The following is a 54,092-nucleotide window of genomic DNA, read 5'->3' on the forward strand; positions in this document are numbered from 1 at the left end:
GGTGATCGTCGAGGTGTTGTTGAGGTGGTAGGTGTACGCCGCGATCTTGTGCGGGATGAGCACCCGGTAGACGCCGACGAGCTTCTCGATCGTCTGGTCGTGTTCACCCGGCTCGGCCACGGCGTCCATGAACGCCACGACCTCGTCGTTGGCGGGGAGGGTCAGCCGCTCGGGGTTCATCTCCCGTAGCTCGGGCAGGCGCTTGTGCCACAGCTCGGCGTGCCAGGCGTGGTGGTAGCAGTGGGTGCCGAGGCGCATCTTGATGTCGAGCTCGGGCACGGTGGCGACCCAGCCGCCCAGCGCCTCGAACAACTTCATCTCGATCCACTTGTACTGGCCGACGCGGGCGGCGGTCTCCTCCACGCTGAAGGACCCCGGCAGCTCGCGGCGGTCCCACGGAGCAAACGCTGCTCGCGGTTTCTTCGAATCGGCCACCCGGTTCCCCCTGGGTTCTCTTCGTCAGATGTCTGGAATGATGTCTGGGATAACGATCGCTATCAGGATAGGCCGCGACCTGACCGCCCGGTCAACAGGTGTCTGGAATGTCCCGGTCGCGGCGGCCGGACGGTTGTCGCGGCTGGTCGCCGTCCTAGCGTGGCGATGTGAAGCCCGCGGTCGTCCTGCTCTCCGGTGGTCTCGATTCGGCCACCTGTCTGGCGATCGCCGGCCGTGAGGGGTTCGACGCGTTCGCCATGAGCTTTCGGTACGGCCAGCGGCACACGTTCGAACTCGACGCCGCCGCCCGGGTCGTCGACGCGGTCGGGGCGGCCGAGCATCGGATCGTCGACATCGATCTCGCCGCCTTCGGCGGGTCGTCACTGCTCGGCGACGGAGAGATCCCCAAGGGGCGCAGCGACGAGTCGATCGGCAGCGGTATCCCGTCGACGTATGTCCCGGCTCGCAACACCGTCTTCCTCAGTTACGCGCTCGCGTGGGCCGAGGTGCTCGGTGCGAACGACATCTTCATCGGGGTCAACGCCCTCGACTACTCCGGCTACCCCGACTGCCGTCCCGAGTTCATCGAGGCGTTCCAGGCGGTCGCGAACGCGGGGACCCGCACCGGCACCGAGGGCGACGGCTACCGGATCCGCACACCGCTCATCGACCTGACCAAGGCGCAGATCATCGAGGCCGGCACGGCGCTCGGCGTGGACTACGGGCTGACCGTCACCTGCTACGACGCCACGGCCGAGGGCGCCTGCGGTGAGTGCGACGCTTGCATCCTGCGCCGCCAGGGCTTCGAGCAGGCCGGCGTCGCCGATCCCACGGCGTACCGGTCGTGAGCACCTACGCCGTCAAGGAGACGTTCCGCACCCTCCAGGGCGAAGGTCGGCACGCTGGCCGCGCGGCGGTGTTCCTGCGGTTCTCGCGCTGCAATCTGTGGTCGGGCCACGAGAAGGACCGGGCCACGGCCATCTGCCAGTTCTGCGACACCGAGTTCGTCGGCACCGACGGCGAGGGCGGCGGCGTGTTCCGTGGCGCCGAGGCCTTGGCCGACCACGTCGCGGACGTCTGGGGGAGCGGTGCGGAACACCGGTTCGTCGTCTGCACCGGTGGCGAGCCGGCGCTGCAGTTGGACGCCGAACTCGTCGACGCATTGCACGCCAGCGGCTTCGAGATCGCCATCGAGACCAACGGCACGCTGCCACTCCCGGACGGCATCGACTGGGTGTGCATGAGCCCGAAGGCGGGGACGGAGATCGTCGTGACCGCCGGCGACGAATGCAAGGTCGTGTTCCCGCAGGAGGGCCTCGATCCGGCCGACTTCGAGTCGATGGCCTTCGCCAACTTCCTCCTGTCGCCGATGGACGGCCCCGACCGGGCCGCCGCCACCGCTGCGGCGATCGAGTACTGCCTCGAGCATCCCCGCTGGCGGCTCAGCGTCCAGACCCACAAGGTCCTCGGGATCCCCTAGGCAGGTCGACCCTTGAGCCAGCGCGTACCGTCTCGGGGGTGAGCGACGCCCCCGCCAAGCGCCAGTACCGCCAGTCCCGGTTCGCCCGCCCCGCCGGAGCGTGCGAGATCATCCTCGTCCGTCACGGTGAGTCGCAGCCGGCCGACCCGGACAATCCCTTCCCCATGGTCGACGGTCACGGTGATCCGCCCCTGCACGTCCCCGACGGTGTCGACCAGGCCGAGCGTGCCTGTCGTCGTCTGATCGAGTCGGACGAGGAGTGGGCTGCGGTCTACGTGACGACACTCCAGCGCACCCGCCAGACCGCCCAGGTGCTGATCGACCACCTCGGTGTCGAACCGATCGTCGAACCTGACCTGCGTGAGGTGCACCTCGGCGACTGGGAGGGCGGCGAGTTCCGCAAGCGGGCCGCCGAGCTCGACCCGGTGATCCTCGACATGTGGAAGCAGCAGCGGTGGGACGTGGTGCCCGGCGCCGAGAAGGGCGAGGTGTTCGCCGAGCGTGTCCGACGTGGCATCGAGCGGATCGCCGCCGCCCACCCGGACCAGACCGTGGCGGTGTTCACCCACGGCGGGGTCATCGGGCAGATCATCAGCGAGGCCACCGGAGCAGGTGGGTTCGCGTTCACCGGGTCCGACAACTGCGGTATCAGCCACATCGTCGTGACCGCCGATCGTTGGGTCGTCCGGGCATGGAACGACACCGGTCATCTCGCCAACCGGTTCACCAACGAGCCCGAAGAGCCGTTGATCTGAGGATGGCGATCTGATGGAGATCAGCAAGACCTTCGGCTTCGAGTCGGCGCATTCGCTCCCCAACGTGCCCGAGGGTCACAAGTGCGCCCGCGTACACGGGCACAGCTTCCGGTGCGTGGTCCGGGTCGAGGGGCCGGTTGGTGACGACACCGGTTGGGTCATGGACTTCGCCGACCTCAAGGCCGCCGTCCAACCGACCATCGAGGCGCTCGACCATCGCTACCTCAACGACATCGAGGGACTCGAGAACCCGACCAGCGAGGTCGTCGCCCGGTGGATCTGGGGCCGCATCGCCGACTCGCTCCCCGGTCTCGCCGCCATCGAGGTGCACGAGACCTGCAACAGCGCCTGCACCTATCGGGGAGACTGAGCGGCATGAGCGACGACCTCACGCTTCTCGGCCGCGACCACAACGGTCCGGTCGACCACGTCGAGACGTTCCCGGCACCCGACGGCTGCACCCGGGTGGTGTTCACCACCGACGAGGTCGCATCGCTCTGCCCGGTGACCGCGCAGCCCGACGTGTCGTCGGTCCGCATCGACTACGTGCCCGACGAGCGTTGCATCGAGTCGAAGTCGCTGAAGCTCTACCTGTGGGGCTTCCGCGACCGCCACGTGTTCGCCGAGGCGTTGGCGGTCGAGATCGCCGACGAGGTGTGGAACACCGCAGCGCCGCGTTCGGTCGACGTGGTCGTCACGCAACACGTCCGCGGCGGCATCGTCACCGAGACCCACTCCTCCCACCCCCGCCAGGGCTGACTCCACCCAACACCCGAAAATTGCGTCACTTCCTCAGGTGTGTCCTGAGCAACTGACGAAATTTTGGGGTTGGTGGGGGTCAGGCGAGCATGGCGTCGTCGACGCTGATGCAGGTGCCGTTGATGCGGTCGGCCTCGTCGGAGCCGAGGAAGACGAACGTGCCGGCGAGGTCGCGTGCCGACAGCGCGCCGTCGAAGGACATGATGCGTTCGACGAGCGAGAAGTCGCCGCCCTCGGGCATGTCGAAGTCGTCGATCATCGGGGTCTTCACGCCGGCGGGGGCGACGCAGTTGCAGCGGACGCCCTGGCGGCCGTATTCGACCGCGATGGCCTTGGTGAAGCCGAGGACGCCGGACTTGGACGCGCCGTAGGCGGATGCCCAGGCCGACGCCCGGAAGGCCGCGCTCGACGTCGTGTTGATGATGGAGCCACCGCCCTGTTCGAGGAAGACGCGCAGTGCGGCGCGGGTCATCTTGAAGGTGCCGCCGAGGTTGACGTCGACGACCAGGTCCCACTCCTCGTCGGTGACCTCATGGGTGCTCTTGAAGCGCAGGATCCCGGCGATGTTGCAGAGCACGTCGAGGCGACCGAACTGTGCGACGGTCGCGGCGACGGCAGCATCGGCCGAGGGGCCGTCGGCGACGTTGCAGGCGACGCCGATGGCCTTGTCGCCGAGTTCGCCGGCGACAGCGTCGACCGCAACCTGGTCGAGGTCGGCGATCACGACCGAGGCGCCGGACTCGACGTACATCTCCGCTGTCGCCTTGCCGATGCCGGATGCTGCGCCGGTGATGAGTGCGACCTTGCCGTCGAGTGAGAACATCACACGAAACTAGAACGCGTTCTACTCCCAGCGCCACTGCAGCCGGCCGCAGCGGCGTTACGGTTCGGCCGATGTTCCGCACTCGCCGCTCCCTCGTCGCACCACTCCTCGCCGGACTCCTCCTCGTGTCGGCGTGTTCCTCCGACGACGACGCTGGATCGTCGGCGTCGACGACGACCGAATCAGATGGCGTGTCCGACGACACGACCACGACCGAGGCGGCGGTCGATGCCCTCGACACGTCGGCGCTCGGCCCGTACGCCGTGGGACGTCGCACCGTGACCATCGCCGATCCGGATCGGGAGGGGCGGACCCTCACGACCGACATCTGGTACCCGACCGATGACGACGAGGGCGATCCGACGACGTACTCGTTCGCCCCCGGCATCGAGTACGACTCCGACGTCGCCATCGACGCGCCGCCGGTGTCCGGCGACGGGCCGTTCCCGTTGGTGGTCTACAGCCACGGCAGCGGCGGCCTGCGTTACGTGGCGTCGTACTTCACCGAGACGCTCGCATCGCACGGCGTCGTCGTGGTCGCTCCCGACCATGCCGGCAACACCACGCTCGATCGGTTCGTCGGGACGTCGGACGATCCCGAGGTCATCTCCCGGAACCGCCCCCTCGACGTGTCGGTCGTGATCTCCGCCATGCTCGACGGATCGGCCGACGCCGAGGTCACCGACGGGATCGATGCCGAACACATCGGCGTGACCGGCCACTCGTTCGGCGGCTACACGTCGTTGGCGATCGGCGGTGGCGTCTCTGCGCTGGACATCAGCGCCGACGATCGTGTCGACGCCGTGATCGCCTTCGCTCCGGCGGTGGGTGGACTCAGCGACGAGGACCTCGCAGCGGTCGACGTCGCCACCATGGTGATGAGCGGGACGTTGGACGAGGCGACGCCGATCGACCCCAACACCGAGCGCGTCGCGACCAACGTGACCGGGAGCCCGTTCTACCGAGTCGACCTCGAGGGGGCGACGCACCAGTCCTTCACCGACGTCTGCGACTACACGGTGCTGTTGCGAGAGCTCCCCGACATCGGCGAGGACCTCATCACGTTCGTCGACGAGTTCGCCGAGAACACCTGCGACCCCGACGTGCTCGACGTCGAGGAAGCACACCGGCTCATCGACCAGTACGCCATCGCCTTCCTGCTGGCCGAGCTGACCGGTTCGGCCGAGGCGCAGGCCGTGCTCGACGCCGACGACGTCCCCGACGCCGTCGCCTTCAGCACCCGCTGAGCCAGCCGGCGCCCGTTCAGAGGGTCTCCGCGGCGGCTCGCGCTGCGGCCACGAATCGGACGATCGCGTCGGCATCCTTCGCCGGGGACTCGGCCTCGACGCCGGTTGCGACGTCGACGCCCCAGGGGTGGACGCGTCGGATCGCCTCGGCCACGTTGCCGGGATGGAACCCACCGGCGAGCAGGACCTCGTGGCGGGTGGCGAGGTCGCCGACGGCGTCCCAGTCGAACGGAAGGCCGCTGCCGGGGACGGCGCCGTCGAGCATGACGACGTCGACCGCGTGGTCGTCGACGGAGTCGACCGCCGCGCTGTCGGCCGCAACAGCCCTGATTACGAAGGGCACGCGGGCGGCGACGGCCGCAGTCAACTCGGGCGGGTCGTCACCGTGCAGTTGGGCGGCGTCGAGGCCGAGGTCGGTCGCGATGTCGACGATCTCCCGGGCGAGATGGCCACTGAAGACGCCGACCGTCATCACCTGCTCGGGCACGACGGCCAGGATCATCCGTGCTCGGTCGAGGTCGACACGGCGACGTGACGTCGACACGAAGTTGAGGCCGATGGCGTCGGCGCCCGCATCGGCGGCGGCGATCGCGTCGACGGGACGCGTGATCCCGCAGATCTTCACGAACACCGAGTGGACGCTACCGATCGGACTCCTGTGTCAGCGTGGGAGCTGTGGAGGACAGGGCCGAGGCCGGGCGACTCGTGGTGATCACCGGACTTCCCGGCAGCGGGAAGACGACGCTCGCTCGTGAACTGGCGGCGTCGATGCCTGCGGCCCGGATGTGCCCGGACGACTGGATGATGTCGTCGGGGATCGACCTCTGGGATGACGTCGCACGGGCCCGCATCGAGCAGTTCCAATTGGAGCTCGCGCTCGGCCTGCTGTCTTCCGGTGAGAACGTGATCATCGAATGGGGCGTCTGGACGCGTGACGAGCGGGACGCTCTACGAGATGCGGCCCGTGCGGCCGGAGCGCCCGTCGACCTGCGCTATGTGACCGCTCCCGTCGATGAGCTGTGGAGGCGGATCGTCGAAACGCGACCTCGAGGGGAAGTGGGGGTCGCGTCCGATCACCCGCGCCGAACTCGAGGAGTGGTGCCAGGTCTACGAAGCCCCGACGGCCGAGGAGTTGTCGACGTACGGCCCACCGACCTGACGTGGAGTGTCGGTCAGCGGACGGCGACGACCACGGCGTTGCGGGCTTCGCCGCCCGTGTGGGGGTTGGGGAACGGCACGTCGTGGACGGCGCAGTTCCCGAACACGGTCTCGACCGCGGCGACGAACGCATCGTCTGGGGCGTCGTCGGACCACAGGGCGAACACGCCGGCCGGGTGCAGGCGGTCGTGCAGCTTCTGGAGACCGTCGACCTCGTAGAACGGGGCATGGCTGGGATGGAGGACGTGACGGGGCGTGTGGTCGACGTCGAGCAACACGGCGTGGACGAGGTCGGGAGCATCGGGACCGAACGGGGCGCCGTCAGCGACCATGGCGAAGAAGTCACCCTCGACGAGATGGCAGCGGTCGTCGTCGTGCAGCGCGGGGGAGAGGGCGAGGACGCCCTCGCGGTGCCAACGGATGACATCGGGCAGCGCGTCGACGACGTGGACCGAACGCACCCGGGCATCGCCCAGCGCGGCGCCGGCGGTGTAGCCGAGACCGAGGCCGCCCACGACGACGTCGAGCGCGTCGCCCTCGCAGGCGGCGAGTCCGAGGTCGGCGAGCGCGACCTCGGCCACGGTGAACAGGCTCGACATCAGGTGCTCGTCGCCGAGGATCACCTCGTAGACCTCGATGTCGATGGTGGGGATCACGCGCCGGCGGAGGCTGATGTCGCCCATCGGTGTGGGACGCCGGTCGATCTCCTGGAACATGGTCGAAGTCTGGCAGCGGCCGACCTCAGACCATGAGGTCCCGTCGCTCGAATCCCCGGAGCCCGACGACGAGCGCCACCACCGCGACGGCTGCCAGCCGCGCCAGCCCACCGCTGTCGAATCCCTGCGACAGTGGCTCGCCGCCGATGTACCAGGAGAAGGGGGAGACGGTGGTCATCCAGTCGGCACCGATCCCACCGCCGATGGCGTCGAGCATGAACGACCCGACGCCGACCAACGCACCCGCACCGGCGGCGATGGCTCGTCGCCCGGTGACCGCGCCGGCGGCGTAGGCGACGGTCGCCACCATGGCGCCGAGCAGGAACAGTCCGACCACGGCAGCGCCGATGTTCCCGATGGCGACGTCCATGTCGAGCGGCGTGCGCATCACCACGGTCACGACGCCGACCACCGCGCTCATCGACGCCACCAGCAGCCACAGAGCGGCCAGCCGCCCGAGGTAGATCTGCGAGCGTCCCACAGGAGCGGACAGTTCGAGTTCGAGGTCGCTGGACTCCTCGGCGCCGGCCAGGAGCGCGCCGCCCTTGATCGTGGCGAACACCATCAACAGTGCGGGAGCGAGCAGCCCATAGACGGTCGAGGACAGGTAGCCCGATGCCGTCGAGATCTGGTCGTAGCCCATGGCCTCGACCATGGCGTCGGGCAGGTTGTCGATCATCGACGTGGTGTCGATCCCCTTCATCGATGGCCAGAACCCGATGTACATGAGGCTGACCGCCCCGATCGCGACCGCCCACGCCGCCAGCGAGCGGGTCTGTTGCGCCAGCGTCCATCGGACGACCGGTCGGGCGTCGGCCACGCCGACGTCGTCAGCGTCCACTCGTTCGCACCTCACGCTCGGGGTCGGCCGGCAGCCGGTAGTGGTCGAGGAACAGGTGCTCGAGCTCACGGTCCGCGGCACACCACGCCACGACGTGGTGTGCCGCCGCCAGCTTGAGCAGCGCGTCGGGCTCGCCGTGCAGACGACACGTCAGCGTCGAGCCCTCGACCCGGACCTCCTCGACGCCGTCGATCGATCGGAACTCGGTGGGGTCGATCGGCGTGGCGAAGGTCAGCACGACGTCCTGACCGGCACGGTGGCGAAGGACGTCGACGTGGTCGACATCGACGATGCGACCGGACCGAATGATCGCCACCGGTCCGGCGACGTCCTCGACCTCGGACAGCACGTGGCTCGAGAGCAGGACCGTCGCGCCGGCCTCGTTGGCCTCGCGGACGCAGCCGAGGAACTCGTGCTGCAGGAGCGGGTCGAGGCCGCTCGTCGGTTCGTCGAGGACGAGGAGGTCGGGGTCGTGCATCAACACCTGGACGACGCCGATCTTCTGCTTGTTGCCCTTCGAGAGGCCGCGGATCTCCCGGGTGAGGTCGAGTCCGAACCGGTCGGCGAGTGGCTGGATCCGGTCGTGTCCCCGCCCACGGAGCCGGGCGAGGTACTCGAGGAGCTCGCCCGCCGTGCGACGGCCGTCGGTCACCAACTCGCCCGGCAGGTAGCCGATCCGGGCACGCAGCGCCGGCCCGCCGGCGAGTGGCGTCTGCCCGAACACCCGCGCCGTGCCGGCGGTCGGGCGGAGCAGGTCGAGAAGGACACGGATCGTCGTCGACTTCCCGGCACCGTTCGGGCCGAGGAAACCGAAGACGTCCCCGCGACGCACCTCGAGGTCGACGCCGTCGAGGGCGCGGAACGAGCCGTAGTCCTTGACCAGTCCGTCGATCTCGATCGCGAGTTCGCCGGCCACCGTGGGTCAGCGGCCCAGCATCGCTCGGAGCTCTTCGACGGCGACCTCGGGGTCCTCGACCAGGATCGCCTCCATGCCCACACCGCGGGCGCCGCCGCAGTTCCCCGGGAAGTCGTCGAGCATGATCGCCCGCTCGGGAGCGACGCCGCCGAGTCGGTCGAGCGCCAGCCGATAGATCAAGGGGTTGGGCTTGCGCATGCCGACCTCGGAGCTGTCGACGACGTCGTCGAAGATCTCGTCGAGCGGGAGCATCGGGCGCCACGAGTCGCGGCCCTCGGCGATGTTGTTGGTGAGCAACGACGTCTTGTAGCCGTCGGCGCGCAACGAGCGCGCGCGGCCTCGACCATCACGTCGTAGACCTCGAGCTCGCCGAGCATCGACGCCATGAACCCCAGGTCGAGGCCGAGACCGTCGGCCTCGGCGCGCGACATGGTGTCGGTGATCCAGTCCATGATCCCGATCTCGCCACGCTCGGCCTTGTGCCACGCATGGTCGGTGTCCTCGGCGTAGGGGCCGAGCAGGAACTCGATGAACGCGTCCTCGTCCATGTCGTGGTCGGCAGCGGCCGACCCGATGGCGGTGAACGCCGAACTCACCATGACCCCGGAGAAGTCGAAGACGATCGCGTCGAAGCGCCGATCGTCGGACTTCCGGTCGGTGGACGCCATGGTCAACTCCGGTAGGCGTTGGTGATGGGGAGGCGACGGTCCTTGCCGAACGCCTTGGCGGTGACCCTCGGTCCGACGGGTGCCTGGCGACGCTTCCACTCGGCGACGTCGACGAGCCGCGTGATGCGACGGACCAGCGCCTCGTCGAACCCGGCATCGATCAGCTCGGCTGCGGTCCAGTCGTCCTCGATGTAGCGCTCGAGGATCGGGTCGAGCTCCTCGTAGGGCGGAAGGTTGTCGCTGTCCTTCTGGTCGGGTGCCAGCTCGGCCGACGGCGGCTTGGTGATCACGTTCTCGGGGATCACCGGACCATCGGGCTGAGCGTTGCGCCACCGGGCGAGCCGGTAGACCAGCGTCTTGGGGATGTCGCGGATCGGGGCGAACCCGCCGGCCATGTCGACGCCGTAGATCGTCGTGTAGCCGACGGCGAGCTCCGACTTGTTGCCGCAGATCAGCACCAGCAGGCCCCGGAACTTGTTTGCCATCGCCATCAACAGCGCAGCGCGGATCCGGCCCTGGAGGTTCTCTTCGGTCACGTCGGGCTCGGTGCCCTCGAATGTCGGGGCGAGCATCTCGAGCATCGCGGCGAACGCCGGCTCGATGGCGATCTCGGAGAGGGCGACGCCGAGGTTCGTGCACAGCGCCTCCGCATCGGAGATCGAGTGCTCGGTCGAGTAGCGAGACGGGAGCGCCACGCACCGCACGTGGTCGGCACCGATGGCATCGGCCGCGATCACCGTGCACAGCGACGAGTCGATGCCGCCGGACAGCCCGAGGACGACGTCGGTGAAGCCGTTCTTGCGGATGTAGTCGCGCGTGCCCTGCACCAGCGCGCCGTAGACCTCGGCTTCATCACCGAGCACTGGCTCGATGCCGCCGTGTACCGGTTCGTCGGTGCGGGTGACGGCGTCGCTCACGGCGATGACCGGTCGGATCGGCGGGCGGGGACGACCACGCGGGTCGAGCTGGCGCTTGCGCCACTGCGGTCGGAGCACGAGGTCGTGGACGAGCACGTGCTCGGCGAACTGCGGCGATCGGGCCACGACCGCGCCGGTCGGGTCGATGATGACCGACGACCCGTCGAACACCAGCTCGTCCTGTCCGCCGACCTGGTTGGTCCAGATGATCGCGGCAGAGGCGTCGGCGGCACGGGTGGCGAGCATCCGCTCGCGCTCGGCCGCCTTGCCGCGCCGATAGGGCGAGCCGTTGATGTTGACCATCACCTCTGCTCCGGCCGCAGCCTGCTCGGCGATGGGTCCGAACGGGACCCAGGAGTCCTCGCAGATCGACAGCCCGATGGTCACGCCCGCGACCTCGACCAGCGGCGACTCGCCGTCGCCCGGCGTGAAGTAACGCTTCTCGTCGAACACGTCGTAGTTCGGGAGGTGACGCTTGCGGTAGACGGTGGCGACCTCACCCGAGGCGCACAGCGCTGCGGCGTTGTAGAGGTCGCGGTCGGCGTCGGGGAAACCGACGACGACGGCGCAGCGCCCCGTGCGGGCCGCCAACTTCTCGAGCGCGGCCCGGCAGTCGGCGATGAACCGGGGCTTGAGCAGCAGGTCTTCCGGCGGGTAGCCGCAGATGGCGAGCTCGCCGAACACGGCCAGGTCGGCGCCGGCGTCCTCGGCTTGTTCGACCGCGGCGATGATGGCGGCGACGTTGCCGTCGAGATCACCGACGATCGGGTTGAGCTGGCACGAGGCCACACGCAGACGGTCCACGTCCGCCAGCCTACGGAAGCACGCGGCGTGCGGTCGCCCCGGGGCATGTCAGTATCTGCGGCCATGGCAGTGGACCCGCAGGTACAGACCATCCTCGACATGTTGGCGACCGCCGAGGCGCCACCGCTCACCGAGCAGACCCCGGACCAGGTGCGTGCGTCGTTCGCTGCGATGGGCGCGCTGGGCGCTCCAGAGGAGATCCACGAGATCGTCGACTCGTCGGTGCCCGGACCCGCAGGCGACATCCCGGTGCGGATCTATCGCCCCTCCGACGAGCGTCCTCTGCCGGTGCTGGTCTGGTACCACGGCGGCGGCTTCGTGATCGGTGACCTCGACAGCCACGACGCGGTCTGCCGCTCGCTCGCCAATCGCTCCGGTTGCGCCGTGATCGCCGTCGACTACCGCCTCGCTCCCGAGCACCCGTTCCCGGCGAGCCCCGACGACGCGGTCGCGGCGTTCGACGCCCTGCGTGAACGTGCATCCGACCTCGGGATCGATCCCGAGCGCATGGCAACCGGCGGCGACTCGGCAGGGGGAAACCTCGCGACCATCGTCGCCAACGAACGGCGCGGCGCCGTCGCGTTCCAGATGCTGATCTACCCCGTCACCGACATGAACCGGACCTCGCAGTCGTACCGCGACAACGCCGAGGGCTATCTCCTCTCGGCCGAACTGATGGCGTGGTTCGAGGGGCACTACACCGGCGGCAACGACCTCGACGACCCGCGGGTCTCGCCGCTGTTCACCGAGGACCTGACGGGCGTGGCTCCGGCGTTCCTCCTGACCGCGGAGTTCGACCCGCTCCGCGACGAGGGCGAGGCGTACGGGAAGCGGTTGATCGATGCCGGGGTTCCCGTCTCGATGCAACGGTACGACGGCATGATCCACGGCTTCATCCAGATGGACGCGGTCATCGACGCTGCCGGCGACGCGATCGACGAAGCCGCGGCGGCATTGAAGGCCGGCCTCTCGTGACGCCGGTCGCTCGGCGGGTTGCGGCGATCGCGCTTGCTCTCGCCGCGTTGACGGCGTGCGCCGACGCCCAGGATCCGGGTCTCGCCCCCAGTGGTGACGAACCGGCCACGACGTCGAACACGCTCGGCCAGTGCCCTGCCGGCGGGCCGGACGCCACGACACCCGCAGCCGGGTGCATCGGCGACGACGGGCAGGTCCTGCGGGGTTGACCGGCCGGTTCAGCCGACCGTCGGGGCGAACGCCTCGACCATGCGGCGGCGCCAGTCGAACAGCGCTGGGTACTGCTCCTTCGTCGACTTCCCGAGCCGGACGACGACGAGATCGAGGGCGGGGCAGACGCTGATCGACTGCCCTTCGTAGCCACTGGCCCAGAACGTCCCGAAGTCGTCGCCGGTGACCCACCAGTGCGCGCCGTAGAGGCGGCCGTCGTCGGGGTCGGTCGATCGCGCTTCGCGTGCGTGGTCGACCCAGCCGGTTGGCAACAGGCGGGTGCCGTCCCACACGCCATCACGCAGGTAGAGGTAGCCGAAGCGCGCCATGTCGCGAGCGGTCGCCCAGACGTAGGACGAGGCGATCCACGTCCCGGCGTCATCGAAGCGTGGGTCGGCCGTCGTCATGCCGATCGGATCGAAGAGACGCTCCTGCAGGAAGGTCCGGTATGCGGCCTCGCCCCCGAGCGCGTCGCGCACGATGCGAGAGATCACGTTGGTCGTGCCCGACGAGTAGTTGAAGACCGTGCCGGGGTCGTGGGCGAGTGGTCGATCGGCGGTGAAGGCACCCGTGTCGCTGGCGCCTTCCCCGAAGAGCATGTCGATCACGTGGGACCCACCGGCATCGGCGTCGTAGTCCTCGAGGAACGAAAGGCCGTCGCGCATCTCGAGCAGCTGCTCCAGCGTGATCGCTGCCCGCGGATCGCCGTCGGTCCATTCGGGGACTGCTGCTCGCGCGTCGAGGTCCAACCGCCCCTCGTCGACCAGCATCCCGACGACGGCATGGAGCATCGACTTCGCCATCGACCACGAGATGAGCGGTGTCGATGCGTCGACCGGATCGCCGGTGACCTCGCCCCAGGCGTCGGTCCGATCGCCATAGCGCTCGGCCACGAGTCGGCCACGGTGCACCACGACGACTGCGCACGTTCGCGCGAGGCCACCGTCGGGGTCCATCACCTCGTCGAGCAGCGGGTCCAGCGCCACGGCATCGGGCAGCGTTCCCGCCGGCCACTCGTGTGTCGGCCAGGCCAGCCCGTCGGGCTGGGGCGTCAGGGGAGGAGTCGGATGGTCGAGGCGTGCGCTCACGCCCGCGTGTCTAGTCGTGTGCGAGCGGCGTCGGTGTCAGCGACCGTCGCGGATGTAGCCGACGAGCTGGTCCTTCTCGGTCGCGAGTTCGTCGATCCGGACCTTGACGACGTCGCCGATGCTGATGATCCCTTGGAGCGCGCCGTCCTCGACGACGGGCATGTGACGGAATCGGCCGTTCGTCATCACGCCCATGATCTTCTCGGTGTCGGCGCGACCGTCGCACGTCGCCACCTCGGACTTCATGAGGTCGCGCACGGCGAGATCGAGTGCGGACGATCCGTCGGCAGCGATGCGTCGAACGATGTCGCGTTCGGAGATGATGCCGTCGACCGACGACCCGTCGGCGGACGCGACCAAGGCGCCCACGTTGTGCTGCGCGAGCATCGCGAGCGCATCCGACACGGTGGCGTCGGGCGCCACGGTGGCCACCTCGCGGCCCTTGGCGTCGAGGATCTGGTCAGCGAGCACGGCACAGCCTCCGATCGATGGGGTGTGACGATTGTCTCACAACCTCGATCGTCGACGTCGGCGCCGGCGGCGCTCGTTCGTCAGGCGGCGGTGTTGGTGCGGGTGTCGGCGAGCTCGTGGAGGAGCGACGCGAACGCTGCGGTGTTGCTGGCCGCGCCCAGGAGGACCCGGTGGTCGATCGCGAACACGCGGGCATCGTCGTGGACGCGCACGGTGGCGTTGGCCGGTCCACGCTCGATCGCGGTGCGCTCGCCGACGATGGACCCGGCGGCGACGGTGGCGACGTGCTCGCCGTCGACCTCGATGCGCATGGAGCCCGACTCGACGAAGTAGGCGTGGCGGTTGAGCTGACCCTCGTGGATGAGGATCTCGCCGGCCTTCACCTGCACCTCGTCGACGTTGGGGACGAGGTCGCGGAGCTGGCGAGCCGACAGGTCACGCAGCACGTCGATCGACTGGAGGGCCGTGAGCTTCGGGTCGCTGGTACGCATACACACCATTATGCGAGCAATACCAAGCGAACGGTGAGAATCGCTCCGTGAGATGTGTCACAGACCCTTGATCGGTCCCGGCGATACTTCGTCGTCGAACGACCTCGTCACCACCGGTTCCAGTGGAGGACGTCGTCGAGCGAGCGCCTCCGCACGGGGCCGAAGTTGCCAGAGGGCCATCCAACGGGGATGACCGCGTAGATGCCGACGTCCTTGGGCACGCCGAGGGTCCGCTTCCAGTCGGCGTTGTTGAACAGGTGCCAGACGGTGACGTTGGCACCGAGTCCGTGCGCACGGGCGGCGAGCAGCAGGTTCTGGACTGCGGGATAGATGCTCGATGCCTCGGCCAGGTTCTGCGACGACAGGAGGCCGGCCGCCAGCTTCCGCATGCGGCGGGCGCCGAGCCTGCGGGCGACGCCACGCAGGCGCCCCATGCCGCCGTCGGATCCCGGTGTCGACCGCTGGTAGCAGGCGACGATCACCGCAGGGGTCTCCTCGAAGTGGTCGCGTTGGTGGCGCAGGGTCTCGGCCATCCGGGCGTGGGCCGGGTCCTCGAAGTCGGGGACCAGGTGGCCGGCGAGGCCCTCGTAGGTGATCTCCGCCTCCCGCCAGAGTTCGGCCAGGCGGGCGATCTGGGCGCGGTCGGTGACGGCGATGAACGAGTAGTGCTGGGCGTCGGACGCCGATGGCGCCCACGTCGCGGCGCGGACGATGGTCTCGATCAGTTCGTCCGGGACCGGGTCGGGCTTCAGTCGACGCATCGCTCGCATGGTCGCGAGGACGTCCATGACCGGAGCGTCGGGGCCGACGGGCGTTTCGAGAGCAGGATCGCGCGACAGTTCGGTCGCGAGCGCCCGCTCCGGTCCGCTCATCCGTCGGCCGCCATGTTGGACTGCGCTCGGACGATGTCGTCCTGGTGCTCCTGGATCTTCTCGAGCGACGCGGCGACGGCCTGCCCGATCAGCTCGGAGCCGCGCTCGGTGACCGACGCCAACGACGCGGCCCGGTCACGGTTGGCGCCGTTGAAGTGGGGGGTCACGTGGCGAGCGAAGAGCTCGTAGGACTTGAACGTGTTCTCCCGGTTGGCCCAGTTGTGTGCCAGCTGGAGGAACGTGCCGAACCCGCCGGTCTGGTCCCACAGACGTTGGAGCTGTTCGATGGCGTCGTCGGGCGTGCCGATCACGGCCCGCCCCGACTCGACCATCGCCTCGGCCGGGCTCTGCGACCCGAGGTCGTCGCCCGCTGCCGTGGGGTTGATCGCCGAGAAGTAGTCGACCCACTTGTCGAGGCCGTACTCCACGTTGGCGAAGGCTTCCTCGCGAGTCTCGGCGATGTGGACGGGGCCGACCACCCGCCAGCGATCCCGGTCCATCGTCCGGCCCTGGTCGGACGCTGCGTCGTTGGCGATCTGCCAGTTGGTGCCGAGGGCGTCGTAGCCGGCGGCGACCGTCGCCGCGACGCAGAGCAGCCCGAGGTCGTGGGTTCCGGCGAGCTTGGCCGAATGGGGGGTGACGGTCGAGGCGACCGCGACCTCCGGGTAGGGATCCGAGTACGGGCGCAGCTGGCAGCTGGCGCCGGTCAGGTCGAACCAGTCGGTCTTCTCGGTGACGGTCTCGCCCTTGAAGAGTCGCAGGATGACCTCGAGGCTCTCCTTCATCCGGTCACGTTGCGCCGAGACCGGGATGCCGAGCATCGCGGCATCGGACGGGAGGAGGCCGGGGCCGACGCCGAGCATCACCCGTCCGCGGGTCTGGTGATCGAGCTGGATGATCCTGTTCGCGACCATCAAGGGGTTGTGATAGGGCAGCGAGACGACGCCGGTGCCGAGCTTGATCCGCTGGGTGCGTTCTGCGGCCGCTGCGATGAAGAGCTCCGGGCTGGCGATGATCTCGTAGCCGGCGGAGTGGTGCTCGCCGACCCACGCTTCGGCGTAGCCGAGGCGGTCGAGATGCTCGATGAGTTCGAGGTCGCGTTCGATGGCGAGTGTCGGGTCCTCGTCCACCGGGTGGAACGGCGCCAGGAAGATGCCGTTGCGCACGCGCGGCTCGGTCACGGATTCGGTCGTCACAGGGGTCCCCCACAGAATTCGGTCTGGGTGTGTGCTCACGCGTCGGCCTCTTGACCGCGCAGTCAAGTTCTAGCGCACTGCTGTCGCGAGCGCAGCTGTGACACGCTCTCAGGCGATGAGCGCGCCCCTCCAGCTCGAGTTCGTGACCTCGGCCGATCGGCTCGAGCGTCTGCCACCGACCACGGCCGAGGTCGCGGTCGTCGGTCGGTCGAACGTCGGGAAGTCGTCGCTGCTCAACGCCATCGCCCAGCGCAACGCGCTGGCCAAGACGTCGAAGACCCCGGGCCGGACCCAGCTCCTGAACTGCTTCGAGCTCCGCGAGGGCGGGACGGTCGTCGACTGCCCCGGCTACGGCTACGCGAAGACCCCGAAGCACGTCCGTGACGGGTTCCAGCCGATGATCGAGGGCTACCTGCTCGGTCGAGAGGAACTGACGATGCTGGCGATCCTCGTCGACGGCGAGATCGGCCCGACGAAGCTCGACGTGCAGATGCTCGACTGGGTGCGGTCCTGCAACCTCCCGCACACCGTCATCGCGACGAAGCACGACAAGGTGAAGTCGAAGGCGCGCGACAAACGCAAGCGGGATCTCGCCAACGGATGCGGACTCGACAAGGCCGACGTCGTGTGGGTGAGCGCGTCGAAGGGCGTCAACGTCGACCGGGTCCGGGACCTCTTCCGACTCTGGCTGTCCTGATCGGCGGCGTCAGCGACCCGCGGCACCGAGCGCTGCGAGCAGTTCCTCGAAGGGGCCGGTGTCCGGTCGGACGACGAACTCGCCGTCGACCTTCGAGATGTCGAGGCCTGGGCAGAACCACGACCCGCCGGCGGTGAAGTAGTGGGGCGAGCCGTCGACGCCGCGAGCTTTTCCGGCCTCGTACCCCTGGGCCACCGCCGCACGGTCGGCCTCGGTGGCGTCGTCCAACCCAGCGGCTTCGAGCACCGCCCGTGTGATCGCGGGATCGCCGATGTCGCGGCCTTGTTCGAACAGCGCATCCCGCAGAGCGAGGCTCACGGCCAACCCCTCGGCATTGCCGACCCGGTAGGCGCGCTCGGCGGCAGCGAGCGCCGGGAGCGACGTGGTCGGGAACGCTGCTTCGTCGAAGCCCTGGAACAGCGTCGGAGCGACTTCGGAACGCATCGCACGGATCTCCGCGGCGACGTGCGCCGGGTCGAGCGGAGCGTCGTTCACCCACTCGAGCGGCCAGGGATGGATGCGGACCTCGACACTGCCGGGGAGCGACGCGATGGCGCGGGTGAGGCCGGCGTGGGTGAAGGGGCAGACGACGTCGGCATAGATCTCGAGATCGGCGGGCATGCCCTGTTGTCTATCTGCCTGCCCACGTGCCTGCTCGGTAGGGTCTCGATGATGGATGACAAGCTCCGCAACGCACTCGACGAGATCCAGTCCGCGATCCGGCGGTTCGAGGCCGACGGAGTCATCGACGACGACGAGCGGGGCCAACTACGCAGCCTGGTCGAGAAGCTCGGGAGTGCGCTCGAGGATCCGGCTGAACACGAGGGTCTCGCGGAACAGCTCGAGGAGTCGGCGATCCGGTTCGAGGGCAATCACCCGACGATCTCGGCCGTCATCCGGAGCGCTGTCGACACCCTCACCGGGCTCGGGATGTGAGCGAGCGGTTCTCGACCGCGATCGCACGGATCGACGCGGCCAACGCCGACGACCCGAACACGATCGAGGTCGACGGCGAGCAGCGTCCGAAGGAGCAGGCGCACGCCGAGATGGCATCGGCCTGGCTCCGCCATCTGGATCCTGACGCCTCGGAACTGCAGCTGCTGGCGGCGCGTGCCCATCACCTGCGGCGATGGTCGCTTCCCCGCACCACGTACCCCGAGGGGCGCGCCGGCTATCTGCGGTGGCGTGCCGACCTCAAGAAGCAGCACGCAGCCGAGGTCGGGGCGATCCTCGCCGACGTCGGGTACGACGCCGACGAGATCGACCGGGTCGGTCAGATCATCGAGAAGCGAGAGCTGCGATCGGACCCGGAGGTCCAGTCGCACGAAGACGCGTTGTGCTTGGTGTTCCTCCAGACGCAGGTCGACGAGACGCTTGCGAAGCTCCCGGACGACGAGCGTCGGATCGAGGTCCTGCGCAAGACCGCGCAGAAGATGTCGTCCGAAGCGCTGGAGATCGCCGGCGGTCTCGACTACTCGCCGTCGACGGCTGCGCTCTTGCGCACCGCGCTCGGCGATTGACGCTCCTCGCTCAGGCGGGGAGCGAGCAGCGGTTCGGTCCGAGCTCGAGATCGCGGAGCTCGTCGGCGTCGACGCGGGGCCTGCCCATGTTGGCGTGGATGATCTCCACGTAGTTCGGCGGACGATCGGTCGCTGCCGCCGCCGCCCAACTGACGAACGCGTCCTCGTCCAGCGCCAGAGGTCGCAGTTCGCGACGCAGGTCGCCGACGGTCGCGGTCACGATCTCGCCCGGACGGATGTCGACGTCCTCGCCGACGTGTGACGGCAGGACTCGCGCCTGGTCGCCGAGGGAGAGCACCCGCTCGTGCAGCGACGTGTAGAGGTTGTGCGCGAACTCCTCGGCCCGGTCGGCCAGATCCGGACGACCGACGCCGTCGACGAACAGTGTGTCGCCGGTGAGGATGGCGTCGTCGCCGACCCGGAAGATCGTCGAGCCCTCGGTGTGTCCGGGGGTGTGGAGGACGGAGACCCCGAGGTCGGTTCCGCACGGCAGCGTGAACACCTGCTCGTCGGTGAGCGGCTCGTAGTCGAAGTCGAACGTGTCGGCCGGGTTGAGATAGAGGGTCGCCCCGGACCGTCGTGCGAGCAGACGGGCGCCGGACAGGTGGTCGGCGTGCAGGTGGGTGTCGAACACGCCGACGATCTTCCAGTCGTGATCGGCGGCGATGCCCTCGTACACCTCGACCTCGAGCGACGGGTCCACGACATACGCCTCGCCACAGCTTCCGACGACGTAGGACAGGCAGCCCTTCGCACGCCGGCGGACCTGGACGACGGTGGCCCCGCCGGCCGTCAGTTCGGCAGTGTCGTAGACCTTCGCCCACGAGCCCATGCCGCCTTCGAGGTCGACGACGTCGAAGCCGCTGGGCTCGAGGATCTGGTACGCCTGCAGCGAACGCCCGCCGGCGGCGCAGTGCACCACGACCGGACGGCTCTTCGGGATCTCGTCGAGTCGGTCGGCGAGCTCGGCGACCGGGATGTTGGTCGCTCCCGGGATGCGCCATGCGGTGTGCTCGTCACGGTCTCGGACGTCGAGCACGAATGGCTCCGCCTCGGTTCCGATGGTCTGAGCGAGTTCGGATGCGGTGATGGTTCGATGCATGGGAGCCTCCGGGTCGATGTCCTACGGATACCCTAGGGGGTATACTGTGGAAATACCACCCGGGGTATCGAACACCAAGGACGGACCATGAACACGAGAGCGCTCTTCGCATCGCCGCTCGGCTTCCTCGTCGGGTTCGCGCTGGGCGCCCTGGGCGGTGGTGGTTCGATCCTCGCCGTGCCCGTCCTCGTCTACGTCGCCGGCCAGACGCCGAGCGACGCGACGACCACCTCGCTGCTCGTCGTCGCGGGGGCGTCGGTGTTCGGGCTGGCCGGTCACTGGCGCGCCGGACGAGTCCGGGTGGCACCTGGTCTGCTGTTCGGACTGGTCGGCATCGGAGGTTCGTTCCTCGGCACCGCACTCAATCGCCGTGTCGACGGCGACCTCCTCCTGCTCGGCTTCGCGGGCCTCGTCCTCCTCGCGGCCTGGCGGATGCTGACTCGCTGCCCGAGCTGCACCCGGGAGGGCGAGACCGAGGTCCTCGCTGCGGCCGACGATGCCGCCGACACCGGTTCCGTCCTCACGAAGCCTCGGACCATGACGCCGCGACGACTCCTCGTGACCCTCGCCGCCGGCAGCGGTGTCGGCTTCCTCACCGGGCTCTTCGGCGTGGGTGGCGGGTTCGTGATCGTTCCCGCGCTGACCCTCGCCCTGGGATTCACCATGTCCGAGGCGGTCGGCACGTCGTTGCTGGTGATCACCGTGAACGCAGCGACTGCACTCCTCGCTCGTGGCGGGGTCGGTGCCGTCGAATGGGGGGTCGCGGTGCCGTTCACGGTCGCCGCGCTCGTCGGCGTCGGTACCGGGGTGCGGGCCGCCGACCGACTCCCGGCGAAGACGATCCTGCGTTGGTTCGCCGGATTGCTGGTCGCCGTGGCGGTCTACACCGCCGTGCAGGCCGCGTTCGCGCTGGCCGGCTGACGCCGCAGAAGCACCGCCGATCGGATTCGGGCGGTACCTTCGCCGCGTGCGACGCGTGGTGGCGATCCTGACCGTGGCGGGCGCGCTCGTCGCTGGTGCCGGATGCGGGTCCGGGTCGGACGACACTTCGAACGTCACAGTGTTCGCAGCGGCATCGCTCGCCGACGCTTTCGTCGACATCGAGAAGGCGTTCGAGGACGCACATCCCGACGTCTCGGTCACGATGAACTTCGCCGGGTCGTCGTCGCTCCGTGAGCAGATCCTCCAGGGCGCTCCAGCCGACGTCTTCGCATCGGCCGACGAGTCGAACATGGAGGTACTCGTCGCTGCCGGCGCGGTCGAGGTGCCCGAGCCGTTCGCGAGCAACCGGCTCCGAATCGTCGTCCCGTCCGGCAACCCGGCAGGCATCCGAGGCCTCGACGACTTCGCCGACGAGGGTCTCGTCCTCGGGTTGTGCGCGCCGGAGGTCCCGTGTGGGGAACTCAGTCGAGCCGTGCTCGCAGCTGCAGGGATCGCACCATCACCCGACACCGAGGAGCCCGACGTCCGAGCGTTGCTCACGAAGGTCGAGGCCGGTGAGCTCGACGCAGCGATCGTCTACGTGACCGACGTGCTGGCGGCCGGAGACCGCGTCGAGGGGATCGAGCTCTCGTCGGCCGACAATGTCGTGACGACCTATCCGATCGCAGCGATCGGCGACGGAACCGGTGAGGCGGCGCTGTTCGTGGCGTTCGTGCTCGGACCCGAGGGTCAGGCCATCCTCCGTGCGCGGGGGTTCGAGCGTCCATGACCAACGCTCCCCGCCGCAACCGTGCGCCCCGGATCCTGATTCCCTTCGCCGCGGTCGGTCTCGCGTTCCTGGTGGTGCCGCTGCTCGCGCTCGCGCAGCGTGCGCCGTGGAGCGACCTCGGCTCGATCATCGCCGAGCCGGTGGTGACCGATGCACTCCGGTTGAGCGTCGTGAGTGCGCTCGCTGCCACCGGGTTGTCGCTCGTCTTCGGGGTGCCGTTGGCCTGGATGCTCGCCCGCACGTCGTTCCCTGGCCGGTCGCTCGTACGGGCCCTGGTCACCCTGCCGATGGTGCTCCCCCCGGTCGTGGGCGGTGCCGCGCTGCTGTTCGCGTTCGGTCGGCGTGGAGTCGTCGGCGGTCCGCTGTACGACCGGACCGACTTCGTGCTCCCGTTCTCGATCTGGGGTGTGATCGCGGCCAACACCTTCGTGGCGATGCCGTTCCTGGTCCTGACGGTCGAGTCGGGACTGCGGTCGGCTGACGAGCGGTTCGAGGACGCGGCGGCCACGCTCGGTGCCGGCCGATGGACGATCTTCCGCCGCATCACGCTGCCGAACGTCGCCCCGGCGGTCGTCGCCGGTGCGGTGCTCTGCTGGGCCCGAGCGTTGGGAGAGTTCGGCGCCACCGTGACCTTCGCCGGGAACCTCCAGGGGCGGACGCAGACCATGCCGCTGGCCGTGTTCCTCGCGCTCGAGTCCGACCGGGAGGCAGCCATCGCCCTGTCGTTGCTGTTGATCGCCGTCTCGCTCGCCGTCCTCATCCCGCTTCGCGACCGGTGGCTGCGGTGATGCTCGACGCCTCGATCGAACTGCGGATCGGCGACCTCGACCTCGGGGTCTCACTCGTCGCCGATTCCGGAGAGACGGTCGCCCTCCTCGGCCCCAACGGGGCGGGAAAGACCACGCTCGTCCGCGCGCTCGCCGGGCTCCTCCCGATCGAGGGCGGCCGGATCGTCGTCGCCGATCGGGTGCTCGACGACCCGACCGACGGCACCTTCGTCGAGACCGGCGACCGGCCGGTCGGTGTCGTGTTCCAGGACCATCTGCTCTTTCCGCGGATGAGTGCGCGCGACAACGTCGCCTTCGGACTCCGTGCGCACGGCATGGACCGGCGTGCCGCAGCTGCCGAGGCCGGGCGCTGGCTCGAGCGGTTCGACATCGCCGACGTCGCCGATGCACGTCCCTCGTCGTTGTCCGGTGGCCAGGCCCAACGGGTCGCCCTCGCTCGCGCGCTCGCCACGAAACCTCGGCTGTTGCTGCTCGACGAACCGCTGGCCGCGCTCGATGCCAGCACCCGAGTGCGAGTCCGTGCCGAGTTGCGACGGCACCTCGGCACGTTCGACGGTGTGCGCATCCTGGTCACCCACGACCCGATCGACGCGCTGGTCCTCGCCGACCGTCTCGTCATCGTCGAACACGGCCGGGTCACCCAGGTCGGCACGCCGGCAGAGGTCACGGCCCGACCCGCCACGGCCTACGTCGCCGACCTGGTCGGCATCAACCTCCTCCGAGGTCGGTTGGCGGACGACCAGACGGTGGCGCTCTCGAGTGGCGGTTCGCTCATCGTCGTCGGCTCCGACGCTCAGCCCGGCGCCGAGGTGGCGGTGGCGATCCGTCCCCAGGCGCTCGCCCTGCATCTCGAACGCCCGGCCGGGAGCCCGCGCAATGTGTGGCGCGCACCGATCGTCGACCTCGAGTCCGATCGTGACCGCCTCCGGGTAACGCTCGGTGGCGACATCCCCGTGACCGCCGAGGTGACCACTGCTTCGGCGACCAGCCTCTCGCTCGCTCCGGGTCAGGAGTTGTGGGTGAGCGTGAAGGCCGTCGACATCACGGTGTACGAGACCTGACCGCGCTCGACCTTTCGATCGTCACGAATCCGCTCGTTCGAGCAGCCACCAGAGCCCAGCAGACACGAACCACGCGCCGTTGAAGGTCGCGCTCGGCACCGAGTCCGCGGCCAACCACCCGGCCGCGATCACGGCCATCGCCACCTGATGCGCAGCGAACTGACGAGTACGGCGATACCGGACGACCCCACGCATCCGCGGGATCACCGCACACGCGACGGCATAGGCGACAGGGAACGCGACGCGTACCCAGGCCGGCAGATCGTCCTGCGCCAGCGAGAGCAATCCGATGACGAGCCCCACGCCGGCGCCCACCTTCTGGGCCGTGGTCGGCGACCAGTCGATCGAGTCGGAGTCGGTGGGCACGAGGTCCATTCCAGCCGCCCGGCTCGTCGAGGGCGTCGATGGTGGCGAGTCAGGTCTTCGGCCGCTTCGCCGACGGCGGCCGTTGGCTCGATTCGTGTGCGGGCTCGTCGGCCGGGGATGTTCAGCGGCAGCTGTCGACGGCGTCGGGCGAGTGGACGATGTCGAGGTCGCCGAGCGGCTCGTCGAGCGTGACGGTGTGGGCTTCGTCCTCCAGTGGGCACGGGACGATGCAGGTGTCCTGATCGGTCCGTCGATAGATGGCGCTGACGACGGCGGTCCGCTCGCTTCGATCGACGTCGAGGTGATCGAAGACCTCGCACGCAGGGTCGCCGGGCTTCTCCACCCACACCGTGAGTTCGAGGCCGTCGTCGGAGACCGCCGCCGTGGTCCACGGCCGCGAGATCCACTCGTCGCCGCCACGCTCGGCGCTCCACACGATCACGCCGACCACGACGGCCAGCACGATGACCACGCCCACGGCCCACCTGCGCACGACTCCATCGTGCCATCGACGGAAGGGTCTGTGCGTCGGGACGCCTCATCCTGGACACGCGAGCGCCGTTCTGCCGTACTGTCGGAATCCACGGAACCGGCGATGCGAGGGGATCGGCGATGCGACGACGTGGAGTGCTCGCGATGGGTGCGGTGCTCGTCCTGGCCGCGTGTGGCGGCGGGGACGACGACGCATCGTCCGGATCGTCCGGCGACGGAGACAGTGCGGCTGTCGTGACCTGCGAGGTGCTCACCGCCGACGTGGTCGGCGACGCGCTCGGGACGGACGTGATCGCCGAGACGATGACCACTCCGAGCGGTGGGACCGATCCCGTGGGATGTTCCTACACGAGCGACTCGGGCGACCTCCGCGTGCTCGCCACCGCTCGCTTCGGCGAGAAGTACTACGGCGGCATCGACTCGCCGGCGAGGACGGACCCGGTCGCCATCGACGGACTCGGCGACGAGGCCTTCGCCGACGACGGCATGGTGACGTTCCTGTCGGGCGAGTGGACCGGGTCGGTCTCGAGCAGCGCCGGGAACGTGCCGGACGACGACCTCGAAGCGGTCGCCCGAGCGCTGGAGTCGAAGCTCCCCTAGATCTGCCGCACGGAGAACGACGAGAGCCCGGGACCGATGGCCCCGGGCTCTCTGCAGATCTCGTCAGCGTCGCTGACGAGGCGGATCAGCCTTCGGCGGCGCAGACCGCGTCGGTGATGAGCGCAGCGACCACGTAGGGGTCCATGTTGGCGTTCGGGCGACGATCCTCGATGTAGCCCTTCTGGTCGACCTCGACCTGCCACGGGATGCGGACCGAGGCGCCACGGTTGGAGACGCCGTACGAGTACTCGGTCCACGGTGCGGTCTCGTGCATCCCGGTGAGGCGGCGCTCGACGCCGGGGCCATAGGCCTTGATGTGCTCCTCGTGGTGCTTGCCCAGGACCTCGGCCGCAGCGATGCACGCGTCGTAGCTCTCACGCATCGACTTGGTCGAGAAGTTGGTGTGGCAGCCGGCACCGTTCCAGTCGCCCGGCATGGGCTTCGGGTCGATGGTGGCAGCGACGTCGAAGTCCTCGGCGATGCGGTAGAGCAGCCAGCGGGCGATCCACATGTGGTCGCCGACCTCGACGACACCGGCGGGGCCGATCTGGTACTCCCACTGGCCCATCATGACCTCGGCGTTGATGCCCGAGAGCTTCAGGCCGGCGGTGAGGCAGGCGTCCATGTGGGCTTCGACGATGTCACGGCCGTACACCTCGTCGGCGCCGACGCCGCAGTAGTACGGGCCCTGGGGGCCGGGGAAGCCGCCGCGCGGCCAGCCGAGCGGGTGTCCGTCGTCGAGGAACGTGTACTCCTGCTCCATGCCGAACCACATGTCGTTGGCGGCGTACTTCTCGGCGAGCGCCGCCGTGGCCGCACGGGTGTTCGTGGGGTGCGGGGTCATGTCGATGTTCAGCACCTCGTTGAGCACGAGGATGTTGTCGCCGCCGCGGATCGGGTCCGGGCAGGTGAAGACCGGCTTGAGGACGCAGTCGGACTGGTGGCCCTCGGCCTGGTTGGTCGAGGAGCCGTCGAAGCCCCAGATGCCGGGATCTTCGCCGGCGTCCATGATCTTGGTCTTGGACCGCAGCAGCGCTGTGGGCTCGGTCCCGTCGATCCAGATGTATTCAGCCTTGATCTTCACGTGCTCGGTGCCTCTCGTGGGATGGTCGATGCCGGCATGTGGACCGGATCGGTGGTAGCGGACACGTCCAGTCAAGACGTGGCTCTTTTCCCGACCTTTTCCGCTGTGTGAACGCTTTGTGAACGGGCAGCCGAGACGGTCATCGACAGTAGGCACGAGGCGGCGACCAACGTACGCTCGGCGCATGGAACGCCAACGGGAGTACGTGCTGCGCACGGTCGAGGAGCGAGGCGTCCGGCTCATCCGGCTCTGGTTCACCGACGTGCTGGGGCAGTTGAAGTCGTTCGCCATCTCACCGGCCGAGCTCGAGTCGGCCTTCGCCGAAGGCATGCACTTCGACGGGTCGGCCATCGACGGGTTCAGCCGCATCCAGGAGTCCGACGTCCTCGCCCTGCCCGATCCGGCGACGTTCGAGATCCTGCCGTGGGGCCCACCCGGCGACGACCGGAACTCGTCGGCTGCGATGTTCTGCGACATCTCCAACCTCGACGGCACGCCGTTCGCCGGCGATCCCCGGCACGTGCTCAAGCGCAACCTGGCCGTCGCCCGCGACCGTGGCTTCCAGTTCTACGTCGCCCCCGAGATGGAGTACTTCTACTTCGAGTCCGGCGACGGGAAGTCGGCGCCGGTCCCGCTCGACTCGGGCTCGTACTTCGATCTCACGACCGCCGATGTCGCCAACGACCTCCGCAAGAAGACGATCCACATGCTCGAGTCGCTCGGCATCCCTGTCGAGTACTCGTTCCACGAGGACAGCCCCAGCCAGCACGAGATCGACCTGCGCTACACCGACGCACTGTCGATGGCCGACAACGTCATGGCGTTCCGTCTGGTGGTCCGCGAGATCGCGCAACAGGCCGGCGTCCACGCGACGTTCATGCCCAAGCCGCTGCAGGGCGTGCAGGGCTCGGGCATGCACACGCACGTGTCGCTCTTCGAGGGCGACACCAACGCCTTCCACGATCCGGACGACCCGTACCAACTGTCCAAGGTCGCCAAGTCGTTCATGGCCGGCGTGCTCCACCACGCCCGAGAGATCACCGCGGTGACCAACCAGTTGGTCAACTCGTACAAGCGGCTGATCCAAGGAACCGGATACGGCAGCCAGACGCAGTTCGAAGCCCCGGTCCACGTCTCGTGGGGTCGGAACAACCGCTCGGCGCTGATGCGTGTCCCGGTCACCAAGCCGGGCAAGTCGACGTCGACCCGGCTCGAGTACCGGGCCCCCGATCCGGCGTGCAACCCGTACCTCGCCTTCTCCGTGGTCCTCGCCGCAGGCCTCAAAGGCATCGACGAGAACTACGAGCTCCCCGACGAGGCCGAGGCCAACGTCTGGGCGATGACCGACGCACAGCGTGCGGCGAGTGGGATCGAGGCGCTGCCGGCGTCGCTCGGGGAGGCCATCGACGCGATGGAGCACTCCGAGCTCGTCGCCGAAGCCCTGGGGGAGCACATCTTCGAGTGGTTCCTCCGCAACAAGCGGGCCGAGTGGGATGACTACCGCTCGCAAGTGACCCCGTTCGAGGTCGCCCGCTATCTCCCGAGCTGGTGAGGGGAGCGGCCGAATGGAACCTCTCCTGGTCTTCCCCGACCCGCCGCCGCCCGTCCTGTCCCAGGGTCTCGACCTCGGTGGCTACCCGTGGATCGGCGTCGGCTCCGAAGCCGATGTCGATCGCCTCGAACCGGCCGATGGCTGGCCGGGCGCGGTCGTGGTCGCGGTCACCGATCCCGAGGGCGCCATGGCGCTGTGCCGGTCGATCCGCAAGGGCGACATCCCGCTCGAACCGGTGCTGTTGATCGTCGCGGCCGAACAGCTCGCCGACCTCGACCTCCGCGAAGATCTCTTCGACGACTTCTGCGTCCTGCCGTTCCAGGCGGGCGAGCTCGACGCTCGCCTCAAGCATCTGTTCCACAAGACCGGCCGCGGCACCCGCCCCGAACTGGTCGAGTACGGCGAGCTCGCGCTGAACCTCGAGACCTACCAGGCAGCGATCTCCGGGAAACCGCTCGACCTCACCTACATGGAGTACGAGCTGTTGAAGTTCCTCGCCTCGCACCCCGGCAAGGTGTTCACCCGCGAGACGTTGCTGTCACGGGTCTGGGGTTACGAGTACTACGGCGGCGCCCGGACGGTCGACGTCCACGTACGTCGTCTGCGGGCAAAGCTCGGCGAGGAACACGCCGGTCTGATCCAGACCGTCCGGTCCGTCGGCTACCGCTTCGGCCAGTCCCGCTGGATGGCCTGACCCACCGCCACCCCCAAAATTTCGTCAGCCGCTCAGACCTGTCCTGAGCAAGTGACGCAATATCCGGTGGGGGAGTTGCGTCAGCCGTTGAGGTCGAGGAGTTCGGAGTCCTGGTTCCGACTGTCGACGTCGGTGCGCAGCACCCAGCCGATGACGGCGGCACCGATGCCACCGGACATCAACACGCCCACGGGGATCGCGACCAGCAGGACGACGACGATGATGGCGACTCCGATCATGGCGTCATGGTGCCAGATCAGCGATCGGCGGGGGCAACCGCGATTGCTTCGATCTCGACGCAGGCCCCGATCGGCAACGCCTTGACGGCCACCGCCGACCGTGCGGGACGGTGGTCGCCGAGGGCCGCGACGTAGGTGGCGTTCATCGCCGCGTAGTCGTCCATGTCGGTGAGGAACACCGTGGTCTTGACGATGTCGGCGAGGGTGGCGCCCTCCTGGGCGAGAACCGCTTCGAGGTTGGCCATCGCCTGGGTGAGCTCGGCCTCGAGGCCGCCGGTGACGAGTGCACCGTTGTCGATGCCGACCTGGCCGGAGGTGAAGACCAGATCACCGGAGCGGACGACGGGCGTGTACGGGCCAACCGGGGTGCTCATGCCCCCATCCTGCCCCACCCAGAATCGGCCCGTCGGGGTTCTGGGTGCAGGATCGGTACTCCACGTGACCGATCGCGCACCCAGAATCCTGTCCTTGGCGTTCTGGGTGCAGGATCGGGACTCCAGATGGCGGATCGCGCACCCAGAAGCTGGGGGTGTGGGGCCTGGGGTCGGGTCAGGGGGTGCGGAGGGGGATGGTCGTGGGCCAGCGGGCGGGGAGCCCCTGGTGGATCCACACTGCGGCGGCGACGGCGGCGAAGACCGCGTCGCTGACCGGCAGCGCCGGCCCGGTCGATGGTTCGACGTCGATCTCGATCGGTGGCGTGTCGACGGCCCGCAGGATCCCGAACGACCGGATGGTCAGGTCGTGGACCGTTCCCTCCGGGTCGACGACGATCGACTCGGACGTCACCCACGACAGCGCCTGGTGGGCAGCGCCGATGCAGTACGAACGCAGGACGACCTCGTCGAGGGGGTCGCCGGCGTCGACCGCCACGTGGATCGAACCGTCGCTCCCGATCCTGGCCGAGGCGGTTCCACCATCGGGCTGGGTGACCGGTTCGACCGTGCCGCGCACGGCGGCGGCCAACGCCGTGGCCTCGGCCCAGCCGGCGCCACGCAGTTCGAGGGAGGTGGGCGGACCGGCGACGTCGACTTCCTCGACATCGACGTCGGGCAGCACCGCTCCGATGATGTCGACGATCCCCGGTGTCCGGGCGACGCGTACGACGCCGGTGCCGTCGCTGCGCAGGCCGGCGGCGAGCGGCGGTCGTTTCGGCCCGAGTCGGACGACGTCCTCCCGACTCCACAGCGCGCGGATCGCGTGGCCGTGTTCGTCGGCGAGACGGACGGCGTCGGCGGGCACGGACGACGACTCCTTGCCGCCGAACGCACCACCGTTGGCGAGCGGGTCGGCGGCCTCGCCACCGGGCTCGGCCCACGAGGCGTCCGTCTCGAGATACCCGGGCTCGACCCACGACGTCTGGAGCACGACGTCCCAGTCGCCGTCGGGGACGTCGATCGGGGGTTCGCCCTCGGCCGTCGTGCGGCGGCCCTGCACCTTTCCGGCGGCCCGACGGGCAGCGTCGACGCTCTCGCCGAGGGTCCAGGCACCCGCAGGGTCCAACACCGCGACGAGGGCATCACGCGGGGCGGTGTCGTCAGCGAAACCCCCGTGACCGAGCGCCACGGCCGGAGCGACCGTCTGGGGTCCGCCACCCTCGAGTTCGGCCCGGCGCGAGGCAGCGTCGAGGTCGCGCTCCGCGCTCGGAATGCCGAAGGCGTCCCATGCGTCGAGGATCGTCCGCCATCCGGTGCATCGGCACACGTGGGCGAGCAGCGCCTGCTCGACCTCGTCGTGGCCGGCATCGGGCTTCTTGGTCCGGAGCCCGGCGAGGCGACAGATGATGCCCGGCGTGCAGAACCCGCACTGCGACGCCCCCGTGTCGCAGAACGCCTGCGCCCACGTGTCGGCATCGGGGAGCGCCCCCGCGGTGGTGATCGCGCGACCGCGGACCCGGCGCACCGGTGTCACGCACGCCACGCGGGGAGCGCCGTCGACGAGCACCGTGCAACAGCCGCACTGCCCCTGCGGGCTGCATCCGTCCTTCGGGCCGATCTCGCCGAGGTGCTCGCGCAACGCTTCGAGGAGGGTGATGTCGTCGGGCACGTCGACCGCGACGCCGTCGACGACGAGGGGTGTCCGACCGCCGGCGGGGACCCCGGTCTGTGGGTTGTCGCCGATGTCGGTGGCCATGCCCGCCACACTACGGTCGGCCCCGATGAGCAACCGATTGCCCCGCCGCCACTTCCTCCTCGGCGCTGCGGCCACCACCGTGTTGGCCGCATGCAGCTCCGGCTCCGGTTCGGGCGACGGCCCGACCTCCGCCGATGGCACCGATGTGTCGCTCGACCCCAACGACCTTTCGGTGGTGCGATTCTTCGGCCCGTACTTCGCCGCCGGCGAGATGGCCCGCATCCCCTTCGGGCTCTCCGACAGCGCCGGACTCCTCCCCACCGAGGTGTTGCCCGGGAACGTGACGCTGTCGGTCAAGAACCCCGACGGCGACGTCGTGGCCGAGGGCCTGACCGCGGTGCTCCGGACCGACGGACTACCACGGCCGTACTACGCGTTCGAGTTCACCCCCGCCAGCCCCGGCTTCTACGACTTCACGATGGACGTCGAGGGGTCCGAGGTGATCAGTCAGTTCCAGATCATCGAACCCGATGCGCCCGAGATCGCCGATCGAGTCGGGCCCGGCGACGTCATGCCGGCACTCGTGACACCGACAGTCGCCGACCCACTCGGCGTCACCCCGCTCTGCACCCGCGAGCCAGCGTGCACGCTGCACGACCACACCGTGGCCGACGTGGTGGGCAACGGTCCGATGGCACTGCTCGTGGCGACGCCGGCGTTCTGTCAGACCGTGATCTGCGGTCCGGTGCTCGACGTCATGCTCGACGTGGTCGCCGACTATCCGGACATCACGTTCCTCCACGCCGAGGTGTACACCGATCCGTCGAAGAATCAGGTGCCGCCGGTCATCGAGGACTTCGCTCCCGTCGTGCGCGATCTGGGCCTTCCGTACGAACCGGTCTTCTATGTGGTCGGCGCCGACGGCGTCGTGCGCGATCGGCTGGATTACATCTTCGACGCCTCTGACATGCGTTCGAGTCTGGATGACGCCGTAGTCTGAGGTTCCGGACAGCCGGAGAAATCGGTCAAGTCGGAATCGGAGCTCATGTCTGAGGAACTGATCGACAGCCTCGCAGGCAGCGTGGGATCGACGATCGTCCACGTCGACGACGTCACGACCGTCGCCATCGAGCTTTCGGACCGTCTCGACGCAGAGCTGGTCGAGGGCGACGCTGCGTTCGTCGATGTGGTTCGGGAGCGACAGCGTGCGCTCGCCGAACGAGTCGGAGCCCATGCAGCTCTGGAGCTCCGTGCCCGGTCCGATTCGACCCCGGTCGAGCGGCAGGTCGTCGTGGAGGTCCGCGATCTCCGCTCACTCGTGCATCGGATCGAGGCCAGCGACGAACTGGTCGCCTCCGCCCGTCGAGACGCGAGTGACAGAGCGGGTGCGGCCAGCGGACTCGCCGTGCACCCGACGTCGATCCGCGACGCCGCCGCCGACGTCATCGCTGCCCGCTCGAAGATCGTCGAGTGCCAGGCCGAGGTCGACCGCTTGGACGCCGAGGCCGAAGCCCGCGCGGATGTCGCCGAGGCCCCTGGTGCGACCGGCGACGCAGCGCTCGACGGACCCAGCGAGGACGCCAAGGCGCCACGAGCGTTCGCCGGATGGCGCCTCACCGATCGCGAGGAGATCCGCTGGGCGGCGGTCGTCGTCGCCGCTGCGCTGACGATCGGTGTCCTGGTGCTCCTGCTCACGGGCAGCCCGCTCGCACTCGCCATTCCCGGGGTCGCCGTGTGCTGGGTCGTCGTCCTCGTGGTGCGTCAGCGCGACAGTGCGTACGACGAGGAGTTGGCCAGTCGCAATCTCGCCAACGTCACTCGTCTCACCGACCACGCGTACGGCGGCGCCGGTCTCCTGGTGGACGATGGCGACACGTCCCACGGTGAGCTCCTCGCGGCCCGCCGGGTGCTGGCCGAGGCCGACGACCGTCTCGCCTACGCCGAGGCGTCCTGGCGGTCGCTCGTCGGCCCGGACGCAGACGTCGACGAGGTCGAGTCGGTGGTGCAGGCCCGCGATGCCCAGTACGGCGTCGACGACGCGATCGTTGCCGAACTGCCCTCGGTCCGCGCCGCTGCCGCCCACGGTCGGCGCCTCCGGGCCCAGTGGAAGCTGGCGTGGTGGGCGCTCGACCGACCGGTGCCGTCGCCGGACGATGCGATCGCCGGCATCGACGCGCTCGAGGCCGAGGGCATCACCGAGATCTCGGTCCCGATGTTCTCCGTCGGCGCGTTGACCGACGACGAGCGGGCACTGCTCGAGCGACTGGCCGGTGGGCGATCGGACGACGAACTGCGATCGGCAGCCGGCGCAGTGTTCCGGGCCGTCGTGGTCGCCGATGCCGACAATTCGATCAGCGAGGATCAGTTCCGCGCCGAGACGGCGCAACTTCCGGACGACGTCCGCTTCGTCGTGGTGGCCTCGGCCGACTGACCGTCGCCGAGAGCCTGGGGTCTACGAGAAGCTGGAGCCGCAGCCGCAGGTCTTCTGGGCGTTCGGGTTGTTGATCGAGAACCCGGACTCGAGGCCGTCCTTGAAGTCGAGGGTCGCACCCTCGAGCATCAGGGCGCTCGAGGCGTCGACGACGACGCGGACCTCGCCGTACTCGAGGACGTTGTCGTCATCGGCGACGTCGGTGTCGAAGAACATCTCGTAGCTGAAGCCCGAGCAGCCACCGGGACGAACCGCGACTCGCAGCGCCAGTGCGGCGTCGCCCTCTTCGTCGATGAGGTTCTTGACCTTGCTGGCAGCAGTGTCCGTGAGCGTGATCATGATCTCAGCGTATCTCCTGTGTGGGTTCCTGCGTCATCCCCGCGAGGGGGCGGTGTGGAGTTCGACCTGACACGGGGTGCGGTCGGTGAGCGGGTGGAAGTCGGTGACGGTGGCATCGCCCCGGGCGGCGACGAAGCCCTCGACCATGCCGCGGTGCATGCTGCACACGAGGTCGGGGTGCGCTTCGGCGAGTTCGCGGAAGGGACAGTGGGCGAACGCGATGGTGACGCTGTCGTCGTCGTCGACCCGAGCCGGGTCGAAACCGAGTCCGGCGAGTTCGCGTTCGAGGGCATCGGCGCAAGCCAGCGTCTCGGACGTCGCGCCCGCAGCAGCGCTGCCCTGCTCGCGGCCGGCTTCGGCGAGGTCGTCGGGGTCGAGGCCGCCGGCGGCCGCTCCGGTCAGCAGGATGCGGGTCACCAGCGGGAAGACCGGCGGTTCGAGCCCGAGACTGGGGGCGTCGTCGGCGATTGCGTAGCGGTGCTGGGGTCGGCCCACGGCTCCGGTCGCGGCGGCCGTGACGTCGACGATCCCGAGGTCGCGCATGCGCTCGAGGTGCGGGCGGACGGTGTTGGGGTGCAGATCGAGCGTCTCGGCGATCTCGGCCGTCGCCAGGGGACGGGGTGAGCGGGCCATCTCGAGGTAGATCGCATAGCGCGTGTTGTCGCCCAGGGTCTTGAGGATCTCCAGGCGAGGAGTCCCGCTGCGGGAGGCGGCGTCGGGCACGCGCCGATGCTACCGGGGTGCACCCGCTGGTTTCCACGGAGACTGCCGGTAGAATTCGGCCATGGCTGACAACGCTCCGGTCGCGATCGACGACGTTCGATCCATGCTCCGCGGGGTGATCGACCCAGAACTGGGCAGCGACATCGTCGAACTCGGCATGGTCCGCGACGTGGGGGTCGACGGTGGCGAGGTCACGGTGACCATCGCGCTGACGACGTCCGGCTGCCCGCTCCGGGCCCAGATCCAGAAGGACGTGCGCACCCGTGTCGGTTCGCTCCCCGGCGTCGACCACGTGACGTTGGTGTGGGACGAGATGAACCAGGACGAGCGGGCGCATGCGATGGAGCGGGCGCGCTTCAAGATCTCCGAGCGAACCGAGGACTCGTCGGTCGGGCCCGCCACCAAGGTGATCCTGGTCTCGTCGGGCAAGGGTGGCGTCGGCAAGTCGTCGGTCACGGTGAACCTGGCAGCGGCCATGGCGGCTCGCGGCCTGAAGGTGGGCGTGCTCGACGCCGACATCTGGGGGTTCTCGATCCCGCGGTTGTTGGGCGTGTCGGGCCGGCTGGGCGCGACGGTCATCGACGACAAGAAGTTCATGGTCCCGAACGAGCGCTCCATCGGCTCGGGCCTCCTGCGCGTGGTCTCGATGGGATTCCTGGTCGAGGACGACGAGTCGGCGCTGATGTGGCGTGGACTCATGCTCAACCGAGGAGTGCAGCACTTCCTGCAGGACGTCGTGTGGGGCGACGACCTCGACTACCTGCTCGTCGACATGCCGCCGGGAACCGGCGACGTGCAGATGGGCGTGGCCAAGCTGATCCCTCGAGCCGAGGTCCTGGTCGTCACCACGCCTGCGGTCAACGCCCAGAAGGTCGCTGCTCGTGCGGTGTCGATGTCACGGAAGAACTTCCTCCGGATCGCCGGCGTGGTCGAGAACATGAGCGCGTTCGTGTGCGACCACGGTGAGCGGTACGAGCTGTTCGGCTCGGGCGGCGGTCAGCAGCTCGCTGACGATGCCGGCGTGCCGCTGCTCGGCCAGATCCCCATGGAGCCCGACGTCTCGGTCACTGGCGACACCGGCGAGCCCGCGGCCCTGCGTGACTCACCCGCAGGCGACGCGTTCCGTGCGCTGGCCGAAGTGGTCGTGACCGAAGCGGTGCCGCAGCCCGACATGGCGGGGTGCTCGGCCCGGATGCTCGATGCTGCGGTGGCATCACTCAACGCACTCGACCTCTGAGCCGTCCGCGGCCGCCATCAGTGGCTGCCGGGAGAAGAGAGGCCGACCCCGTCAGCAGCGATGCCCCCCAGCACCACCACCGACGGGGTCGGCAGCGAGGGAGGTCTCGTCTCGTCGATCCGGCAGCCCTCCATCACGCGAGACGAGCATGCCCCCTCGGGCGTCCACCGCGTTTTTGCCCGCGGCTTTGCTCGCCGCCATCGTCGCTGAGGGTCCGCGTTGACTTCCATGGCCCGTTCGGGCCGAACGTGTGAACGTCCGGGCCGGACGGGCGTCGGTCTAGGCCGACCAGTCGCCGTCGGCGTCGGCGCCCGAGACCGCGCCCTCGCCTGCCAGCTTCAACAGGTGGGCGTGGACCGACTGCGCGGCCCGCGGCACCAGTTCGTCGATCAGGCCCGGATAGAGCTGGGCGACGATCTCGTCGATCGTGGTCGTACCGGCGTTCTCGACCGCGGCGCGCACCTGTGCCTCGCGTTCGAGGCGGTGGGCCACGTACTCGTCGATCGCGGCGATCGGCTCGGTGATGAAGTGCCCGTGACCCGGAGCGATGGCCTTGAGGCGCTTGATGCGGACCTTCTCGAGGGATTCGAGGTAGGCCGCCATGTCGCCGTCGGGCGGAGCGATGACCACGGTCGAGCCCTGCATGATGTGGTCACCCGAGAACAGGGTGCGTTCCTCTTCGAGGAAGTAGCAGAGGTGGTTCGAGGCGTGCCCGGGGGTGTGGATCGTCCGGATCCGGAACTCGGTGGCCTCGATGAAGTCGCCGTCGGCGAGCGTGCGGTCGACGGGGATGTCGTCGCGGTCGTCGAACGCGCAGATCTCCGCCCCGGTGCGCTTTCGCAGCGCCGCCGCGCCGGGAGCGTGGTCGGGATGGGTGTGGGTGAGCAGGATCCACCGGATGCGGTCGCCGCCGCAGCCGGCGATGGCGTCGAGATGCTCGGCCGAGTCGGGCCCGGGGTCGATCACCGCGATCTCGTCGATGCCGACCAGGTAGGTGTTCGTGCCCGGTCCGGTCATCGCCCCTGGGTTGTTCGCGACGATGCGCCGGATGTAGGGGCTGAGCGCGGAGGCGACCTCGTGCACGATCGGCTTCGGGAGGTCCTCTTCGACGTCCTCGGTCATCGTGCGTGCTCCCCGGCCCGGCGCAGCGCGGCCATCGCATGGTCGACGGAGTCGTGGCCGACAAGGAGTCGGATGCTCTCCACCGTTGGTTCGATCAGTTGGATCGCGTCAGCCTGCCAGGATTCGAGCGCATCGGTGGGTGCCCACCACGTGGCGTCGACGGCTTCCCATCCGTCGGCGGACGCCGACTGTCCGTCGGGCATCGGAACCGCGAAGAAGCGGGTGTCGTAGCGGCGGGGCGACTCGGCCGGCGTGATCCACTGCGCGAAGTACGTCATGTGCTCGAGCGGGAGCCGGAGTCGGTGTTCGAGGCACAGATCGAGGAGCGAGGTGTCGCCGCGTTCGAGATCGGCACGGAGCCCGTCCTCGTCGGTCAGGACGGGGTGTGTGTCGTCGATGTGGACATCGTCGACGGTGGCGATGAAGACGCCGGCCTCCTCGAGGCACTCGCGCACGGCGGCGACCCAGTAGGCCCTGCCGCCGGCGTCGACGTCGAGCGCCGCCGAGGCCGTGGCATCGTCGAAGTCGGTGACGGCGTCCCAGGCGGCGTCGGCGTCACGGTCCTCGACGGCGCCGCCGGGGAAGACGTGGGCGCCGGGCACGAACGGCGTGTCGGTCGAGCGGCGCAGCAAGAGCACCTCGAGCCCGTCGCGTCCGGTCGGCGCGTTCCGCAACAGCATGACCGTCGCCGCTGGGCGCGGCGTGACGGGAGTCGTGGCGGTCAATCGAGTTCCTGGCGGTTCGGCGGATCTTCCCACGACTCGGCATCCCACACGTCGCCGCGGGCGGGGGATGGGCCACGGGTGAAGCCGTCGGGGCCACCGAACCGGCCGATGAGGATCGGGCCGCTCGCGAAACGGCCGCGCAGGCGATTGCGGAGCAGCGCTCGTGTCGGGGGGAAGAGCAGGAAGACGCCGACCACATCGGTGAGGAAGCCCGGCGTGAGCATGAGCGCCCCGGCGCACAGGATGAGGATCCCGGTTATCAGTTCGTCGGTGGGGATCTGCCCGCTCGCGACCTTCTCGTTGGCGCGGCGCAGGGCCTGGAGCCCTTCACGCTTCACCAGCCACGCGCCGATCACGCTCACGAGGACGATCCACAGGAGGGCGGCGCCGAATCCGATGGCGGACGAGACCTGGATGAACAGGTAGAGCTCGATGATCGGGACGACGATGAAGGCGATCATGAGGAGTCCGAGCACCGTTCCAGGCTATCGACGGCTGTGGGAATCGCTGGGGTAGCGTCCCTCGGATGTCCGAGTCGTCCGAGAACGCCCAGTCGCCGGCTGTGGCCTCGTTCTGGAAGCGGATCCTGCCGAGGACGATCCTGGGGTTGGCGTCGCTGCTCTTCTTCATGTCGATCGCCGCAGCGTTCTCCGGCGCCGCGCTGTTCGCCTACTACCGGTTCGAGCTCGACGAGACCCGCCAGCGTGTCGTCGAGGTCGAGTCGTCGATCGCCGATCAGGTCGAGGCCGGTCAACAGATCATCGACGCCGACACCGCCGAGGCGACCACCGAGATCGAGGCGCTGCTCGACGAGCTCGAGCAGTTCGCCGCGAGTGGTCAGACCCTCGACGAGCTGCTCGACGGCGTCCGCGAGTCGGTGTACCTCGTGTCCACCCTCGACGAGAACGGCCAGGCATCGGTCGGGACCGCGTTCGTCCTCTTCAGCGACAGCGAGCGGTCGTTCCTGTTGACCTCGTACACGACCGTCCGTGCGGCCACCGCCGATCCCGGGCCGGGCGTGACCGTGCGCCGTGACGGCGAGGAGATCGGCGTCCAACTCAGCAGTTGGGATCCGGGTCGCGACCTCGCGCTCCTCGTGGCCGAGGATGCGCCCAACCTCCCACCGGTCAAGATCGCCGACCCCTCGAGCGTCACCTCGGGCGACCGAGCCTTCGCCGTGTCGGGGCTCGGGAGCGGTGGCGCGTCGATCGTGCAGGGCACGCTCGTCGATGTCGCCGCCAACGCGATCACCCACGACGTACCCATCGGCCCGCAGTTCCAGGGTGGTCCGATGCTGAACTCGAACGGGCGAGCTCATCGGCATCTCGTCGCGGGCCTTCGCCCCGTTGGGGTTCCCGGCCGATGCCGTCTTCTTCGGCGTTCCCGTGTGGGAAGCGTGTGCCGAGGTCGTGCAGTGTCCCGCCGACCTCACCGGCTGAACTCGGTCAGTCGTCGTCGCAGAACAGGCCCGAGCACGGAACCGTCGTGGTCGTCGACGTGGTCGTCGTCGTGCTGCTGGTCGTGGTCGACGTCGTCGTGGTCGGCTCCGGCACGACCGGCGGTTCCAGACCGACGACGAACGGTCCGCCACTGCCGGTCGACGAGATCGCCGACCGAGCACCGGGGCCGAACCCGCGCCGCTCGCGCTGCAGTTCTTCGCTGGCGGCCTCCTTGATCGGAGCTGGCTCGAAGAAGTCGGTGACGGGGACGCCGTCGAGCGCGGCGAGCATGAACCGCTGCCACGCACGTGCGGGGAACGATCCGCCGGTCAGGTTGACGCCCTTGACCCGGAAGAGGCCGCGGTTGGCCTCGGCCGGGGGAGGGGGGTCGAAGCCCATGAACACTGCAGTCGACAGGGTGGGCGTGTAGCCGACGAACCAGCCGTCCTTGTTGTCCTGGGCGGTGCCGGTCTTGCCCGCGGCGGGGCGATTGATCCCTCGCCCGCTCGCCGTACCGGACACGAGGACGCCGCGGAGCACGTCGGTGACGTTGTCGGCCGTCGCCTGCTTGAGCACCTCGTCGCCGTCGGGGACCGACCGGTCGACGAGCAGCTTGCCCTCGGGGTCGAACACCCGCACGACCGGGGTCGGAGCGACCCGCACGCCACGGTTCGCGAAGACGCCGTAGGCCGATGCCATGCCGAGGGTGGTGACCTCGCGGGAGCCGAGCGCGATCGACAGCCCGCTCCCGTCGTCCTTGGGGACGATCTCACGGATGCCGAGACCGAGTTCGTTGGCCAGGTCGACGACCTCGTAGGGGCCGACTTCTTCCATCAGGCGTACGTAGACCGTGTTGACCGACTTCTCGGTCGCGGTGCGCAGCGTCATGTTCCCGTAGTTGGCGCCGCCGTAGTTCTTGGGGGAGTAGTCGCCGATCGTGAGTGGACCGCCGCTGTAGACCTCGTCGGGCGAGATGCCCTGCTCGAACGCCTCGGCCAGCACGAAGGGCTTGAACGACGACCCGGGTTGGCGCCCGGACGAACCCGCCCCGGTCGCGATGTTGGCCTCGGTGAGACCGAAGTCGCGTCCGCCGACCAGCGCCCGGACGAAGCCGGTGGGCGGCTCGACCGCGCTGATCGACATCTGCAGTTGGTGGGTGACCTCGTTGCCGTTCTTGTCGAGCGTGGTCACCGGGTCGACGCCGTCGATCGTCTCGGCGACCGTCGCCTCGGCCTGGTCCTGCACCGCCGGGTCGAGCGTGGTGAAGATGCGGAGTCCGCCGCGGTAGAGGAGCTCTTCCGATCCGAGCGCCTCGGCCAGGTACTGCGTGAGGTACTGGATGAACCAGGGGTAGCGAGTGCCTTCGATCTGTGGTGTCCGGATGATCGTCGCCGGCCCGGGCGGTTCACCCTGGGTGTCGATCCACACCGTTTGTGTCACCGCCTCGGCGTGCTCCTCGGGGGTGATGAACTCCTCGCCGAGCATCGCGTCGAGCACCGACACCCGTCGGATCTCTGCGGTGCCGGGATCGACGCGAGGATTGAAGTTCGACGGTGCCGGGATGACGCCGGCCAGCAACGCCGCCTCGGAGACCGAGATGTCACTGATCGGTTTGCCGAAGTACACCTGGGAGGCGGCACCGATGCCGTAGGCACCCTCACCGAAGTACACGATCGACAGATACTCGTAGAGGATCTGTTCCTTGGAGAGCGAGCGGTCGAGTTGTGACGCGAGGATCGCCTCGCGGATCTTGCGGTTGATCGTCCGCTCGTCACCCACGCCGTAGGCGTTCCGGGCCAACTGCTGGGTGATCGTCGAGCCGCCCTGGGCGAGTTCGCCCTGCTGGACGTCGGTCACCAGCGCTCGGACGGTGCCTCGGATGTCGACGCCGCCGTGGTTGTAGAAGTTGCGGTCCTCGGCGGCGATGACCGCCGACTTCATGATCTCGGGGATGTCGTCGGGGGCGACCGGGATGCTCTGGTCGAACTGCTGGTACACGTGGATGAGGTCGCCGTTGACGTCGTAGACCTCGCTGAACTGGATGGCCTCGAGCTGCTCCGGTTCGGGGATCGAGGCGGGCAGGGGGAGGAACAGGTTCGTCGCCAGCAGCACGCCGGCCGAGACGACCGGGGTGATGAACGCGACGACCACCAGCGCCGACGCGACGCGGAACCCCTCGCCGATGCGTGAACGAACGGACATCAATCGCTCATTCTCGCCGCTCGCCACCGGCCTGTCGCATCGCGACCGCCCCCATCCCCCGTTCTGGTGAACGCCGGCGACGTGTGATGGTCGCATGTGGTCACCAGAACGGGGGACGGGGGGAGTGGTGGAGGTGGGGCTCGTAGAGTCCTCGGGCGTGACGACCACTGACGACGTGCCCCCGGCGGATCGACCGCCGTCGGTCGACCGGCTCGCCCGATCGCTCGCCGACACCGGCCTCCCGCACCCGTTGTTGGTCGACGCGGCGCGAGAGGCGATCGCTGCCGGCGACGCCGACTCGGCGCGGACGATCGCAGAATCGATCTCGCGGGCGTTGTTGCGCCCGGTCGTGAACGCCACCGGCGTGCTGCTGCACACGAACCTCGGTCGAGCGCCGTTGGCCACGAAGACGCCGGGTCGGGCCACGAACCTCGAGTTCGACCTCTCTGCCGGCGAGCGGGGGAGCCGTACCGTCCACGCCGGCGGCATGCTCGCCCGGGCCGTCGGCGCCGAGGACGCGATCGTGGTCAACAACTGCGCCGCCGCGGTCATGCTCGCCCTCGCCGCGTTGGCGCAGGGTCGTGGCGCTGCCGTGAGTCGTGGCGAGTTGGTGGAGATCGGCGGCGGCTTCCGGGTGCCGGACGTGATGGCACAGTCGGGCGCTCGGCTGGTCGAGGTCGGCACCACCAACCGCACGCGGGTCGGCGACTACGACGCCGTGATCGACGACGACCTGGCGCTCGTGCTCAAGGTGCACCGGTCGAACTACACGATCTCGGGGTTCACCGAGGAGACCCCGGTGGCCGAGTTGGCCGCGTTGCCGGTCCCCGTCGTCGTCGACCTCGGGTCGGGCCTGCTCGACGCCGCCTGCCCCTGGCTCGACGACGGCCCTCCGGCATGGCTCCTCGACGAGCCCGCAGCGAAGCAGACCCTCGCCGAGGGAGCGGACCTCGTCCTGTTCTCGGGCGACAAGCTCCTCGGTGGCCCGCAGGCCGGGATCATCGCCGGTCGATCCGACCTGGTCCGGGCGTGCGCCAAGCATCCCCTCTACCGCGCGTTCCGGCCGGGCGGCCTCGTCCTCGCGGCGCTCCAGGACGTGGCCACCGCCTACCTGTCCCGCACGGCGGATCAGTTGCCGTTCTGGCGCATGGCGACCACGCCGGTCGAGACGCTGCGGCAACGGGCCGAGGCGTTGGTCGACGAGGTCGGCGAAGGGGCGGTGACCGACTGCGCATCGGTCCCCGGTGGCGGGACCTTGCCGTCGGTCGAGATCCCGTCGATCGGCGTGGCGTTCGACGGCGACCATGTCGCCGCGCTGCGCTCGCACCGGACGCCCGTCATCGCCCGGGTCGTCGACGGCCGCACGATCCTCGACCTGCGTACCGTCGAGCCCGACGACGACCCGTTCGTCGCTGCGGCGCTCACTTCACGCTGATCCGATGCACGTCGTCGCCACTGCGGGACACGTCGACCACGGCAAGTCGACGCTCGTCCGGGCTCTCACCGGCACCGATCCGGATCGGCTGGCCGAGGAGAAGGAGCGCGGGCTCACCATCGACCTCGGCTTCGCCGGCACCGACCTCCCCTCGGGCCGGCACCTGGCGATCATCGACGTCCCGGGTCACATCCGGTTCCTGAAGAACATGCTCGCCGGCGTCGGAGCGATCGACGCCTGCCTCTTCGTCGTCGCGGCGTCGGAAGGGTGGAAGCCCCAGTCGGAGGAGCATCTCCGCATCCTCGACGTCCTGGGCATTGGCCACGGCATCGTCGTGCTCACCAAGGTCGGCCTGATCGACGACGACCTGCGCGAGTTGGCGCGGCTCGAGGTGGAGGAGGCCGTCGCCGGCACCTTCCTCGAGGGTGCGCCCGTGGTCGAGGTCGACACCCCGACCGGCTACGGGCTCGACGCGCTCCGCCTCGCGGTCGACGACCTCCTGGCGGTGACGCCGCCGGCCGCAGATCTCGGCCGTCCGCGGTTGTGGATCGACCGTTCGTTCGCTCCCGCCGGCGCCGGCACCGTGGTCACCGGGACCCTGGCCGGGGGAGCGGTCGCCCTCGATGACGAACTGGTGGTCGAGCCCCTGGGCCAGTCGGTGCGGGTGCGCGGCATCCAGCGCCACAACGCCCAGGTCGACCACCTCGGGCCGGGCAACCGCACGGCCCTGAACCTGGTCGGCGTGGGTCATCACGAGATCGGGCGTGGGGACGTCCTCGTCCGGGCCGGACAGTGGCACCGGACCCAGATGATCGACGTCTCGCTCACGGTCCTCGACGCGCTCGACCACCCGGTGTCTCGCCGTGGGGCCTTCATGGCCTACCTGGGTTCGGGCGAGCACCCGGTCCGACTCCGAGTGTTGGGGCCACAGGCCCTGGAGCCGGGGGAGACGGGAGCGGCGCGCCTGCACCTCCCGCGCCCGATGCCGTTGCTGCCCGGCGATCGCTACGTGTTGCGCGATGCGGGCCGCGGCGAGACCGTCGGCGGCGGCGAGGTGCTCGACATCGATCCGGTGGTCCGCGCCGCCGACGCTGCCCCCGACCGGTCGATCGACCGCGTCGTCGGCGAGCGGGGGTGGATCGAGGCCGACCGGTTGACGCTCCTCACCGGTGCCGAGCGAGAGCCGACGTTGGGCCGCTGGGTCGTCGACCCGGATCGCCTGGTCGCCGATCGGGAACGCCTCACCGCGGCGATGCTGGCGGCCGGTCCGCTCGGCCTCGACCTCGCGACGCTCGACGAGCGCGACCGGGCGGTGGCCGAGAGCCTCGACGACGTCGTGGTCGATGCCGGTCGAGTGGTGCACGTCGACGCCATCGATCCCCTCGACGGACACCCGTGGCTGGCCGCGCTGGCGGCAGAACCGTTCACCCCTCCCGATCCGCCCGCGGACATCGGCCGGAACGAGATCCGAGAACTGGTTCGCCGCGGCGAGGTGGTCGAGGTGGGTGGTGTCGCGTTCGCTGCCAGCGCCATGGACGACGCGGCATCGACGGTGCGGTCGCTGCTCGCCGATCACCCCGATGGGGTCACGGTGGCGCAGGTGCGCGACGCATTGGGCACGTCACGGAAGTTCGTCGTGCCGCTGCTCGAGCACCTCGATGCGACGGGTCGCACCCGTCGGCGCGAGGACCTGCGGATCGCCGGCCCCCGGCTGTAGCTAACCGAGGAGCGGCTTGCGCTCGTTCTCGCTCAGCCCGCCCCAGATGCCGTGCTGCTCACGGATCCGTACGGCGTAGTCGAGGCATTCCTTCTTGACCGAGCACGTCACGCAGATCGCCTTGGCCCGTGCTTCGCGCTCGAGCTTCTCGTCCTTGCGTTCGAACTGCGCAGGCGGGAAGAACACCCGTGCCTGTGGTCCACGGCAAGCAGCCTTGAGCTGCCACTGCTCGGTCTCCGTGCGGATCGCGATTGTCACTGAACAAACCCCCCGGTTCGATTAGGACGGAACCTAGGCCCAACGGCCCAGTCCTTCAAGGGGTAATCTTCGCGATCGTTTCGCTCGCGATGGCAAGCGGGTCGGACGCCGCCGCCTCAGCGTCGGTCGCGGTAGTCCTTGGCTGCGCCCTCGACCGGCTCGACCTCGAGCACGAGGCCGTCGATGGCGGTGACCTTCACGGCCTCGCCGGCGGCGATGGGCGTGGCCCGGTTGGTGTGGGCACGCCACGGTGCGTCGCGGACGGTGACGACGCCGTCGGGGGAGACGTCGGCGAGGGCGATGCCCGATTCGCCGATCATCCAGTCGCGTCCGATCGTGGGCGTCGAGAAGCGGGTGCGGACCATGGCGGGCATGCCGCCGAGCATGGAGAGCAGCGTGCCCAGGATCCCGGCGATGAGCGTGATCCACGACGGGGGCCCGTCGACGAACACGGTGAGCGAGCCGACCAGGAGAGCGACGACGCCGACCCCGGTCCAGAAACGCGGGACTCCGGTCTGGACGTCGACCGCGAACGCCGGGAAGGCAGCGCAGAGCACGACCAGTGCCCAGGTGTTGGTCGGCAGCACCGCGAGCCCGTAGGCGGAGAGCACGAGTGAACCGACGCCGACCATTCCGGCGACACCGACGCCCGCGGTGAAGAGCTCGAAGACGAGGAGGCAGCCGCCGATGATCAACAACAGGTAGGCGGCGGCGGGGCTGGCCACGGTGTGGAACAGCTGGTCGATCAGGCCGAGCTGGCCGAAGCGGACCCGGGTGACGGGCTCGCGCCGGTCGTTCACGACTCGGGTCTCGACGCCGGGGAGGTCGACGATGAAGGTGCCCAGGACCGGGGCGGCGTTGTCGACGAGGCCGAGTTCGGCGGCGGTCTCGCTGCCGGCCTTCTCGCCGACCGAGGCCTTGCCGTCGAGATCGATGCCGTCGGCGAGTTCCTTGGTCACCTCGATGCGGCTGCCCGGGGTCAGTGCACTGACGTCGGCGGCGGCGACGAGGCGGGTGGCGTCGCCCTCGGCCTTGGAACCCGACGGGCCGACCCAGGCGGCGACGGTGACGTCGGCCCGTTCGATCGTGTCGACGAGACGGTCCATGTCGTCGTCGCCGACGACCGCGCCTTCGCTGTTGATCTGGAGCACCAGGGCGACGACGTCGTCGGCGGTGGCGGTGGCGATCTGGTCCTCGATGAACGACACGACGATCGGGTCGAGCAGGCCGGAGACCTTGATGACCTGGACGATGCCGGGTTCGGCGTCGTCGGTCGCTTCGCCGGCGGGGCGCGCAGATGCGGTCCCCGCGAGGAGAGTGACGCCCATCACTGCGGTGATCAGACCGGCGATAACCCTCGATAGGGTGACCGAGTTCCGGTGTCGACCAGAGCTGCTGTGGAGAGAATTCGGTGAAACCGACGGAGTACTTCGCTGCATCTCGACTGCTCATCGTTGCCGGGAAGGGCGGCGTGGGCAAAACGGTGGTCACGGCGGCCCTCGCGAGAGCAGCCGCGATGGCCGGTCGATCGGCGTTGATCGTCGAGGTCGAGGGCAAGTCCGGGCTGCCGCGGATGTTCGGTCATCCCGAGCTCGGGTACGACGAACTGGTGCTCCACAAGGGCGGCGGCAAGGGCGGCGACGCCGAGGTCTCGGCCCGGACGATCACCCCGGACGCCGCGCTCATCGAGTACCTCGAGGACCACGGGCTGTCTCGCATCAGCAAGCGCCTGGTCTCGTCGGGTGCGCTCGACGTCGTGGCCACGGCGGCGCCGGGCATCCGCGACATCCTCGTCTTGGGCAAGGTCAAGCAGCTCCAACGCTCCGAGGCCGCCGACGTGATCATCCTCGATGCGCCTGCGGCCGGACACGCGATCACGTTCCTCCGTTCGGCCCGCGGCCTGATGGACGCGGTCAAGGTCGGGCCGATCAACACCCAGGCCAAGGACGTGCTCGAACTGCTCGAGGACCACGACGCCTGCCAGGTGCTCCTCGTGACGCTGCCGGAGGAGACGCCGGTGAACGAGTTGGTCGAGACGGCCTTCTCGCTCGAGGACCAGGTCGGCGTCGGTCTCGGACCGGTCGTGGTCAACGGCCTCTACGAGCGCTACGGCGGTCTCGCCGAGAGCGCGGAGGCCGCAGCCGACGAGGCGGGGGTGTCGCTGCTCGACGGCGAGGCCGAGGCGTTGGACGAGGCGTCGGCATTCCGCCGACATCGCATCGCCCTCCAGGCCGAACAGGTGAGCCGCTTGTCCGAGCAACTTCCGCTCCCACAGTTGGAGATGCCGTTCCTCTTCGAGTCGGAGATCGGCCCCGACGAACTCGACGTGTTGGCCCGGGCGATGCTCACCGGGATCGAAGCGCTCGACGCCGACCTGACGCTGGGAGCCACGTCGTGACCGCCCCGAAGGGCGACGAATCGCTCGAGACCCTCGTCCGCGAACGCCGAATCATCGTGTGCTGTGGCTCGGGCGGCGTCGGCAAGACGACGACCGCGGCCGTGATCGCGCTGCAGGCAGCCGAGGCCGGTCGCAAGGCGGTGGTCGTGACCATCGACCCGGCCAAACGTCTGGCGGACGCCCTCGGCCTCGACGGTCTGACCAACGAGCCGTCGCGCATCGACGGCGACTTCCCCGGCGAACTGTCGGCGATGATGCTCGACACCAAGTCGACCTTCGACGCGCTCGTCGGCGACCACGCGTCGGACGACGAACAACGTCGGCGCATCCTGGACAACAGCTTCTACCGGAACATCTCCGGGGCCCTCTCGGGCACGCAGGAGTACATGGCGATGGAGAAGCTGTACGAACTCCACGACGGCCGGAACTCGGGCAAGCACGACTTCGATCTCATCGTCATCGACACGCCGCCGACCCGGAACACGCTCGACTTCCTCGATGCGCCCCGCCGGTTGACGAAGTTCCTCGACCATCGCCTCTACAAGCTGATGACCGTGCCGAACCGGGGCGTCCTCAAGGCCGTGAACATGGCCGCCCAGTCGTTCGTGCGCTCGATCGCCAAGGTCGTGGGCGCCGACGTGATCGACGACGCCATTGCGTTCTTTCAGGCGTTCGACGGCATGGAGCAGGGCTTCAAGGACCGTGCCGAGCAGGTCGAGCAGTTGCTCCGTGCCGACGACACGGCGTTCGTGCTGGTGGCGTCACCACGTCGCGACACGATGGACGAGGCCACGTTCTTCGCCGAGAAGTTGGCCGAGGGGGGCATCCCGGTGCGCAGCCTGGTGATCAACCGCATGCACCCGAACTTCGCCGACGGACTGGCCGAAGCGACCCGCGAGCGCGCCAACTCGTTGGACGGCACCGCCATCGGCGACCTGTACCGCAACCTGGCGGACTTCCAGTTGGTGTCGTCACGCGAAGAGGAACACATCGCTCCACTGGCCGCGACGGTGGCCCCGGCGCCCGTCGTCCGGGTGCCGTTCCTCCGCTCAGACGTGCACGATCTCGCGGGTCTTCGCGAGATCGAGCGGTATCTGCGCTAGCTGGCGTCGCTTTCGGCTGCGAGCTTCGCCGCAGCCTCGTCGACCGACTCCTCGACCGGCACGATGCGGTCGAAACCCGTGGTGTGCAGGAGTCGGGTCAGCGACTGTCGGCTGCAGGCTACCGCCACGTTGCCGCCGCCCTCGCGGGTGCGACGGATGCCGCCGATGAGGGCGCCGAGACCGGCCGAGTCCATGAACGGCACGTCGCTCAGGTCGATGAGCAACGCCGTGACGTCGGCGATGCCGCCGAGCGCTTCTCGGAACTCACCGACGGTGTACGCGTTGAGTTCCCCGCTGGGTCGGCACAGGGTGTAGTCGGGCATCTGTTCGATGTGGATCTCCACCGGCCGCACGCTAGCTTTCCGAACGTGCCCGTCGTGCTCATCGCCACCGATACCGATGCGGTCGCCGACGAGGTCGACGCCGCGATCGCCGACGACGTCACCACGGTCGTGCGAGTCCGTGCCGGCGTGGACGTCGCCGACGCTGTCGACAACCACGAACCGGCCATCGTCGTGCTCGACCTCCAGATCGGCAACATGGGCGGCATGGCCGTCGCCATGAAGCTCCGGGCCGAGGCGGCCATGGGGCGTCTCCCACCGACGACGATCCTGATGCTGCTCGACCGCGAGGCCGACACCTTCCTCGCGAAGCGGTCCGACGTCGATGGCTGGCTGATCAAACCGCTCGACTCGTTCCGACTCCGGCGCGCCGCCAACGCGCTCCTCGCCGGCGACTCGTTCATCGAGTCGGCAACGGCCGAGACCGTGCCCGCGGTGGCGCCTGCGGAGTAACCGACCCGGGAGTCGCCCACCGGCAGCTCCGCAAATCGGTGGTCGTCGTCCACACGTGACGGCCAAGCTCTCGGGATGACCACTCGTGACCGCCTCGCTGCGCTCAACCCCGTGTTCGCGCTCGAGGTGCGCACTCCGCGGCTGACCCTGCGCTTCCCGACCGACGACGACCTCGTCGACCTGGCGGAGTTGGCGGCGCTCGGTGTGCATGCGCCCGACGAGATGCCCTTTGACCAGCCGTGGACCCAGGTGCCCTCGCCGTACCTCGAGCGCAACACGCTGCAGTGGTTCTGGCAACAGCGCGCGACCGTCCAGGGTGACGCCCCGTTCATCACCATGGTCACCGTCGTCGACGACGTGGTCGTCGGGACCCAGGGGCTGTTCTCGGCCAGCTGGAAGGGGTCGCAGACCTTCGAGACCGGGTCGTGGCTCGGCCTCGAGTTCCAGGGCAAGGGCATCGGCAAGGAGATGCGCATCGCCGCGCTCCAACTCGGCTTCGACGGTCTCGGCGCCCGCCGGATGATCACCGAGGCGTATGCCGACAACCCGTCGTCGGTCGGCGTGACCGAGTCGCTCGGCTACCGCCCCAACGGCGACGTGTTCGTGTCGCGCGGCGGCGAACCGACCCGCAGCGTCCGCTACGCGATGGACCCTGACGACTTCGCTCGCCTCCGTCGCGACGACATCGAACTCGTCGGCGCCGAGGCCGTCGCGGCCATGCTCGGGACCGAGCACGTCCCCGGACAACTGCCGCCGCAGCCGGGATCGTGACCGGCGAGGGCAGTCGGTTAGTCTGACCGCCCGGTCGATTTCGGCCGGACCCAATCCGGGTGGTGGCTCAGCTTGGCAGAGCGCTGCGTTCGGGACGCAGAGGTCGGGAGTTCAAATCTCCCCCACCCGACCCAGACGAATGTGCAGGTCACGGGCGGTTTCCGTCCGTGACCTGTCGGTTTTCCACAGGCCCGAAAATGGCTGCAGACCACACTCAGACCACATTACCGGAGAGGTACTGGGTGTGATGTGCTGCGAGTGAGCGCCACGGATTGGGCTCAGCACGTCCATCCGTGGTCGATCACATAGTGGACGTTGGAGCGCTCAGGACCGGTCATCCCACGCCGAAGACGCGCGCTTTCGTAGCGTCTCACCGAGCGGCGGAGGAGGTGACTGTGCGGTTTCTGATCGACACCAACGTGCTGATCAGCAGCGAGCCAAGCCGGCAGGCGGACGTGGAGGCGGCAACTGAGGCGAGCCTCGAGCTCGCACGAGTTGCCTCCGGCGACCATCAGCTCCTGGTCCATCCCACCGTGTCCGCAGAGATCGCGAACGACACCGACGATGAGCGTCGGCGCCTGCGCGAGCTCGTCCGGCGGCGATACCCGACCTTGCAGAGCCCTCCGCCGGTCCAGGCGCGGCTACTCGAGGTCCTCGGGTCGCCCGCCGTGGGAAGTCACGACTGGTACGACCATCAGCTCCTGGCATGCGTCGTCGGTGACGCTGTCCACGGGCTCATTACCCAGGACGGAGCGATTCACCGCAAGGCCGCACGTCTCGATGTGGCGGATCGTGTCTACACGGTGGCCGACGCGGTCGCGACGATCACTCAGCTCGTCGCCCGCCCGCCAGCCTTCGTCCCAAGTGTCGACCGCCGCCCGCTCCACTCCCTCGATCTCGAGGACTCGTTCTTCGACTCGCTTCGAGCCGACTATGGCGGGACATCGTTCGACGACTGGTTTCGCGCATCGGCTCGCGACGGCCGAGAGGCATTTGTCGTGGATGGTCCCGACCAGCACGTAGCCGGCATCTGCATTCTCAAGGGACTCGACGCCGAGATCGGACTCGGCGTCCGCCCAGCGAAGATCTCAACCTTCAAGGTCAGCGACGAATACAAGGGCAGTCGGTACGGCGAACTACTCCTCAAGGTCTTGTTTCGCTCGGTCTCCGAAGCCTTCGATCTGCTCTGGCTGACGGTGTTCGAGAAGCAGGCGGAGCTGATCGCGCTCCTCGAGAACTTTGGCTTCGAGCATCTCGACGATCGCTCGGGAGAGCGCCGCTACGCGAAGCGTCTGATCCCGACGTCGCAGGAGCGAGAGACCCTCTCGCCGCTCGCGTTCCACGTGAGGTTCGGACCACCGGCGCTGCGGGTCGTCGACGGACAGACGTTCATCATCCCGATTCGTCCCGAGTTTCACGCCAGCCTGTTCCCCGATGCGCCCGGGCAACAGTTGACGCTCATGACCCCTCGACCGCACGGCAACGCCCTGCGGAAGGCGTACCTCTCCAGGGCGAACGTGAGGACTGCGAAGCCAGGAGCAACATTGCTCTTCTACCGATCCGGCGACGTCAAGGGAGTGACCGGCGTCGGTGTGCTCGAGGCCAGCCGAGTTTCGGACGATCCCAACGAGCTCGTCGAGTTCGTCGGCAGTCGGACCGTCTACTCCGCTCGCGAAGTGGAAGTCATGACATCGTCGGGTTCGGTCCTCGCGTTCCTCTTCCGGCAAGATCGATTCATGGAGCCACCGATCGGGTTGCAAGAACTCGTGGATGCTCATGCGGTCAGCCGCGCTCCCCAGACGACCATCGGAATCAACTCGGAGGGATTGCCATGGCTGATCGAACGACTGGGCGCGTAGCTCTTCTCTCGATCCACCCCCGACACGCTGAAGCGATTCTGCGGGGCGACAAGAAGGTCGAACTTAGACGCGCCCCGGTGAGTCGCGACACCGCACGCATCCTCTTGTACGCAACAACCCCGGTGCAGACCGTGGTCGGATGGTTCGACGTCGACGGAATCGACGAAGCGAGTGCGACTGGCATTTGGCAACGGCACGGTCCGGTTACCGGGATCACCCGACGAGAGCACAGGCAGTACTTCGCGGGGGCGTCCCGCGCCTTCGCGATCAGGGTCGGCAGGGCAGTGCGGTGCGAGCCTGGGCTATCGATCGACCTCATCCCCGGGGTGACGCGGCCCCCGCAGAGCTTTCAGTACGTCGATGCTTCGGCAGTCGAGTGGATCTTCGACGCTGCCGTCGCTGCCGTCTCCTAGATCGCTGGTCACATCGATCTTGGGTTTCGGTCACGTGCGGGCTCACGAGGGCGAGTTCCGCGCCGGCCTCGATCGGTTGCTCGACAAGCCCATCGTCGCCGAGGTGCGTGGGCTCGGGTACTTCTACGGGATCGAACTGGCGAACGACGGCACGCCGTTCGACGACGACGCATGTGAGTGGCTCATCCGTCGCTTCCTCTCGCGACGGCTGCTCGAACTCGGCCTCCACTGCCGCGCCGATGACCGCGGCGATCCGGTGATCCAGCTCGCGCCGCCACTGATCTCGGGTCCGGCAGAGTTCGACCGCATCTGTGCGATCATCGGCGCCGTACTCGACGAGGCATGGAAGGAGTTCGCATGACCGAGTCAGGTCCGGTTGAGGAGCTCGACGAGACCGACAAGGCGATCATCGAGGCACTCCAGGTCGACGGTCGCGTCTCGTACGCCGACCTCGGTCCGCAGGTCGGGCTCTCCCAGGCCGCGGCTCGCCAGCGCGTCCGGCGACTGCTCGACGATGGCGTCATCCAGGTCGTCGCTGTTACCGACCCGGCCCAGATGGGATTCGGAATCCAGGTGATGATCGGCATCACGGTCGAGGGCGACATCCGAAAGATCGCCGCCGCGCTGGCCGAGATCGACGAGGTCCCCTACGTCATCGTGACGACAGGTCGCTTCGATCTGTTGATCGAGGTCGTGTGTGAGGACACCGATGCACTGCTCGAGCTGATGAACGACCGCATTCGGGCGGTTGGGGGCGTGCGTTCGACCGAGATCTTCACGTACCTCGATCTGGTGAAGCAGACGTACACGTGGGGAACCCGCTGAGCCAGACCGGGCCAGCAAGGCAGAGGAGAGCGGATGAAGATTTGTGCGACGATCTCGTTTGGCGGTGACCCAACGGCCCTGGCGCGCCAGGTCCGCGACCTGGAGTCGGCCGGTGTCGATCTCCTCTGGGGCGGCGAGGTCTACGGCTACGACCTGGTATCGACGCTCGGCTACGTCGCAGCGTGCACGACCAGTGTCGAACTGATGACCGGAATCTTGCCGCTGTACTCGCGTAGCCCAACGCTCCTCGCGCAAACCGCAGCCACGTTGGATGCCCTGTCCGAGGGCCGGTTCGTGCTCGGGCTTGGAACGTCCGGGCCGATCCGGCCCTTCTTCGTGGTCGTCGACCAGACCTTGTGCTGGCGACACAGCCGATGTACCCGACCCTCGCCCACGACATGGCCGGCTCGTTCGAGCTCGTCGGCGATGAACCGATACCCGAACTCCGGGTCGTCGGCGTGCACGTCGACGATGGCGTTCACCAGGTGCGCGTCGTTGAAGAGGCCCGATGCCTTGGACATAGCGGCGTAGGTTCTCCCTTACAACGATCGAACGGAACTCGCTCAGCTGTAGGAGGTAGTCAGCGCGGTCGAGCTCAGGTGTTACTGGGTCGAGAGATGAGCGGGTGGTAGCGACCTGCCCTTGGATGACGGCTAGATCGTTCGGCAGCCCGTGGGCCACGACAGACACGGGGGACTTTTCCTCAGACACCACTTGACCTTTCCGTACAGGTCCCCCGACTACTAGTTCGGCGGACCATAGGCGCGCTTCGTCGAGAGCGGTAGCTACCGAATGGTCACTTCGACAACCCTGCGTCGCGGCGAGTCTCGAGGTTGCAGAACCCATCGGTGCGGCCGACGCATCGGAGCAGTGACGCAACGAAATCGCTTGCCAACAGTCTGTGTCTCAGTGATACTGATGCCTGTTGAGGGGGCCTCACGACGAAATAAGTCGTATAGCGTCATTGAGACAGCACTCCAACGATTCATCATCGGACGAACCCGGGGACGGACGGCACAGTGAACCTGGCAACCATGGACGGGCTCGCTCAGGCTGAGCTCGTACGTCGGAACGAGGTGACGCCCCTTGAACTGCTCGGCGCCGCCATTCAACGCATCGAAGCGGTGAATCCGTCGCTGAACGCGGTCGTCGCCACGATGTACGAGGAGGCTGAGACTGTCGCGACGAGCGGGTCCCTTCATGGAGCGTTCGCAGGTGTGCCATTCCTGCTGAAGGACGGAGGCGGCGCGGCCTATGCAGGCTTCGGGGCATCGGGCGGTAGCCGTTTCCTGGCTGACTACATCGCCCCAGAGGATGGGCTGATCACCAAACGCTTCAAGGCGGCCGGCCTGGTGGTGTGCGGGAGAACCAACCTCCCCGAGTTTGGGGCGCTGCCGACGACGGAGCCTGAAGTTCATGGCCCCACGATGAATCCGTGGGACACCGAACGGATGGCAGGCGGCTCGAGCGGCGGTGCGGCAGCGGCTGTAGCGAGCCGCATGG

At 68.7% G+C, this 54,092-nt stretch carries 62 protein-coding genes, 1 tRNA gene and 5 pseudogenes (2 of these 68 running past the window's edge); 36 read left to right on the plus strand and 32 right to left on the minus strand.

Annotation, left to right across the window (positions count from 1 at the left end; genetic code table 11):
* Positions 1–435 carry the 5' portion of a hypothetical protein gene (locus AB8619_RS00605; protein ID WP_436794533.1) on the minus strand. 234 nt of this gene lie to the left of the window's left edge, so only the first 435 of its 669 coding nucleotides appear in the window; it begins with the start codon at positions 433–435; its stop codon lies beyond the left edge, outside the window.
* 167 nt (positions 436–602) lie between these two features.
* Here AB8619_RS00605 and queC point away from each other — a divergent pair, with 167 nt between their 5' ends.
* Genes queC through queF form a run of 5 tightly spaced genes read left to right on the plus strand, consistent with a single transcriptional unit; the run spans position 603 to position 3,429 of the window.
* Positions 603–1,283, plus strand: a complete 681-nt coding sequence (gene queC, locus AB8619_RS00610) for a 7-cyano-7-deazaguanine synthase QueC (RefSeq protein WP_436794534.1) — start codon at positions 603–605, stop codon at positions 1,281–1,283.
* Positions 1,280–1,915: a 7-carboxy-7-deazaguanine synthase gene (gene queE, locus AB8619_RS00615; RefSeq protein ID WP_436794535.1), complete on the plus strand. Its 636-nt coding sequence runs from the start codon at positions 1,280–1,282 to the stop codon at positions 1,913–1,915. Before queC ends, queE begins: the two co-directional genes overlap by 4 nt.
* Before the next feature lie 38 nt (positions 1,916–1,953).
* A complete protein-coding gene (locus tag AB8619_RS00620) occupies positions 1,954–2,670 on the plus strand; it encodes a histidine phosphatase family protein (protein ID WP_436794536.1) in 717 nt (238 codons plus the stop codon).
* Between the two features lie 13 nt (positions 2,671–2,683).
* Positions 2,684–3,040 carry a 6-carboxytetrahydropterin synthase QueD gene (gene queD, locus AB8619_RS00625; protein ID WP_436794537.1) on the plus strand — a complete coding sequence of 119 codons (357 nt, stop codon included), beginning with the start codon at positions 2,684–2,686 and terminating at the stop codon, positions 3,038–3,040.
* Positions 3,041–3,045: 5 nt separating this feature from the next.
* Entirely contained in the window at positions 3,046–3,429 is a 384-nt protein-coding gene (gene queF / locus AB8619_RS00630; RefSeq protein ID WP_436794538.1) for a preQ(1) synthase, read from the plus strand.
* Positions 3,430–3,508: 79 nt separating this feature from the next.
* Here the strand turns inward: queF and AB8619_RS00635 are convergent, their stop codons facing one another.
* Positions 3,509–4,252, minus strand: a complete 744-nt coding sequence (locus tag AB8619_RS00635) for an SDR family NAD(P)-dependent oxidoreductase (RefSeq protein ID WP_436794539.1) — start codon at positions 4,250–4,252, stop codon at positions 3,509–3,511.
* A gap of 71 nt (positions 4,253–4,323) precedes the next feature.
* On the opposite strand from AB8619_RS00635, the gene AB8619_RS00640 reads away from it, so the two are divergent.
* Positions 4,324–5,499, plus strand: a complete 1,176-nt coding sequence (locus tag AB8619_RS00640) for an alpha/beta hydrolase family protein (protein WP_436794540.1) — start codon at positions 4,324–4,326, stop codon at positions 5,497–5,499.
* Positions 5,500–5,515: 16 nt separating this feature from the next.
* Here AB8619_RS00640 and AB8619_RS00645 read toward each other — a convergent pair whose 3' ends face one another.
* Positions 5,516–6,130 (minus strand): phosphoribosylanthranilate isomerase, encoded by a 615-nt coding sequence (locus AB8619_RS00645; RefSeq protein ID WP_436794541.1) that lies wholly within the window; start codon positions 6,128–6,130, stop codon positions 5,516–5,518.
* Between the two features lie 77 nt (positions 6,131–6,207).
* Here AB8619_RS00645 and AB8619_RS00650 point away from each other — a divergent pair.
* A pseudogene (locus AB8619_RS00650) lies at positions 6,208–6,486 on the plus strand (AAA family ATPase); the annotation flags it as partial.
* 25 nt (positions 6,487–6,511) lie between these two features.
* The gene (locus AB8619_RS00655) at positions 6,512–6,658 is read left to right on the plus strand and encodes a hypothetical protein (protein WP_436796424.1); all 147 of its coding nucleotides are present in this window, start codon (positions 6,512–6,514) and stop codon (positions 6,656–6,658) included.
* 13 nt (positions 6,659–6,671) lie between these two features.
* Here the strand turns inward: AB8619_RS00655 and AB8619_RS00660 are convergent, their stop codons facing one another.
* From AB8619_RS00660 to AB8619_RS00685, 6 genes are read right to left on the minus strand one after another with little or no spacing between them, the layout of a single operon-like run.
* The gene (locus AB8619_RS00660; RefSeq protein ID WP_436794542.1) at positions 6,672–7,373 is read right to left on the minus strand and encodes a spermidine synthase; all 702 of its coding nucleotides are present in this window, start codon (positions 7,371–7,373) and stop codon (positions 6,672–6,674) included.
* 25 nt (positions 7,374–7,398) lie between these two features.
* Entirely contained in the window at positions 7,399–8,214 is an 816-nt protein-coding gene (locus AB8619_RS00665) for an ABC transporter permease subunit (protein WP_436794543.1), read from the minus strand.
* Positions 8,204–9,130: an ABC transporter ATP-binding protein gene (locus AB8619_RS00670; RefSeq protein ID WP_436794544.1), complete on the minus strand. Its 927-nt coding sequence runs from the start codon at positions 9,128–9,130 to the stop codon at positions 8,204–8,206. The genes AB8619_RS00665 and AB8619_RS00670 overlap by 11 nt, the downstream gene beginning before the upstream one ends.
* A 6-nt stretch (positions 9,131–9,136) precedes the next feature.
* A complete protein-coding gene (locus AB8619_RS00675; RefSeq protein ID WP_436796326.1) occupies positions 9,137–9,412 on the minus strand; it encodes an HAD-IA family hydrolase in 276 nt (91 codons plus the stop codon).
* Positions 9,307–9,798 (minus strand): hypothetical protein, encoded by a 492-nt coding sequence (locus AB8619_RS00680; protein WP_436796425.1) that lies wholly within the window; start codon positions 9,796–9,798, stop codon positions 9,307–9,309. The genes AB8619_RS00675 and AB8619_RS00680 overlap by 106 nt, the downstream gene beginning before the upstream one ends.
* A 2-nt stretch (positions 9,799–9,800) precedes the next feature.
* Positions 9,801–11,519, minus strand: coding sequence for an NAD+ synthase (locus tag AB8619_RS00685; RefSeq protein WP_436794545.1), 1,719 nt, complete (start codon positions 11,517–11,519; stop codon positions 9,801–9,803).
* A gap of 63 nt (positions 11,520–11,582) precedes the next feature.
* On the opposite strand from AB8619_RS00685, the gene AB8619_RS00690 reads away from it, so the two are divergent.
* Positions 11,583–12,494, plus strand: coding sequence for an alpha/beta hydrolase (locus AB8619_RS00690; RefSeq protein WP_436794546.1), 912 nt, complete (start codon positions 11,583–11,585; stop codon positions 12,492–12,494).
* Entirely contained in the window at positions 12,491–12,703 is a 213-nt protein-coding gene (locus tag AB8619_RS00695) for a hypothetical protein (RefSeq protein WP_436794547.1), read from the plus strand. Before AB8619_RS00690 ends, AB8619_RS00695 begins: the two co-directional genes overlap by 4 nt.
* Positions 12,704–12,712: 9 nt before the next feature.
* On the opposite strand, the gene AB8619_RS00700 is transcribed toward AB8619_RS00695, so the two are convergent.
* The 5 genes from AB8619_RS00700 to AB8619_RS00720 all read right to left on the minus strand — a co-directional run bounded on the left by AB8619_RS00700 (position 12,713) and on the right by AB8619_RS00720 (position 16,807).
* Entirely contained in the window at positions 12,713–13,792 is a 1,080-nt protein-coding gene (locus AB8619_RS00700) for a serine hydrolase domain-containing protein (RefSeq protein ID WP_436794548.1), read from the minus strand.
* 36 nt (positions 13,793–13,828) lie between these two features.
* Positions 13,829–14,263, minus strand: a complete 435-nt coding sequence (locus AB8619_RS00705) for a CBS domain-containing protein (RefSeq protein WP_436794549.1) — start codon at positions 14,261–14,263, stop codon at positions 13,829–13,831.
* A gap of 80 nt (positions 14,264–14,343) precedes the next feature.
* Positions 14,344–14,754, minus strand: a complete 411-nt coding sequence (locus tag AB8619_RS00710; protein ID WP_436794550.1) for a cyclic nucleotide-binding domain-containing protein — start codon at positions 14,752–14,754, stop codon at positions 14,344–14,346.
* Positions 14,755–14,861: 107 nt separating this feature from the next.
* Positions 14,862–15,626, minus strand: a complete 765-nt coding sequence (locus AB8619_RS00715) for a nitroreductase family protein (protein ID WP_436794551.1) — start codon at positions 15,624–15,626, stop codon at positions 14,862–14,864.
* A complete protein-coding gene (locus AB8619_RS00720) occupies positions 15,623–16,807 on the minus strand; it encodes an LLM class flavin-dependent oxidoreductase (RefSeq protein WP_436794552.1) in 1,185 nt (394 codons plus the stop codon). Before AB8619_RS00720 ends, AB8619_RS00715 begins: the two co-directional genes overlap by 4 nt.
* A gap of 130 nt (positions 16,808–16,937) precedes the next feature.
* On the opposite strand from AB8619_RS00720, the gene yihA reads away from it, so the two are divergent.
* Positions 16,938–17,519, plus strand: a complete 582-nt coding sequence (yihA, locus tag AB8619_RS00725; RefSeq protein ID WP_436794553.1) for a ribosome biogenesis GTP-binding protein YihA/YsxC — start codon at positions 16,938–16,940, stop codon at positions 17,517–17,519.
* A 9-nt stretch (positions 17,520–17,528) separates the two neighbouring features.
* On the opposite strand, the gene AB8619_RS00730 is transcribed toward yihA, so the two are convergent.
* The gene (locus tag AB8619_RS00730; RefSeq protein ID WP_436794554.1) at positions 17,529–18,140 is read right to left on the minus strand and encodes a DsbA family oxidoreductase; all 612 of its coding nucleotides are present in this window, start codon (positions 18,138–18,140) and stop codon (positions 17,529–17,531) included.
* 51 nt (positions 18,141–18,191) lie between these two features.
* Here AB8619_RS00730 and AB8619_RS00735 point away from each other — a divergent pair, with 51 nt between their 5' ends.
* Both AB8619_RS00735 and AB8619_RS00740 read left to right on the plus strand, forming a co-directional pair.
* Positions 18,192–18,455 (plus strand): DUF4404 family protein, encoded by a 264-nt coding sequence (locus tag AB8619_RS00735; RefSeq protein ID WP_436794555.1) that lies wholly within the window; start codon positions 18,192–18,194, stop codon positions 18,453–18,455.
* The gene (locus AB8619_RS00740; protein ID WP_436794556.1) at positions 18,452–19,039 is read left to right on the plus strand and encodes a DUF4202 domain-containing protein; all 588 of its coding nucleotides are present in this window, start codon (positions 18,452–18,454) and stop codon (positions 19,037–19,039) included. Before AB8619_RS00735 ends, AB8619_RS00740 begins: the two co-directional genes overlap by 4 nt.
* Positions 19,040–19,049: 10 nt before the next feature.
* Here the strand turns inward: AB8619_RS00740 and AB8619_RS00745 are convergent, their stop codons facing one another.
* Positions 19,050–20,141, minus strand: a complete 1,092-nt coding sequence (locus AB8619_RS00745; RefSeq protein ID WP_436794557.1) for an MBL fold metallo-hydrolase — start codon at positions 20,139–20,141, stop codon at positions 19,050–19,052.
* 87 nt (positions 20,142–20,228) lie between these two features.
* Between AB8619_RS00745 and AB8619_RS00750 the strand changes: the two genes are divergently transcribed.
* Genes AB8619_RS00750 through AB8619_RS00765 form a run of 4 tightly spaced genes read left to right on the plus strand, consistent with a single transcriptional unit; the run spans position 20,229 to position 23,701 of the window.
* A complete protein-coding gene (locus AB8619_RS00750) occupies positions 20,229–21,062 on the plus strand; it encodes a sulfite exporter TauE/SafE family protein (protein WP_436794558.1) in 834 nt (277 codons plus the stop codon).
* Positions 21,063–21,108: 46 nt separating this feature from the next.
* A complete protein-coding gene (modA, locus tag AB8619_RS00755) occupies positions 21,109–21,852 on the plus strand; it encodes a molybdate ABC transporter substrate-binding protein (protein ID WP_436794559.1) in 744 nt (247 codons plus the stop codon).
* Positions 21,849–22,640 (plus strand): ABC transporter permease, encoded by a 792-nt coding sequence (locus AB8619_RS00760; protein ID WP_436794560.1) that lies wholly within the window; start codon positions 21,849–21,851, stop codon positions 22,638–22,640. Before modA ends, AB8619_RS00760 begins: the two co-directional genes overlap by 4 nt.
* The gene (locus AB8619_RS00765) at positions 22,640–23,701 is read left to right on the plus strand and encodes an ABC transporter ATP-binding protein (RefSeq protein WP_436794561.1); all 1,062 of its coding nucleotides are present in this window, start codon (positions 22,640–22,642) and stop codon (positions 23,699–23,701) included. The genes AB8619_RS00760 and AB8619_RS00765 overlap by 1 nt, the downstream gene beginning before the upstream one ends.
* 21 nt (positions 23,702–23,722) lie before the next feature.
* Here the strand turns inward: AB8619_RS00765 and AB8619_RS00770 are convergent, their stop codons facing one another.
* Positions 23,723–24,067, minus strand: a complete 345-nt coding sequence (locus AB8619_RS00770) for a hypothetical protein (RefSeq protein ID WP_436794562.1) — start codon at positions 24,065–24,067, stop codon at positions 23,723–23,725.
* 121 nt (positions 24,068–24,188) lie between these two features.
* The gene (locus tag AB8619_RS00775; protein ID WP_436794563.1) at positions 24,189–24,560 is read right to left on the minus strand and encodes a hypothetical protein; all 372 of its coding nucleotides are present in this window, start codon (positions 24,558–24,560) and stop codon (positions 24,189–24,191) included.
* 119 nt (positions 24,561–24,679) lie between these two features.
* Here AB8619_RS00775 and AB8619_RS00780 point away from each other — a divergent pair, with 119 nt between their 5' ends.
* Positions 24,680–25,159 (plus strand): hypothetical protein, encoded by a 480-nt coding sequence (locus tag AB8619_RS00780; protein WP_436794564.1) that lies wholly within the window; start codon positions 24,680–24,682, stop codon positions 25,157–25,159.
* 85 nt (positions 25,160–25,244) lie between these two features.
* Here AB8619_RS00780 and glnII read toward each other — a convergent pair whose 3' ends face one another.
* A complete protein-coding gene (gene glnII / locus AB8619_RS00785; protein ID WP_436794565.1) occupies positions 25,245–26,243 on the minus strand; it encodes a glutamine synthetase GlnII in 999 nt (332 codons plus the stop codon).
* A gap of 184 nt (positions 26,244–26,427) precedes the next feature.
* Between glnII and glnA the strand changes: the two genes are divergently transcribed.
* Together glnA and AB8619_RS00795 are read left to right on the plus strand one after the other, a co-directional pair.
* On the plus strand, positions 26,428–27,795 hold the full coding sequence (glnA, locus tag AB8619_RS00790) for a type I glutamate--ammonia ligase (protein WP_436794566.1): 1,368 nt from the start codon (positions 26,428–26,430) through the stop codon (positions 27,793–27,795).
* Positions 27,796–27,808: 13 nt separating this feature from the next.
* Complete coding sequence (locus AB8619_RS00795) at positions 27,809–28,489, plus strand: winged helix-turn-helix domain-containing protein (RefSeq protein ID WP_436794567.1); 681 nt, start codon at positions 27,809–27,811, stop codon at positions 28,487–28,489.
* A gap of 80 nt (positions 28,490–28,569) precedes the next feature.
* Here AB8619_RS00795 and AB8619_RS00800 read toward each other — a convergent pair whose 3' ends face one another.
* From AB8619_RS00800 to AB8619_RS00810, 3 genes are all read right to left on the minus strand, one after another.
* Entirely contained in the window at positions 28,570–28,728 is a 159-nt protein-coding gene (locus AB8619_RS00800; RefSeq protein ID WP_436794568.1) for a hypothetical protein, read from the minus strand.
* 17 nt (positions 28,729–28,745) lie between these two features.
* A complete protein-coding gene (locus tag AB8619_RS00805) occupies positions 28,746–29,102 on the minus strand; it encodes a RidA family protein (RefSeq protein WP_436794569.1) in 357 nt (118 codons plus the stop codon).
* Between the two features lie 175 nt (positions 29,103–29,277).
* Entirely contained in the window at positions 29,278–30,858 is a 1,581-nt protein-coding gene (locus tag AB8619_RS00810; protein WP_436794570.1) for a 2Fe-2S iron-sulfur cluster-binding protein, read from the minus strand.
* Positions 30,859–30,883: 25 nt separating this feature from the next.
* On the opposite strand from AB8619_RS00810, the gene AB8619_RS00815 reads away from it, so the two are divergent.
* Together AB8619_RS00815 and AB8619_RS00820 are read left to right on the plus strand one after the other, a co-directional pair.
* Positions 30,884–31,798, plus strand: a complete 915-nt coding sequence (locus AB8619_RS00815) for a hypothetical protein (protein ID WP_436794571.1) — start codon at positions 30,884–30,886, stop codon at positions 31,796–31,798.
* A 45-nt stretch (positions 31,799–31,843) separates the two neighbouring features.
* Positions 31,844–33,229, plus strand: coding sequence for a hypothetical protein (locus AB8619_RS00820; protein ID WP_436794572.1), 1,386 nt, complete (start codon positions 31,844–31,846; stop codon positions 33,227–33,229).
* Positions 33,230–33,250: 21 nt separating this feature from the next.
* On the opposite strand, the gene erpA is transcribed toward AB8619_RS00820, so the two are convergent.
* Both erpA and AB8619_RS00830 read right to left on the minus strand, forming a co-directional pair.
* A complete protein-coding gene (gene erpA / locus AB8619_RS00825) occupies positions 33,251–33,568 on the minus strand; it encodes an iron-sulfur cluster insertion protein ErpA (RefSeq protein WP_436794573.1) in 318 nt (105 codons plus the stop codon).
* Positions 33,569–33,601: 33 nt separating this feature from the next.
* Positions 33,602–34,291 (minus strand): helix-turn-helix transcriptional regulator, encoded by a 690-nt coding sequence (locus AB8619_RS00830; protein WP_436794574.1) that lies wholly within the window; start codon positions 34,289–34,291, stop codon positions 33,602–33,604.
* 61 nt (positions 34,292–34,352) lie between these two features.
* Here AB8619_RS00830 and AB8619_RS00835 point away from each other — a divergent pair, with 61 nt between their 5' ends.
* Entirely contained in the window at positions 34,353–35,528 is a 1,176-nt protein-coding gene (locus tag AB8619_RS00835; protein WP_436794575.1) for an Mrp/NBP35 family ATP-binding protein, read from the plus strand.
* Between the two features lie 279 nt (positions 35,529–35,807).
* On the opposite strand, the gene AB8619_RS00840 is transcribed toward AB8619_RS00835, so the two are convergent.
* The 3 genes from AB8619_RS00840 to AB8619_RS00850 are packed head-to-tail and all read right to left on the minus strand — an operon-like array spanning position 35,808 to position 37,851.
* On the minus strand, positions 35,808–36,650 hold the full coding sequence (locus AB8619_RS00840; RefSeq protein WP_436794576.1) for an MBL fold metallo-hydrolase: 843 nt from the start codon (positions 36,648–36,650) through the stop codon (positions 35,808–35,810).
* The gene (locus AB8619_RS00845; protein WP_436794577.1) at positions 36,647–37,375 is read right to left on the minus strand and encodes an NUDIX hydrolase; all 729 of its coding nucleotides are present in this window, start codon (positions 37,373–37,375) and stop codon (positions 36,647–36,649) included. The genes AB8619_RS00840 and AB8619_RS00845 overlap by 4 nt, the downstream gene beginning before the upstream one ends.
* Positions 37,372–37,851 carry an FxsA family protein gene (locus AB8619_RS00850; protein WP_436794578.1) on the minus strand — a complete coding sequence of 160 codons (480 nt, stop codon included), beginning with the start codon at positions 37,849–37,851 and terminating at the stop codon, positions 37,372–37,374. The genes AB8619_RS00845 and AB8619_RS00850 overlap by 4 nt, the downstream gene beginning before the upstream one ends.
* 50 nt (positions 37,852–37,901) lie before the next feature.
* On the opposite strand from AB8619_RS00850, the gene AB8619_RS00855 reads away from it, so the two are divergent.
* Positions 37,902–39,050 carry a S1 family peptidase gene (locus AB8619_RS00855; RefSeq protein ID WP_436794579.1) on the plus strand — a complete coding sequence of 383 codons (1,149 nt, stop codon included), beginning with the start codon at positions 37,902–37,904 and terminating at the stop codon, positions 39,048–39,050.
* 175 nt (positions 39,051–39,225) lie between these two features.
* Here AB8619_RS00855 and AB8619_RS00860 read toward each other — a convergent pair.
* A pseudogene (locus AB8619_RS00860) lies at positions 39,226–41,112 on the minus strand (transglycosylase domain-containing protein); the annotation flags it as partial.
* A gap of 61 nt (positions 41,113–41,173) precedes the next feature.
* On the opposite strand from AB8619_RS00860, the gene selA reads away from it, so the two are divergent.
* Complete coding sequence (selA, locus tag AB8619_RS00865; protein WP_436794580.1) at positions 41,174–42,451, plus strand: L-seryl-tRNA(Sec) selenium transferase; 1,278 nt, start codon at positions 41,174–41,176, stop codon at positions 42,449–42,451.
* Positions 42,452–42,455: 4 nt separating this feature from the next.
* Positions 42,456–44,168: a selenocysteine-specific translation elongation factor gene (gene selB / locus AB8619_RS00870; RefSeq protein ID WP_436794581.1), complete on the plus strand. Its 1,713-nt coding sequence runs from the start codon at positions 42,456–42,458 to the stop codon at positions 44,166–44,168.
* On the opposite strand, the gene AB8619_RS00875 is transcribed toward selB, so the two are convergent.
* Both AB8619_RS00875 and AB8619_RS00880 read right to left on the minus strand, forming a co-directional pair.
* Positions 44,169–44,426, minus strand: a complete 258-nt coding sequence (locus AB8619_RS00875; protein WP_436794582.1) for a WhiB family transcriptional regulator — start codon at positions 44,424–44,426, stop codon at positions 44,169–44,171.
* 116 nt (positions 44,427–44,542) lie between these two features.
* Positions 44,543–45,754: an NfeD family protein gene (locus tag AB8619_RS00880; protein WP_436794583.1), complete on the minus strand. Its 1,212-nt coding sequence runs from the start codon at positions 45,752–45,754 to the stop codon at positions 44,543–44,545.
* Between the two features lie 83 nt (positions 45,755–45,837).
* Between AB8619_RS00880 and AB8619_RS00885 the strand changes: the two genes are divergently transcribed.
* Complete coding sequence (locus tag AB8619_RS00885) at positions 45,838–46,824, plus strand: ArsA-related P-loop ATPase (protein WP_436794584.1); 987 nt, start codon at positions 45,838–45,840, stop codon at positions 46,822–46,824.
* The gene (locus AB8619_RS00890) at positions 46,821–47,927 is read left to right on the plus strand and encodes an ArsA family ATPase (RefSeq protein WP_436794585.1); all 1,107 of its coding nucleotides are present in this window, start codon (positions 46,821–46,823) and stop codon (positions 47,925–47,927) included. The genes AB8619_RS00885 and AB8619_RS00890 overlap by 4 nt, the downstream gene beginning before the upstream one ends.
* Here AB8619_RS00890 and AB8619_RS00895 read toward each other — a convergent pair.
* On the minus strand, positions 47,924–48,271 hold the full coding sequence (locus tag AB8619_RS00895; RefSeq protein WP_436794586.1) for an STAS domain-containing protein: 348 nt from the start codon (positions 48,269–48,271) through the stop codon (positions 47,924–47,926). The two genes, AB8619_RS00890 and AB8619_RS00895, sit on opposite strands and share 4 nt — an antisense overlap.
* A gap of 24 nt (positions 48,272–48,295) precedes the next feature.
* Here AB8619_RS00895 and AB8619_RS00900 point away from each other — a divergent pair, with 24 nt between their 5' ends.
* The 7 genes and pseudogenes from AB8619_RS00900 to AB8619_RS00930 form a co-directional block, all read left to right on the plus strand.
* Positions 48,296–48,721, plus strand: coding sequence for a response regulator (locus AB8619_RS00900; RefSeq protein WP_436794587.1), 426 nt, complete (start codon positions 48,296–48,298; stop codon positions 48,719–48,721).
* Between the two features lie 75 nt (positions 48,722–48,796).
* A complete protein-coding gene (locus AB8619_RS00905) occupies positions 48,797–49,492 on the plus strand; it encodes a GNAT family N-acetyltransferase (RefSeq protein WP_436794588.1) in 696 nt (231 codons plus the stop codon).
* 56 nt (positions 49,493–49,548) lie between these two features.
* Positions 49,549–49,622, plus strand: a tRNA-Pro gene (locus AB8619_RS00910).
* Between the two features lie 265 nt (positions 49,623–49,887).
* The gene (locus tag AB8619_RS00915) at positions 49,888–51,351 is read left to right on the plus strand and encodes a GNAT family N-acetyltransferase (protein WP_436794589.1); all 1,464 of its coding nucleotides are present in this window, start codon (positions 49,888–49,890) and stop codon (positions 51,349–51,351) included.
* A gap of 441 nt (positions 51,352–51,792) precedes the next feature.
* Positions 51,793–52,125, plus strand: a pseudogene (locus AB8619_RS00920) (aspartate aminotransferase family protein); the annotation flags it as partial.
* Positions 52,122–52,589 (plus strand): Lrp/AsnC family transcriptional regulator, encoded by a 468-nt coding sequence (locus AB8619_RS00925; RefSeq protein WP_436794590.1) that lies wholly within the window; start codon positions 52,122–52,124, stop codon positions 52,587–52,589. The pseudogene AB8619_RS00920 and the gene AB8619_RS00925, both read left to right, overlap by 4 nt.
* Before the next feature lie 33 nt (positions 52,590–52,622).
* Positions 52,623–52,850: pseudogene (locus tag AB8619_RS00930) on the plus strand (LLM class flavin-dependent oxidoreductase); the annotation flags it as partial.
* 68 nt (positions 52,851–52,918) lie between these two features.
* Here the strand turns inward: AB8619_RS00930 and AB8619_RS00935 are convergent.
* A pseudogene (locus AB8619_RS00935) lies at positions 52,919–53,083 on the minus strand (IS3 family transposase); the annotation flags it as partial.
* Positions 53,084–53,623: 540 nt separating this feature from the next.
* On the opposite strand from AB8619_RS00935, the gene AB8619_RS00940 reads away from it, so the two are divergent.
* A protein-coding gene (locus AB8619_RS00940) for an amidase (protein WP_436794591.1) crosses the window boundary here: on the plus strand, positions 53,624–54,092 show its start. It continues 962 nt past the right edge of the window; 469 of the gene's 1,431 nt are visible here — the first part of the coding sequence; it begins with the start codon at positions 53,624–53,626; its stop codon lies off the right edge, out of view.

This window comes from Actinospongiicola halichondriae, assembly GCF_049103745.1.
Taxonomy (GTDB): domain Bacteria; phylum Actinomycetota; class Acidimicrobiia; order Acidimicrobiales; family Salinilacustritrichaceae; genus Salinilacustrithrix; species Salinilacustrithrix halichondriae.

What these genes read in the sequence shown, in the direction of transcription:
- queD (WP_436794537.1), top strand. Translation starts at nt 2,684, where the DNA reads ATGGAGATCAGCAAGACCTTCGGCTTCGAGTCGGCGCATTCGCTCCCC.
- queF (WP_436794538.1), top strand. Translation starts at nt 3,046, where the DNA reads ATGAGCGACGACCTCACGCTTCTCGGCCGCGACCACAACGGTCCGGTC.
- AB8619_RS00635 (WP_436794539.1), bottom strand. Translation starts at nt 4,252, where the DNA reads ATGTTCTCACTCGACGGCAAGGTCGCACTCATCACCGGCGCAGCATCC.
- AB8619_RS00640 (WP_436794540.1), top strand. Translation starts at nt 4,324, where the DNA reads ATGTTCCGCACTCGCCGCTCCCTCGTCGCACCACTCCTCGCCGGACTC.
- AB8619_RS00655 (WP_436796424.1), top strand. Translation starts at nt 6,512, where the DNA reads ATGAGCTGTGGAGGCGGATCGTCGAAACGCGACCTCGAGGGGAAGTGG.
- AB8619_RS00660 (WP_436794542.1), bottom strand. Translation starts at nt 7,373, where the DNA reads ATGTTCCAGGAGATCGACCGGCGTCCCACACCGATGGGCGACATCAGC.
- AB8619_RS00680 (WP_436796425.1), bottom strand. Translation starts at nt 9,798, where the DNA reads ATGGCGTCCACCGACCGGAAGTCCGACGATCGGCGCTTCGACGCGATC.
- AB8619_RS00690 (WP_436794546.1), top strand. Translation starts at nt 11,583, where the DNA reads ATGGCAGTGGACCCGCAGGTACAGACCATCCTCGACATGTTGGCGACC.
- AB8619_RS00710 (WP_436794550.1), bottom strand. Translation starts at nt 14,754, where the DNA reads ATGCGTACCAGCGACCCGAAGCTCACGGCCCTCCAGTCGATCGACGTG.
- AB8619_RS00715 (WP_436794551.1), bottom strand. Translation starts at nt 15,626, where the DNA reads ATGAGCGGACCGGAGCGGGCGCTCGCGACCGAACTGTCGCGCGATCCT.
- yihA (WP_436794553.1), top strand. Translation starts at nt 16,938, where the DNA reads ATGAGCGCGCCCCTCCAGCTCGAGTTCGTGACCTCGGCCGATCGGCTC.
- AB8619_RS00730 (WP_436794554.1), bottom strand. Translation starts at nt 18,140, where the DNA reads ATGCCCGCCGATCTCGAGATCTATGCCGACGTCGTCTGCCCCTTCACC.
- AB8619_RS00735 (WP_436794555.1), top strand. Translation starts at nt 18,192, where the DNA reads ATGGATGACAAGCTCCGCAACGCACTCGACGAGATCCAGTCCGCGATC.
- AB8619_RS00745 (WP_436794557.1), bottom strand. Translation starts at nt 20,141, where the DNA reads ATGCATCGAACCATCACCGCATCCGAACTCGCTCAGACCATCGGAACC.
- AB8619_RS00750 (WP_436794558.1), top strand. Translation starts at nt 20,229, where the DNA reads ATGAACACGAGAGCGCTCTTCGCATCGCCGCTCGGCTTCCTCGTCGGG.
- AB8619_RS00760 (WP_436794560.1), top strand. Translation starts at nt 21,849, where the DNA reads ATGACCAACGCTCCCCGCCGCAACCGTGCGCCCCGGATCCTGATTCCC.
- AB8619_RS00765 (WP_436794561.1), top strand. Translation starts at nt 22,640, where the DNA reads ATGCTCGACGCCTCGATCGAACTGCGGATCGGCGACCTCGACCTCGGG.
- AB8619_RS00780 (WP_436794564.1), top strand. Translation starts at nt 24,680, where the DNA reads ATGCGACGACGTGGAGTGCTCGCGATGGGTGCGGTGCTCGTCCTGGCC.
- glnA (WP_436794566.1), top strand. Translation starts at nt 26,428, where the DNA reads ATGGAACGCCAACGGGAGTACGTGCTGCGCACGGTCGAGGAGCGAGGC.
- AB8619_RS00795 (WP_436794567.1), top strand. Translation starts at nt 27,809, where the DNA reads ATGGAACCTCTCCTGGTCTTCCCCGACCCGCCGCCGCCCGTCCTGTCC.
- AB8619_RS00800 (WP_436794568.1), bottom strand. Translation starts at nt 28,728, where the DNA reads ATGATCGGAGTCGCCATCATCGTCGTCGTCCTGCTGGTCGCGATCCCC.
- AB8619_RS00805 (WP_436794569.1), bottom strand. Translation starts at nt 29,102, where the DNA reads ATGAGCACCCCGGTTGGCCCGTACACGCCCGTCGTCCGCTCCGGTGAT.
- AB8619_RS00810 (WP_436794570.1), bottom strand. Translation starts at nt 30,858, where the DNA reads ATGGCCACCGACATCGGCGACAACCCACAGACCGGGGTCCCCGCCGGC.
- AB8619_RS00815 (WP_436794571.1), top strand. Translation starts at nt 30,884, where the DNA reads ATGAGCAACCGATTGCCCCGCCGCCACTTCCTCCTCGGCGCTGCGGCC.
- AB8619_RS00820 (WP_436794572.1), top strand. Translation starts at nt 31,844, where the DNA reads ATGTCTGAGGAACTGATCGACAGCCTCGCAGGCAGCGTGGGATCGACG.
- erpA (WP_436794573.1), bottom strand. Translation starts at nt 33,568, where the DNA reads ATGATCACGCTCACGGACACTGCTGCCAGCAAGGTCAAGAACCTCATC.
- AB8619_RS00835 (WP_436794575.1), top strand. Translation starts at nt 34,353, where the DNA reads ATGGCTGACAACGCTCCGGTCGCGATCGACGACGTTCGATCCATGCTC.
- AB8619_RS00840 (WP_436794576.1), bottom strand. Translation starts at nt 36,650, where the DNA reads ATGACCGAGGACGTCGAAGAGGACCTCCCGAAGCCGATCGTGCACGAG.
- AB8619_RS00855 (WP_436794579.1), top strand. Translation starts at nt 37,902, where the DNA reads ATGTCCGAGTCGTCCGAGAACGCCCAGTCGCCGGCTGTGGCCTCGTTC.
- selB (WP_436794581.1), top strand. Translation starts at nt 42,456, where the DNA reads ATGCACGTCGTCGCCACTGCGGGACACGTCGACCACGGCAAGTCGACG.
- AB8619_RS00880 (WP_436794583.1), bottom strand. Translation starts at nt 45,754, where the DNA reads ATGGGCGTCACTCTCCTCGCGGGGACCGCATCTGCGCGCCCCGCCGGC.
- AB8619_RS00905 (WP_436794588.1), top strand. Translation starts at nt 48,797, where the DNA reads ATGACCACTCGTGACCGCCTCGCTGCGCTCAACCCCGTGTTCGCGCTC.
- AB8619_RS00925 (WP_436794590.1), top strand. Translation starts at nt 52,122, where the DNA reads ATGACCGAGTCAGGTCCGGTTGAGGAGCTCGACGAGACCGACAAGGCG.